Consider the following 52,488-nt stretch of genomic DNA (forward strand, 5'->3'; position numbering starts at 1 on the left):
TCGAGCGCTTCTTCAGCCGCATCAAGCAATGCCGCCGCATCGCCACACGCTACGACAAGCTCGCCCAGACCTTCATGGGCTTCGTCACCCTCGCCAGCATCATGCTCTGGCTCAAATGACTAAATCGTCCCTAAGACCTAGACCCCTCGGCGGCGAAAGCTCGCCAATCCCCTAATTTGGATCGTCATGGCCGGGCTTGTCCCGGCCATGACGATCGGAAGTGGGGCGATAAGGCCCCAAGTTTCTAGACGTCGATGCGCCCTTACTCACCAGGCGCCGACCTCCCGCAGTTGCCGCGCCAGGCTCTCCGGCACGTCTCCGAACGCCTCGGTGTCGAGGTCCGGTGGGGCGTCCTTGGGGTCAAGGTAGCGCCAGCCCTGGAAGGCGCGGCGCGGGGTCGGCGCCACGCGGACGATGTCGTCGCCGAGGCCGATCTCGCAGCGGGCGGTGACGCCCTCGCCCACGGTGTTCACCGCCAGGATCCTCTGGCGGCAGAGGATCACGCCCTTGAACACGCGATAGATCGAGCCGCCGTCGACCATCTCCGCACCCCGCTTGGGGGTCATGCGGGTGCGCAGGATCCAGGGCTGGCTGTCCTGGCCGTTGCGGGCCCGCCAATCCAGCAGGTCGTCGATGGTGGCGGCGCCCACCACCAGCTTGATCATGTGCAAGGCCATGGCCCTGGCTTAGGACGCCATCCGGGGCTTGGGAAGTGCGGCCGGCGGCCTCAGAGCGCCCAGCCGGGCTTGCGGTGCTCCAGGAAGGCGCGGACGCCCTCCTGCCCCTCCTCGCCCACTCGCGTGGCGGCGATGCGGTGGGCGGTCAGCTCCATCAGGTCGTGATGGATCGGGCGGCCGGCAACGTCGTCGACCAGGCGCTTGGAGGCGGCGACCGCGCCCGGCGCGCAGGCCATGATGTCGCGGGCGATGCGGTGGGCTGCGGCCTGCAGGGCGGCGGCGTCGGCAACGACCTCAGTCAGCAGGCCGATCTGCTCGGCGTAGGCGGCGTCGAACTCCCGGCCGGTGGCGAACAGGCCGCGCGCCTGCCGCGGGCCCACGGCCTGGATCACATAGGGGCTGATGGTGGCCGGTATCAGGCCCAGCTTGACCTCCGACAGGCTGAACCGGGTGTCCGCCGTGGCCACGGCGAGATCGCAGGCCGCGGCCAGGCCCACGCCGCCGCCGAACGCCGCGCCCTCGACCAGGGCCACGGTGAGGGCCGGCAGGTCGTGCAGGGCCTTCAGCATCCTGGCCATCTCATAGGCGTCTTCGCGGTTGTCGCTTTCGGTGCGGTCGGCCGCGGCCCGCATCCACGCGAGATCCGCGCCGGCCGAGAACGTGCCGCCGGCCCCGCGCACGAAGACCACCCGCACGCCGTCGGCCGACTTCAGCGTCGTGAACGCCTCCTCCAGCGCCGAGATCAGGTCGGAGTCGAAGGCGTTCCTCTTCGCCGGCCGATTCATCATCACCGTGACCGCCCCCGCCTGGGTCGCGGCGATGTGCACCAGGTCCGTCGTCGCGCTGACGTCCGGGAATTCCACCAGGGGGTCTGCGATCTCGTTGGTCATGGGCGCCTCCTGGAAGGGGAGCGCAGCCATAGCCGTGGGGGTTCCACGGCGCTACCCTGCCGCCGTGGCGAACCTGCCCAAAATACCGGTCGATTCGGCCCTGGCGCGCCTGTTCCGGCAGCCGAAGGCGCGCGATCAAACCATCTGGTTCTCGCTGCCGGGCGGCTCGAAGCTGTTCGGCCACGGCGACGCGTCGGACCAGCTGTTCGTCGTGCGCACCGGCCGGCTGGGCGCGTTCCGCCGCGAGGAGGGCCAGGAGCCGCAGTTCCTGGGGATCATCCGCCCCGGCGAGCCGGCTGGCGAGATGTCGCTGATCGCCGGCATCCCGCACACCGCCGAGGTCTACGCCCTGCGCGACTCCGAGATCTTCGCGGTGCCGAAGGAGGTGTTCTTCGCGGCCTGCGACGCCGACGCCGCGGTGATGACCGAGCTGGCCCGGCTGATGATCCTGCGCAGCCGCCAGGTGGCGCGGCGCGGCCCGATCGGCGACCCCTCGGTGTTCGGCTTCGTGGCGGCCGGCCGGCCGGGGCCGATCCGCCCGGTGGTCGAGCGGCTGGAGCGCGAGATCGCCGCCCTCGGCTATGAGGTCACCGTCGTCGGCGCCGAGGCCGCCGCCGCGCCCACCGAGTGGTTCTCCGAGGTCGAGCGGGTGCACGACTTCGTCCTTTACGTTGCGGAGCGCGACGAGACCGCCTGGGCGCCGTTCGTGCCGCGCCAGGTGGACCGGCTGTTCCAGGTCGGCCGCGGCGACCGCCCGGCGCCGGAGGCGGACGGCGGCCCGGTCGGCGGCGCGGCGCTGCGCGAGCAGTCGCTGGTCGACCTGATCCTGGTGCAGCCGGCCGAGCTGGACCGCCCGGCGGGCTCGGAGGCCTGGCTGGACGCCACCGGCGCGACCCGGGTGTTCCACGTGCGCCGGGGCCATGCGCCCGACTTCGAGCGGCTGGCCCGGGTGCTGACCGGCCAGTCGGTAGGGCTGGTGCTGTCCGGCGGCGGGGCGCGAGCCTATGCCCACGTGGGCGCGATCAAGGCGCTGCGCGAGCGCGGCGTGCCGGTGGACTTCGTCGGCGGCTCGTCGATGGGCGCGGTGGTGGCCGCCGGCCTGGCCATGGGCTGGGGCGAGGCAGAGATGGACCGCCGGCTGCGCGAGGCCTTCGTCAACACCAGCCCGCTGGACGACATCGCCCTGCCGCTGCTGGCCATGACCCATGGGGTAAAAGTCGGCGAGCGGCTGCACACCCACTTCGGGGACACCCAGATCGCCGACCTCTGGCTGCCGTTCTTCTGCCTCTCGTCCAACCTCACCACGGGGGTCTACCAGCTGCACCGGCGCGGCTCGCTGCGCCAGTCGCTGCGCGCCTCCATCGCCCTGCCCGGCGTGCTGCCGCCGGCCACCGACGGCCAGAACGTGCTGGTCGACGGGGCGGTGATGAAGAACTTCCCGGCCGACATCATGCGCGCTGTCCACCTGGGGCCCATCGTCGGCGTCGATGTCACCACGGCCCGCAGCATCACCGCCAAGGACGTGGCGCGGCCGTCGTCGGTCTGGCGCTGGATCTTCTCCGGCCAGTGGCGGATGGGCCCGCCGATCGTCTCGCTGCTGATGCGAGCCGCCACCGTCTCCACCGGCCGCGACCTGGCCGCGGCGCGGGAGGCCACCGACGTGCTGATCCAGCCGGACGTGTCCCACATCGAAATCCGCGACTGGGCGGCCTACGACGAGGCGGTGGAGGCCGGCTACCGCGCCACCCTGGCGGCGCTCGACAAGCTGGCGCGCCCGATCCCGCAGCTCCGCCGTCGGCCCAGCCTGCGCGAACAGCAGGCGACCGGCGCCGCCATGACCGCCTTCATGGCCTCCACCCAGGCGGCCGCGGAATGAGGCCTTGGCAGACGGCGCGGATGCGCCCCATATTCAAGGTCCTGTTCAACAGCTGAAAGGAGGTGACCCAGTGTCTCATAGCAAAGGCCGTAGCTCGGCAGCCGTGACCTGGACCTCCGCGTGTGAGGTCTGCGCCTAAGCCTCAAGTCAGGCAAAGGTCGCGAACCGCTCTGCGGTCGGACTATGGAAGGGCCGCTCCGGAAACGGGGCGGTCCTTCGCTTATCCATTACCTCCCAGGTCATGGACGCGCCTCGCCCGCCCGCTACTCTCCCCCCATGACTACGCCCCACAAGCCCGTCGGCGATCATCTGCGCGAGTGGCGGATGCGGCGGCGGATGAGCCAGATGGACCTGGCGCTGGAGGCGGAGATCTCCACGCGGCACCTGAGTTTCCTGGAGACCGGACGCGCCCAGCCCAGCCGCGAGATGGTGCTGCACCTCTCCGACCAGCTGGAGGTGCCGCTGCGCGAGCGCAATGTGATCCTGGTGGCCGCCGGCTTCGCGCCGGTGTTCCCGGAGCGCAGCCTGGCGGACCCCGGCCTAGCCGCGGCCCGGCGCGCCGTCGACGTGATCCTGAAGGCGCACGAGCCCTACCCCGCCCTGGTGGTCGACCTGCGCTGGAACCTGGTGGCGGCCAATGCGGCCATCGCGCCGCTGATGGCGGGCGTGGACCCTGAGCTGCTGGCGGCGCCGCTCAACGTGATCCGGGTGTCGCTGCATCCCAAGGGGTTGGCGCCGCGCATCGCCAACCTTGGCGAATGGCACGCCCACATCCTGGAGCGTCTGCGCCGCCAGGCTGAGCTGACCGCCGACCCCGGGCTGATCGCCCTGATCGAGGAGATCCGCGGCTATCCGAAGCCGCCCGCCCCCGACCGCCGGCCGGAGGACTTCGGCGGGGTGGCGATCCCGTTCCAGCTGATGGTCGGCGACACCCTGCTGTCGCTGTTCGGCACGACCACGGTGTTCGGCACGCCGGTCGACATCACCCTGTCGGAACTGACGCTGGAGACCTTCTTCCCGGCGGATGCTTCGACCGCGGAGGCGTTGAGAGCGGCGCACGAGGCGCGCAGAGCCGCGGCGTCATAGCTGTGACCGATCCGTCCCCTACAGAGCGGCGCAGGCCGCCGGCGGCACCACCACCACGGACTCCTGGTTGAAGCGGGTGCGGTAGGCTGCGCGGACGGCCTCGACGCGGGCCAGGTTGTCGCCCTTGGCCCGCAGGACAATCAGCACGACCTTGGCGGCGTCGCGAATCATCTCGTTGCCGTCGCCTTTCCATCGGCCGCCACCGTTCACGACGGTCACCCCGTCCGGAAAACGGGGCGTCACCTCCTGGTCAACGAAGCGGCTGAAGTCCTTGTCGCTCAGCCTGGCCGGCGCCTTGGCGGCCAGGAACAGCTGGGCGGTGCGCAACTGGGACTGTCCGGCCGGACAGGCGAGCTTCGGCTGCGTGGCGCAGCCGCCGAGCGCCAGGATGGCGATCAGGGCCCCCGCCCGCCTCATCCGCCGACCAGCTCCCGTCCGATCAGGAACCGCCGGATCTCGTTGGTGCCGGCGCCGATGTCATAGAGCTTGGCGTCGCGCAGCAGGCGCTCGACCGGATAGTCCTTGGTGTAGCCCGCCCCGCCCAGCGCCTGGATCGCCTCCAGCGACACCTTCACCGCGTTCTCGCTCGCCATCAGGATCGCGCCGGCCGCGTCGAACCGGGTGGTCTGGCCGGCGTCGCAGGCCCTCGCCACCGCATAGACATAGGCCCGCGCCGAGTTCAGCGCGACGTACATGTCGGCCACCGTGCCCTGCATCAGCTGGAACGAGCCGATCGCCTGGCCGAACTGCCGGCGCTCGCGGACATAGGGCAGGACCACGTCCAGGCAGGCCTGCATGATGCCCAGCGGCCCGGCCGCCAGGACCGCGCGCTCATAGTCGAGCCCGCTCATCAACACGCCGACGCCGCCGTTCTCGGGGCCCATGATGTTCTCTTCCGGGACCTCGCAGTCCTCGAACACCAGTTCCCCGGTGTCCGACCCGCGCATGCCCATCTTGTCGAGCTTCTGGCTGACGTGGAAGCCGGCGAAGTCCTTCTCGATCAGGAACGCGGTAATGCCGCGCGAAGCGGCTTCGGGGGCGGTCTTGGCGTAGACAACCAGCGTGTCGGCGTGGGGTGCGTTGGTGATCCAGAACTTGGCGCCGTTCAGGACGTAGCGGTCGCCGCGCTTCTCGGCCTTCAGCCGCATGGAGACCACGTCGGAGCCGCTGCCGGCCTCGCTCATGGCCAGGGCGCCGACATGCTCGCCGCTGATCAGCTTGGGCAGGTAGCGGCGCTTCTGCTCGTCGGAGCCCCAGCGGCGCAGCTGGTTGATGCAGAGGTTGGAGTGGGCGCCGTAGCTCAGGCCCACCGAGGCCGAGGCGCGCGACACCTCCTCCATGGCCACCACATGCTCCAGGTAGCCCAGGCCCAGGCCGCCGTACGCCTCGTCCACCGTGATGCCGTGCAGGCCCAGCGCGCCCATCTGCGGCCAGAGGTGGCGCGGGAACTCATTGGTGGCGTCGATCTCGGCGGCCAGCGGCGCGATCTTGTCGGCGGAGAAGCGAGCCGTGGTCTCACGGATGGCGTCGGCGGCTTCGCCGAGGCCGAATTCGAGGGTGGGGCCGTGGTTCGGGATCATCCGCGCGGGTTACCACAGGCCGCCCCGCCTCGCGAGCGCGCCGGGATGGCGCGCTTACGCTGCGTCCTCCAACGCCTGTTCGACGGCAATCGCCAGATCCAGGGCGGCGATGGCTTCCTCGGCGGTGACCACCGGCCGGGCCGCCTCGCCGCGCACCGCCGCCAGGAACCCCGCGACGCTGGCCCCCAGCGGGTCCCTGGCCGCCGGGGTGTCGGCGAAGTCGGCGTTGAGCGCGAAGGGCGTGGTGTTGCGGAAGGTCCGCGCGATGAAGTCGATCTCCACCTCGCCGGCGGGGTAGACGACCCGCATCGTCCGGTGGCGCGCCGGCGCCAGCCGCGAGACGTCGAAGATGGCGGTGAGACCGCTCTCGAAGCTGACCTCGGCGCGCGCCCGGTCCCAGACGCCGTCGGGGCCGCGCTCGCCGTCGCCTTCGGCGGTCACCGGATCGGCGCCGGCGATGGCCAGAGCCAGGTCGAGGTCGTGGATCATCAGGTCGAGCACGGCGGAGACGTCGCGGCTGCGCTCGGACGGCGGCCCATGGCGCACGGCTTCCAGCAGCAGCGGCGGCTGTGGCAGGTCCAGCAGGCCCATCGCCTGGAAGGTCACCCGCTCCTGGTGGCCACAGGCGAGAACCAGGCTCGTGGCGGCGGCGGCGGCGCGCAGTTGCTCGGCTTCGGCGACGCCGGTCGCGATCGGCTTCTCGACATAGACATGTTTGCCGGCGGCGATGGCGGCCAGGGCCTGGTCGGCGTGGAAGGTGGCGGGCGACGCCACGGTGACCACATCCACCGCCTCCAGGAACGCCTCCAGGTCGGCGAAGGCGCGCCCGCCCAGCGGCATGGCAACCTTGGCCGCGCGGTCGGGGTGGGTGTCGAACACGCCGGAAAAGCTCACCCTCGGCAGGCGCGCGTACTGGGCGGCATGGTAGCCGCCGAACACGCCCGCGCCGATCACGCCGGCTCTGAGGGTCTTGACCATGGGTGCTCCGAACGTCGCGGCGGGGGCTAGCACGCCAGCCGGTCTCGACGCCACCGGCCGGGAGCCCTACATGGGTCGCAACGAGAGGAAACCACCATGACCGCCTACCGCGAAATCCGACTGAAGAGCCGCCCCAGCGGCCTGCCGAAGGCCGAGAACTTCGAACTGGCCAGCGTCGACCTGCCCGCACCGGGCGCCGGCGAGGTGCAGGTGAAGAACCTCTGGATGACCGTCGATCCCTACATGCGCGGCCGCATGAACGACGTGAAGAGCTACAGCCCGCCCTTCGCCCTGGGCAAGGCCATGGATGGCGGCGCGGTCGGCGAGGTCGTGGCCTCCGGCGACCCCGGCTTCAAGGCCGGCGACCTGGTGCAGTCCGGATTCGGCTGGCGCGAAGGCTTCAACGCCGCGGCCGCCACCGTGCAGAAGCTGGACACCATGGGCCTGCCGCCCCAGACCTTCCTGGGCGCCGCGGGCATGCCGGGGCTGACCGCCTATGCCGGCCTGCTGAAGATCGCGGCCCTCAAGGACGGCGACGTGGTGTTCGTCTCCGGCGCGGCCGGGGCCGTCGGCTCGATGGTCACCCAGATCGCCAAAGCCAAGGGCCACACGGTGATCGGCTCGGCCGGCGGCGCCGACAAGATCGCCTTCCTGAAGTCGATCGGCGTCGATCATACGATCGACTACAAGGCCGAGAAGGACCTCTCCGCGGCCCTGACGCGCGCGGCGCCCGACGGCATCGACGTCTATTTCGACAACGTCGGCGGCGAGCACCTGGAGGCGGCCCTGACCGCCGCCCGGCCCTTCGCGCGCTTCGCCCTGTGTGGTGCGATCTCGATGTACAACGCCACCGAGATGCCAGCCGGGCCGCGCAACCTGGTAATGATGGTCGGCAAGCAGCTGCGCATGGAAGGCTTCATCGTCTCCAGCTCGTGGGACATGATGCCGGCCTTCCACCGCGATCTTGCCCAATGGGTGAAAGAGGGCAAGGTCACCTGGAAGGAGACCGTGTTCGAGGGGATCGACAAGGCGCCGGACGCCTTCCTGGGCCTGTTCCGGGGCGAGAACCTTGGAAAGATGCTGGTCAAGCTGGCGTAGCCCCCCGTCCCTTCTCTTCAGGGGAGGGCCGACTCGCCTAAGGCAAGCGGGGTGGGGAATACACGACAGGCGCTGAGCTTGGCCTTGACCCCCCCACCCTGACCGCTTCGCGGTCTGTCCCTCCCCTAAAGAGGAGGGATGACGTAGAACGAACCCTCCCCCGAGGCTGGAGTTGCCCGTGCCGCGCCTGTTCAGCGCCTATGTGATTGTCGACTGGAGCGCGTCCTCCAAGCCGAACACCGGGGCGGACTCCGTCTGGATCGGCGTGCTCAAGCGCGACGTGCGGTTCCGGCTGACCTTCGAGGCGTTCAATCCATCGACCCGGGCCGAGGCGGAGACCCGCCTGGCCGCCCTGCTCGACGACTTCAAGAAGCGTTCGGAGCGCGCCCTGGTGGGATTCGATTTCCCGCTGGGCTTCCCGCGCGGCTACGCTGCGGCCCTGAAGCTGAACGGCGAACAGCCGTGGCGGGCCGCCTGGGACGACCTTGACCGGTTCGTGAAGGACAAGGCCGACAACACCAACAACCGCTTCGGCGTGGCGGCCGGCGTGAACCGCCGGCTGACCAACGGGCCGTTCCCGTTCTGGGGCTGCCCGCCGAAGGACACGCTCTCCACCCTGCAGCCCAGGAAGAGCCGGCCCCACGGGCCCGACGACCTGCCGGAGCTGCGCCACGCCGAGCTGGTGGCCAAGGGCGCCTCGTCGATCTGGAAGACCTACTACAACGGTTCGGTCGGCGGGCAGGCGATCCTGGGGATGCCGGCGGTCCGGCGGATCAAGCTGGCGCGCGGCGACGCGGCCCGCGTCTGGCCGTTCGAGACCGGCTTCAAGGCCCTGACAGAGGCGGACCTGGAGGGCGTCGGCGTCGTGCTGGCGGAGGTCTATCCTTCGCTGGTCAAGCCGCTGGGGACCGTCGGCGAGGTCAAGGACCTGCAGCAGGTGCGCACGCTGGCCGAACATTTCGCGCGCCTGGATGAGGCCAACAAGCTGGGCGCCCTGTTCGGCCCGCCCAAGGGGACCGCTGCCGAGGTGGTCCTGGACGCCGAGCGCGAAGAGGGCTGGATCCTGGGCGCCGGCGCTTAGCCCCCGGCTCGCACCCGCCGCTCCGCCGCTCGTCCCCGGTCCCTGGGCCCTGCGCCCTGGTCCCGGCGGGAGATTCGTTTTTCCTTGCGGAGCTGTTCGCAAAGGAGCCCGCTCGGCCATGACCTCACCGCCTCGCACCGCCGTTCGGATGGCCCTCGCCGGCGGCCTGCTCGCGCTTGCGGGCTGTTCCCAGGCGCCGAAGCCCGTCGCCACAGCGCCGGACGTGGACTGGCCGTTCTATGGCGGCGACGCCGGCGGCCAGCGCTATTCCACCGCCGCGCAGATCACCCCGGCCAATGTCACAGGCCTGAAGGTCGCCTGGACCTATTCCACCGGCGAGCTGGTCCGCCACGCGAAGGACATCAAGCACGCCTCCTTCGAGAACACCCCGATCCTGGCCGGCGGGCGGCTCTATGTCTGCTCGCAGTTCGATGCGGTCTCGGCGGTGGACCCGGCCACGGGCAAGCCGCTGTGGTCCTACGATCCCGGGGTGGATCCTAAGGTCCGCTATCCCAACGACTTCAGCTGCCGCGGCGTGACCTACTGGCGCGACCCGCTGGTGGCGGACAACGTGCGGTGCTCCGAGCGGGTCTATGTGGGCACGGTCGACCGGCGGCTGATTGCCCTGGATGCGGCGACCGGCGCGCCCTGCGCGGGATTCGGCAAGGCCGGGGTGGTCGATATCGGGGCCGGCGTGGTGCTGGAGCACAAGGGCCAGATGCAGATGACCTCGCCGCCAGTGGTGGCGAAGGACACCCTGATCGTCGGCTCGTCGCTGGACGACAATCAGCGGGTCCGGGAGATCACCGGCGCCGTGCGGGCCTATGACGTGCGCACCGGGGCGGCGAAGTGGAGTTTCGATCCACTGGGCTCGGCCGCGCCCGGTACGGTGGCCGGCGCCGCCAACACCTGGGCGCCGCTGTCCGTGGACGTCGCCCGCGGCCTGGTGTTCATCCCCACCTCCAGCCCCAGCCCGGACTTCTACGGCGCCCAGCGGCGCGGCCCCGACGGCCAGGCCAATTCGGTTGTGGCGCTCGACGCATCGACCGGCCGGCTGGTCTGGAGTTTCCAGACCACCCACCACGACATCTGGGACTATGACGTGCCCGCCCAGCCGACCCTGGGCGACGTGGCGTTCGGCGGCCGCATGACCCCGGCCGTCATCCAGGGGACCAAGCAGGGCCTGATCTTCACCCTGGCGCGGGAGACCGGCAAGCCGGTGATCCCGGTCGACGAGCGGCCGGTCCCGCAGGGCGGCGCGCCCGGCGAAGTGCTCTCGCCCACCCAGCCCTTCCCGCGACTGCCCAGGGCGCTGGGGCCCGCCACCATCAGCCCGGACAGCGCCTACGGCATCGGCCCGATCGGCAAGAGCGCCTGCCGCAAGCTGATCGCCGGCGCCAGGTTCGGGGGGATGTACACGCCGCCCTCGACCCAGGGTACGCTGATCTATCCGTTCACCGGCGGCGGCGTGAACTGGGGCGGGCTGGCCTTCGACGCGGGCCGGCAGGTGGTGTACGTCAACACCTCCAACGCCGTGCACAAGGTGACCCTGATCCCGGCCGACAAGGTCAAGGCCACGCAGCGGGCCGAGATGGGCAAGGAGGTCTCGCCGCAGGCCGGCGCGCCCTATGGCATGAAGCGCGAGGTGCTGCTCTCGCCGCTGGGCCTGCCCTGCAACCCGCCGCCGTGGGGCCAGCTTCACGCCATCGACATGCGGACCGGCAAGGTGTTGTGGGAGGTCCCGCTGGGCACCACCCGCGACCTGGCCCCGGGGTCGCAGTTCCTGCTGCACAACACGGGCACGCCCAACTTCGGCGGGCCGATCGCCACGCGCTCGGGGCTGGTGTTCATAGGTGCGGCCATGGACAACGATCTGCGCGCCTTCGACGCCGCCACGGGCCGGGAGCTCTGGCGCGGACGCCTCCCGGCCGGCGGCCAAGCCACCCCGATGACCTATGTCTGGAAGGGCCGGCAATATGTGGTGATCGCCGCCGGCGGCCACGCCAAGACCGACACCCGGCGCGGCGACACGGTGATCGCCTTCGCCCTGCCCGGCCCGCTTATGTGAGGCGGCGGCGTCAGAGCGGGCGGCGGCTCAGCAGCCAGAACCGCCCCAGCAGCAGGCCGCCGGACAGGAAGCTCGCCACCACCACCGCCCAGACCATGCCGATCAGGCCGTGGCCAAGCGGGATCGCCCAGAACCAGGCCAGCGGCATCATCACCACCACATAGCTGGTCAGGTGGGTGGCGGTCGGAACCCAGACGTCGCCGCGGGCCCTGAGCGCCTGGGCGATCACCACCTGCAGAGCGTCGGGGACCAGGAACAGGCAGCAGATCGCCAGCGCCGGGACCGCCATAGCCAGGGTCGCCGCGTCGCGGGTGTAGCCGTGGGAGATCAGCAGCGCATTGGGCCAGATGACCAGCGACACCAGCATCCCGAACACCGCCGTCACCGCGAAGGCGACCAGGCCGGCACGGGTCACGCCGGGGCCGTCGCGCGCGCCATAGGCCTTGCCCACCAGGACCGCCGCTCCCGTGGCCAGGCCGAGCGGCACCATGAACACCAGGGCGATGACGTTGAGCACGATCGCCCAGGCGGCCACGGCCAGGGCGCCGATCCAGCCGGCGATCACGTTCATGCTGGCGAAGGCCGCCACCTCGAAGAAGTTGGAGACCCCCGCGCCGTAGCCGATCCGCCGCTGCTCCACCGCGGCCGCCCGGTCCGGCTCGGGCTTGCTGAACACCCCGAGCGCGCGCGCCTCGGGCATGCGCAGGATGTAGATCAGCATCGCCAGCGCCAGGAAGGTCCGCGCCCCGGTGGTCGCCCAGGCCCCGCCCACCGCGCCCATCGCCGGCAGCCCAAAGGTCCCCGGCACCAGCAGCAGGTCAATGATCAGGTTGACGATATTGGCCGCCCACATGGCCCAGGCGCCGGGGCCCGGCCGCGACAGCCCCTCCAGCCAGAAGCTGGCGGTGACGCTGAGCCCGTAGCCAGGCAGGGACAGGGCGAAGACGATCAGCGGCAGGGTCGCGCCGTCGACCAGGTCCTTGGGCAGGTGCAGCACGCGCAGGAACGCCGGCCCCGCCGCGATCAGGACCGCGGTCGAGACGATGCCGATCCAGAAGCTGTAGACCAGCCCGCGGCGCAGCACCGCGCCCACCAGGTCGCGCCGCCCCTGGCCGATCCGCCGGGCGGTCATCACCTGGACGCCGCTCAACAGCCCCACGGCCATGGTCAGGATCACGCTGGTCGGGGCCCAGGCCAGCGCGTGGTAGCCGAGCTGCTTGGCCGAAAAGTTGCCCACCACCAGGGCGTCGCACAGCCCCATGCCCATGATGCCCAGGCGCGAGATCACCACCGGTCCGGACAGGGTCAGGAGCGTGGCGAGATCGGTGCGGACGAGGCTGCGGCGCGCCGCCGAATCGGCGGGCGCCTTGGCCGCGGGGCGGTCCATGGTGGGGACTTTCGAGCTTTCAAAGAGCGGCGGACACTGACGACCAAGTGAAAAAAGGCAAGCCGAGTTTGCCCTCCCCTTCATGGGGAGGGACAGGTCGCGAAGCGACCCGGGTGGGGACGTCAGGATCAAGCTCCGACTCCGCACTCCGGCCCACGCGTCCCCACCCTGACCGCTTCGCGGTCTGTCCCTCCCCATGAAGGGGAGGGAACGTCAGATGCTCATCGCCACCTGGTCGGACAGGTCGACCCGGTCGTCCTTAAGCTTCTCGGCCACCAGGAAGGCCAGTTCCAGCGCCTGCTCGCCGTTCAGGCGGGGGTCGCAGTGGGTGTGGTAGCGGTCGCCCAAGTCGCCCTCGCTGACCGAGCGGGCGCCGCCCAGGCATTCGGTGACGTTCTGGCCGGTCATCTCCAGGTGGACGCCGCCCGGATGCACGCCCTCCGCGCCGCAGATCTCCACGAAGCTCTTCACCTCCGACAGGATGCGGTCGAACGGCCGGGTCTTGTAGCCGTTGTTGGCGGTCAGCGTGTTGCCGTGCATCGGGTCGGTGGCCCAGACGACGTTGCGGCCGGACGCCTTGGTGGCGCGCAAAAGGCCGGGCAGGCGCTGGGCGATCTTGTCGGAGCCGAAGCGGCCGTAGAGCGTGATGCGGCCGGCCTCGTCCTTCGGATTCAGCACGTCGATCAGGCGCAGAATGTCGTCGCCCTCCATCGTCGGGCCGCACTTGATGCCGATCGGGTTGCGGATGCCGCGGAAGAACTCGACGTGGGCGCCGTCCAGCTGCCGCGTGCGCTCGCCGATCCACAGGAGGTGGGCGGAGGTGTCGTACCACTCGCCCGAGGTGCTATCGACCCGGGTCATCGCCTCCTCGTAGCCCAGCAGCAGGCCCTCGTGGGAGGTGAAGAACTCCACCCGGTGCATCTCCGGATGGCTCTGCGGCGTCACGCCGATGGCGGCCATGAAGGTCAGGGACTCGGAGATCTTCTCGGAGAGCTCACGGTATCGCGCGCCCTGGGGACTGTCGTTCACAAAGCCCAGGGTCCAGCGGTGGATGTTGTAGAGGTCGGCATAGCCGCCGCCGGCGAAGGCGCGCAGCAGGTTCAGCGTCGCGGCCGACTGGCTGTAGGCCTGGATCAGCCGCTGCGGATCCGGGATCCGCGACTGGGGCGTGAACTCCATGCCGTTGATGTTGTCGCCGCGGTACGACGGCAGCTCGACGCCGTCGATCACCTCGACCGGCGACGAGCGCGGCTTGCCGAACTGGCCGGCCATGCGGCCCACCTTCACCACCGGCTTGCCGCCCGCGAAGGTCAGCACCACCGCCATCTGCAGGATCAGACGGAAGGTGTCACGGATGTTGTCGGCGTGGAATTCCTTGAAGCTCTCGGCGCAGTCGCCGCCCTGCAGCAGGAAGGCCTTGCCGGCCGCCACGTCGCCCAGCAGGCTCTTCAGGCGGCGCGCCTCGCCGGCGAACACCAGCGGCGGCATCCGGCGCAGGGTGGTCTCCACCTGCGACAGCGCGGCCAGGTCCGGATAGTCGGACGGGATGTGCTTGGCGGGCTTGGCTCTCCAGGAAGCCGGCGTCCAGTGTGCGGTCATGGCTCTAACTTCAGAAGCCGCCGGTTTGGCGGGCCGGGCGTTTTACCCGCAACCGCCCCGAGCGTCGATGGGGCGCTTGGGCCTGGGGTCCGTACTCAATGCTGAATGAGCGGGGTCACAGTGGTCAGGCGGCAGCCTCCTGCGCAGAGCCCATGGCGGCGATCACCGCGACCAGGGCGCCCAGCGCCAGCCACCACTCCTGCCAGATCCCGAAGCTGACGGCGCCGAAGAACAGATAGACCGCGGCCGAGCCGGCGGCGGCGGCGGTCACCAGGCTGCGTCGGTCCCGCGCCAGGCCGCGGAACAGGACCGCCCAGGCCAGGGCGGCCAGGACGGCCCCCAGGGCCCCGAGCTCGAGCCAGACCTGCAGGGCGCTGTCGTGCGGATGCAGGCCGATATGGGTCCCGAAGGTGCGGCTGGCATCCAGGCCCCAGCCCCGCCAGGGATGCTCTGCGATCCGGTCCATGGCGTAGGCCCAGTAGCTGAGCCGCTCCTCCCAGGACAACGGCAGGTGTTTGCCCAGCCCCAGCACGCGCACGGCCAGCACCACCGCCGGCATCACCAGCACGAAGGCCGCCGCCGCAGCGCCCATGGCGCTGGGCGCGGCCCGAGGCCAGGTCCAGACCAGGCCCGCGGTCAGTATCACCAGGCCGACCGCCAGGACCGGCGCGTCGGACAGGAAGACCTGCGCCAGCGCCGCCGACCCCGCCACCATCGGAACCGCCAGCCACCAGGGCGCGCCGGCGCGGCGGCCGCCCGCCGCCGCCACCGGCCACAGGAGCGCCAGGACAAAGCTGCCGTGGGCGATGTTCTTGCGAGCCAGGTCCGGGCGGATCGGATCGTGCATCGCATTGCGCAGCGCCTGGTAGATCCCTGCGCCGGTGAACGCCTCGACGAGCAGCAGCAGGCCATAGGCCGCCAGCCCCCAGGCCAGGACCCGCAGGGCCAGGCGCTGCAACGCGGGGTCCGCCCGCCGCGCGCCGCACCACGCCGACCCGTAGAGCGGCAGTTGCAGCGCCAGCTTCAGGGCCACCAGCTCGCCCGGTTTGGTCGGATGGCTCGGGCTCCACAGGCTGGACAGCGCCGCCCAGGCGAGCCCCAGCAGCAGGATCAGGGCCAGGGGGGCGTCCTGCGGCCGGATCCGCACCGCCGGCAGGCACAGCAGCCCGACCAGCGCCAAAAGCGGCGCGAAGGCCAGGGGACCCAGCCAGGCGAACAGCGGCGTCAACCCGGCCGCGCCGACCAGCAGCCAGCCGCACCAAACCCCGAAGCGGTCGCGCGGGATTACCCCCGTCGCCGTCACGCCACCGCGCCGAGCGCCGGCGGCATATACTTGTCGCGCAGGGTCACCAGTTCCTCGGCCAGGGTCGGATGGACGGCGCAGGTGGCGTCCCACTGCGGCTTGGTCACGCCCATCTTCATGGCGATGGCGGCCATCTGGATGATCTCCGGCCCGTCGGGGGCGACCACATGGCAGCCCACGATCTTCTCTGTCCCCTGCTCCACCACCAGCTTCATCAGGCAGCGCTGGTGGCCGCCGTAGAAGGTCTCCTTCATCGCCCGGAACTTGGCGAGGTAGATGTCGACCTTGCCGTACTTGTGGCGCGCGTCGGCCTCCGACAGGCCCACCGAGCCCATCTGCGGCTGGGTGAACACGGCCGAGGCCACCATCTCGTGGTCGAAGCTGGTCGGGTTGTCATGGAACTCGGTCTGGGCGAAGGCCGCGCCCTCGCGGATCGCCACCGGGGTCAGGTTGATCCGGTCGGTGACGTCGCCCACGGCCCATATGTTGTCGATGTTGCTGCGGGAGTATTGGTCCACCTTGACCGCCCCGTTGGCGGCCAGTTCGACGCCGGCCGCCTCCAGCCCCAGGCCCTGCGTGTAGGGTTCGCGTCCGAGCGCGAACATGACCACGTCCGAGTCCAGGCTGTGGTTGTCGGCGCAGTGGGTGACCAGGCCGGTGGCGGTCTGCTCGATCCTGGCCGGCTGGGTCCCCAGGCGGATCTTGATGCCGCGAGCGTCCATCTCCTCGGCCAGGTGGCTGCGGACATCGTCGTCGAAGCCGCGAAGGATATTGGGTCCGCGGTGGATCAGGGTGGTTTCCACGCCCAGCCCATTGAAGATGCAGGCAAACTCGCAGGCGATGTAGCCGCCGCCGGCGATCACGATCCGCTTCGGCAGCTGTTGCAGGTGGAAGGCCTCGTTGGAACTGATCGCGTGCTCGACGCCCTCCAGGTCCCTGGGCATCCAGGGGCGGCCGCCGGTGGCGATGAGGATCTTCCGGGCGGTGAACGTCCCCTTGCCCTCGACCTCGACGGTGTGCCGGTCCTTCAGGGTCGCCCGGGCGTGGACCAGTTCGGCGCCGGCGTTCTGCAGGTTGCGGACATAGATGCCGGACAGCCGGGCGATCTCGTCATCCTTGGCCATCAGGAACTTCGGCCAGTCGAAGGTCGGCGTGCCGACATCCCAGCCGTAGCCCTTGGCGGTCTCGAAACTCTTTGAATATTCAGAGGCGTAGACCATGAATTTCTTAGGCACGCAGCCGCGGATCACACAGGTGCCGCCGACCCGATCCTCCTCGGCCACCGCCACCTTGGCGCCCGACATGGCCGCGACGCGCGCCGCGCGCACGCCGCCCGAGCCCGCGCCGATCACGAAGAGGTCGTAGTCAAAGTCCGCCACCGGTCGCTCCTAAGGTTCTAATTCTATGACGCCGTCCGGGCCGCCGATCAGCGCCCGGTCGGCCAGGTCCAGAAAGAGGCCGTGGTCGACCACCCCGGTGACGCTCTTCAGCGCCGCCGCCAGGGCCGCCGGCTCCACGATCCGTCCGCAGGCGGCGTCATAGATAAGGTTTCCGCCGTCGGTTCTTACCGGCTCGCCGTCCTTTCGGCGAAGCATCGGCGCGATACCCAAATCGCATTCCGCCAGGGCGTCGCAGATCCGCAGCGCCGTGGTCGTGTGACCGAACGCCACCACCTCGATGGGCAAAGGGTATTTCCCGAGCATTTTCACATGTTTGGCCGCGTCGGCGATCACCACACAGGACCGCGACGCCTCCCACACCAGCTTCTCGCGCAGCAGCGCCGCCCCGCCGCCCTTGATGAGCGCCAGCCCAGGCCCGATCTCGTCGGCCCCGTCGACGGTGAGGTCGATGGCCTTGGTCTCGCCCAGCTGCCCGATGCGGATGCCAAGGCTGGTCGCCAGGTTCCCCGTCGCCTGCGAGGTCGGCACGCCGAGAATATCCAGCCTGCGCGCGGCCAGGGCGCGGACGAACCACGCCGCCGTCGACCCGGTGCCCATGCCCACGACCATGCCGGACATCACCAGCGCGGCGGCGGCCTCCGCGGCCGCGCGTTTCTGAGCGTCGATATCAACCATTTTCCCTCCCCTTCATGGGGAGGGATAGGCTGCGAAGCAGCCAGCGTGGGGAAGTCGCGATCAAGTTCCGACTCCGCACTCCGGCGCACACTACCCCACCCGGCTCGCCTCCGGCGAGCTGTCCCTCCCCATCAAGGGGAGGAAAAAGCGATGCGACGATCATTTCGCCGCCGCCCTCTTCGCGCCCATCACCTGGCGAAACCGCTTCGCCCAGCCTGGCTTCTCGGCCTGCACCGCCCGCCCGAGCGCCAGGGCGTCGGCCGCCACGTCCTGGGTGATCACCGAGCCCGACCCGATGTAGGCCCCCGCGCCCACGGAGATCGGCGCCACCAGGGCGGTGTTGGAGCCGACGAAGGCGCCCTCGCCCACATGCGTCTGGTATTTGAAGAAGCCGTCGTAGTTGCAGAAGATCGTCCCGGCGCCGATGTTCGCGCCCGCCCCCACCGATCCGTCGCCCAGATAGGCCAGGTGGTTGGCCTTGGCGCCCTCACCTACCGTGACGTTCTTCACCTCGACGAAGTTGCCGATATGGGCGTCCGCGCCGATCGCCGCGCCGGGCCGCAGCCGGGCATAGGGGCCGACCAGCGCCCCCTCGCCCACGTCTGCGCCCTCCAGGTGGCTGAACGCCCGGATCACCGCGCCGGTCGCCACCGTCACCCCCGGCGCGAACACCACATAGGGCTCCACCGTGGCGCCGGGCGCGATCTGCGTGTCCCAGGCGAAGAACACCGTCTCCGGCGCGGTCATGGCCACGCCCTCGGCCAGGAAGCTGTCGCGCCGCCGCTTCTGGAACACCGCCTCGGCCTGTGCCAGCTGCATGGGGGTATCGGCCCCCATCACCGCGCTCTCCGGGGCGATATGGGCCCGCACCAGCGCCTCCTCGTGGGTCGCCTCGGCGATGATGTCGGTGAGGAAGTACTCGTGCTTCGGATTGGCGTTGGTGATCCGCGACAGCCAGCGGAACAGATCGCCCCGGCCGGCCAGGTACATGCCGGCGTTGCAGGTGCGGACCGCCTTGACCTCGTCGCTGGCCTGGCTGGGCTCGACGATGCGCATCACATGGCCGTCGGCGCCGCGCAGGATGCGGCCGTAGAGCAGCGGATCCACCGGCTCGAACCCCATGATCGCCATCGCCGCGCCGTGGCGGCGCAGGGTGAACAGATGCTCCAGGTCCTGCGGCTGCAGCAGCGGGCAGTCGCCGTTGACCACCAGCACGTCGCCGTCGAAGTCCGCCAGGGCGGCCTCGGCGCAGCGCACGGCGTGGCCGGTGCCCTCCGGCGGGTCCTGCAGCACCGGCGTGGCCTCGCCCAGCCGCCGCACCACCAGCGCCCGCACCTCGGGGCTGTGGGCGCCCACCACCACGTGGATGCGCTCGCAGCCGGTCGCCTGGACGGCGTCGATCACCCGGTCCAGCAGGCTGCGGCCGCCCACCTTGTGCAACACCTTGGGGACCTTGGACTTCATCCGCGTGCCTTGGCCGGCGGCCATGATCACGCAGGCTCTGGCGGTCATGCAGGTCTCCCCAAGGCAGCGCGAGTCTTCGATGTCCTCGTGGGCTTAGCAAGCCTTGTGGCGGGGCGCGAGGAGGGGCTAGCTTCCGGCGACTGTTGTCGGGGACTCTCCATGAAATCCAAGTCGCGTCTCGCCGCCCTGTTCTGCGCCAGTGCGCTGGCCGTCCTGGTCCCCGCCGCCGTCCAGGCCGCGCCGGACAAGGCGATGGAGAGCCGGTTCGACGCGATGATCGACCCGGCCGAGATGAGCGGCTGGCTGAAGACCATGGCCGCCGAGCCGAACCAGGTCGGAAGCCCGCACGACAAGGCCAACGCCGACATGACCCTGGCCCTGTTCAAGGCCTGGGGCTGGGACGCGAAGATCGAGACCTTCTGGGTGCTGTACCCGACGCCCAGGGACCTGGCGGTGGAACTGACCGCCGGTCCGGGCGCGCCGTTCAAGGCCACCCTGACCGAGGCGCCGATCCCCGGCGACGAGACCTCCAGCCGCATCAAGGACGAACTGCCCGCCTATGTGGCCTTCCAGGGCGACGGCGACGTCACCGCCCCACTGGTCTACGTCAACTACGGGATGCCGGCCGACTATGACCAGCTGGAGCGGCTGGGCGTCTCGGTGAAGGGCAAGATCGCCATCGCCCGCTACGGCGCCGGCTGGCGCGGCCTGAAGCCCAAGCTGGCGCAGGAACACGGCGCGGTCGGCTGCATCATCTATTCCGACCCGCGCGACGACGGCTATTCCACCGACGACGCCTATCCCAAGGGCGCGGCCCGGCCGGCCAACGGCATCCAGCGGGGCTCGGTGGCCGACATGACGCTCTTTCCGGGCGACCCGACCACGCCGGGCTACGGCTCGACCAAGGACGCCAAGCACCTGAGCCGGGAGGACAGCCCGACGATCCTGAAGATCCCGACCCTGCCGCTGTCCTACGGCGACGCGACGGTGCTGCTGCGGTCTCTGGACGGGCCGGTGGCCCCGCCGGCCTGGCGCGGCAGCCTGCCGATCACCTACCACGTCGGCGGGTCCGAGACCGGCGGCAAGGTCCACCTCAAGGTGGTCTCGGACTGGAGCCTGAAGCCGATCTACGACGTGATCTCCACCCTGAAGGGCAAGGGCCTGCCCGATGAGTGGGTGGTGCGCGGCAACCACCGCGACGGCTGGGTATTCGGGGCGTCCGATCCACTCTCCGGCCATGTGGCGATGATGGGCGAGGCCAAGGCCCTGGGCGCGCTCAGCAAGGCCGGCTGGAAGCCCAAGCGGACCATCGTCTACACCAGCTGGGACGCCGAGGAGCCGATGCTGCTGGGCTCCACCGAATGGGCCGAGACCCATGCCGCGGAGCTCAAGGCCAAGACCGTCGCCTACATCAACTCCGACTCCAACTCGCGCGGCTTCCTGGGGGTCGGCGGCAGCCACGCGCTGCAGCACTTCGTGAACCTGGTCGAGGCCGACGTGACCGACCCGCAGACCGGCGTCTCGGTGCGCGACCGCCTGCGCGCCGGCCTGGCGGTGGCGGCCGCCGAGAACCCCGGCAATCCGCGCGCCGTGGCTCAGGGCAAGATCGCCGCCGACCCGGCCAATGACCTGCCGATCGAGGCGCTGGGCTCGGGCTCGGACTATTCCAGCTTCCTGCAGAACCTGGGGGTGGCGACCCTCAATCTGGGCTTCGGCGGCGAGGGTGCGGACGGGGGTGTCTACCATTCGGCCTATGACACCTGGGAGCACCACACCCGCTTCGTGGACCCCGGCCTGGCCTACTCCGGCGCGCTGGCCAAGGTGACCGGACGGATGGTGATGCGGCTGGCCGACGCCGATACGCCCGTGCAGCGCTACGGCGACTTCGCCGACACCGTCGCCGGCTACCTGGACGAGGTGAAGAAGCTGGCCGACGCCAAGCGCGACGAGGCCGTCACCCGCACCCGGCTGCTGGCCAGCGGCGCCTACAGGCTGGCCGACGACCCGACCATCTCGCGCGGCGACCCGGCCCCGCTGCCCGCGTCGCCCCGGCTGGACTTCGGCCCGATGGACAGCGCGGTGGCGAAGCTGAAGGCCAGCGCCACGGCCTTCGACCAGACCCTGGCTGCGCGTGGCCCGGCCATGACCCCGGCTCAGAAAAGGAAGCTGGACGCCGCCCTGCTGCCGCTCGAACAGCGGCTGCTGCGCGACAAGGGCCTGCCGTTCCGCCCCTGGTACAAGAACATGATCTACGCCCCCGGCCGCTTCACCGGCTATGGCGCCAAGACCCTGCCGGGGGTGCGCGAGGCGATCGAGGAGCGCCGGTTCGACGACGCCACCACCTACATCGGCTTGACCGCCGAGGCGCTCAGCGACTACGCCGCCGGCCTGGACACAGCGACGGCGGCGATCAATGGCGGCTAGCGGACGATTCGACGGCGCCACCATCGCCTTCGACCTGGACGGCACCCTGGTCGAGACGGCGCCGGACCTGATCGGCACGCTGAACGTGCTGCTGCAGGCCGAGGGTCTGCCGGCCCTGCCGCTGGCGGAAGCGCGCCAGTTCATCGGCCGGGGCGCGAAGTGGCTGGTCGAGCGCGGCTTCCAGGCGGCGGGCGCTGATCTCGACCCGGCCCGTGTCGAGGAATTGTTCGAACGATTCATCGCCCATTACCTGGCCCACATCGCCGACGAGAGCCGCCCCTTCCCCGGCTGCGAGGCCGCCCTGGAGGTCCTGAGGGCCGAGGGCGCGAAGCTGGTCGTCTGCACCAACAAGCGCACCGATCTCTCCGTCGCGCTGCTGGACGCCCTGGACATGACGCGCCGCTTCGACGCGGTGATCGGGGCCGACGCGGCGCCGGCCATCAAGCCCGACCCGCGCCACCTGCAGGCCGCCGTCGACGCGGTCGGCGGGCGCCTGGACCGCACCGTCATGGTCGGCGACGCGGCCACCGACGCCGGCGCGGCGCGGGCGGCCAAGGCGCACCTGATCCTGGTCAGCTTCGGCTACACCGAGATCCCGGCCGCCGACCTCGACCCGGACATCCTGATCGACCACTTCGACCAACTGCCCGACGCCTGCACGCGGCTGCTGGGCGCTTGCGGCGCAGAACCCGAACGGCTATAGCCCGCGCCTTCCCAGCGCGCCGCTAGGCGAAGTGGGAACCGGTTCGCCGCCCGGGCGGCGCGCCAAATCAAAATTTGAGCGCGGTCAGGCGCAAAAGCGGTTTCCACTTTTGCTCACTGCGCTCCGGCGGATGCGTAGCTCAGCGGGAGAGCACCTCGTTCACACCGAGGGGGTCACAGGTTCAATCCCTGTCGCATCCACCATTCTTTTCAATGGCTTGTCTGCGCCGCTGGAATAAACCACCCAGAAAGCCACCCAGATACGGTCGAGGTGGCCGCTGCTGGCCACGCGCAAAATTAGCTGAACAACTTATTTCTTCTCCTTGAGGAGCGGGCCGGTTGCATAGGGCGCGGCGGGTCGGTCTCGCTTGTGCGATCAAATGGTGCGGAGCGCGCACTACTGGATCGGAGGACACGACAATGGCGGCAGTTGCTGAGGAATTTGACCTCCACGCGGTAGTTGCCCGGCTCCGGCACGCAAAGGCGCGGATCGTCCAGTGCGTAGAGTGGGCAAGGGCTACCGAAGAGGTGTGGTTGGCCTTCAACCAAGCGAAGGACGACCGTCACGCCATCGCGGCCTCGCCCGCGTCCGAAGCGGCGAGGGTGTACGAGAAGGCCGCGCTTGACGCACAGATCGTCATGATCACCCGCCTGCTTGATCCCCCCTCGCGGTACGGCGCGTTAGCAACAAACCGTATGAGCCTCCCCGTCTGCCGCGACCTGCTCGCCTTACCGGGCGTCGCAGACCGGTGCGCGGAAGAGGCGAAGGGCTGGAACGAACTTGGTGATGCTAGCGCCGGTCATGTTTGGGAGCGCCTGGAGCGATTTCGCGGGCGTCTTAACGCCATAGAGGAAGAAGCCGACCCTAACCGGGCGGCCCTGCTGCGTGACTTCCGTGACGAGAATATCGCCCACGAACTGCATTTCGAAGAGAAGCGCGAGCGCCCGCTCTTCCGTCATATCCGCGAGCTGCTGGACGAGGTCATGGCCCTCACAGAGGACTTGGCCTTCGTCGTGGAGGGCGATGTGATCCGATGGCGACGAGACGAGACCACAGCAAGCGCGCGAGCGCTTTGGCGCGCTGTTGCCGAAGCCTATCCCCTGGAGGCCAAGCAAAAGTCGCGGGGCTGAAGTAGGGGTTCAGGCGGGGCTGGGCATGGCCATAGTCGCCGAGAGGAAAGACGGCGCTTGTCCACAGCGAACGCGGTTTCCTGTGAACGCAAGGCGGCGCGCGGCTTCCGAAGCAGCCGAATCACCCCCATCATTCCCTCACGATACCCGGATTGGCCGGGCGTGAGCGCCTGGACGCTAAGACGAGCAAAGACCGGGAAGCGCCGCTGCTCAGCGTCCTCCACCACGGCGGCGAAGCCCATCGCCGGGAAAATCAGAACCGGGTTTGAGGGCTGCGTCCGCGACGCGGGCCTGCCTGCCTGCCGATATCACCCCGCATTGGATGCGCCATACTGCCGCGACTTGGCTTATGGAGGGCGGCGTCGATGCGTGGGAAGCCGCTGGCTACCTCGGCATGAGCCTAGCGACTTTGGAGAAGCATTACGGCCACCACAGGCCGGATCACCAAGCGAGCGCGGCGAGGGCGTTCGAAAATGACACCAATCCAAGCAAGCCGCCTGAGCAACCAACGGGGCTACTTCCGCTATTGGATGCCCTACGCCTACGTGGCGCTGCCCCACCCCACGCTGAAGCACGGCTACCTGCCCGTGAAGCGCCGATAGAAGCCGCTGGGCGTAACGTCGCTGGCCCATGTCAACTATGCGGACTTCCTGCCCCAGGCGGTCACCTTCAAGTCCAACCCGAAGAAGTTTGACGACATTTGGGGTCAGCACGACGCCGCACTTGCATCTCTACAATGACGGTCCGCAGACCCGCACCACGTACTTCGAACGTTTCGGCCGCCTCGTGCTGAAGAACCCGGAATTGCTTGCCGCCCACGAGGCGAAAGACTGGCCGCCCCGAGGTTAGGCACCACCCAGGAACCACCCAGAAACGCGGCACATGGGCGTGAACGGATCGCGAATATCTGGGTGGCGATGGGACCAGTGCCGAGGGGAGGCCGTAGAACTCACCTCGTTCACACCGAGGGGGTCACAGGTTCAATCCCTGTCGCATCCACCATTCTTTGCTGTCGTCTGGGGCGCTGCGACCGCCCTCGCTAGGCCTCGACGCTTTTCGTCCATGTGACGACGGAAGGCGATCAGTGCGCGGCTGCCGGCCCTGGCAGATCGTCAAACACCGGGGCGGGAAACCTCGTCCGGCACATCCTGATATCGCGCCCTGCTGGTCGCGCCGTCCAGCAGGGCCGCGCGATAGATCGCCTCGGCGAAGCGGCGGTCGTCGATGGCCTCTGCCGGCGTCCTGCGGGCGAGGCAGGGTACGGACGCGATCGCCTCGGCGAGGATCTCGGGTTCGAGCATGACGAAGACGCCCGCCGTCATCCAGAAATAGCCAACCTGGTAGATGCGCGTGGCGATCACTGCGCCTGCGGGCAGCGACGCCTCCATGCCTTCGTCCATCAGCCATAGGTCGGCGTCTCGGACAGCATCTTTCGCGATCAGGCCCGCGACCGGGCCCCGGCCCTCGATCTGGAGGATACTGAAGCGGGCGCTGCGCATCGCCTGGAGCACAAGGGCCTCGTCCGAACCCGCCGCAACCTTGGCGGACCGGCTGTAGCGCTCGATCCCGCTCAGGCGGTCCGGGGCTGTCGTGTAGACGGTGAGGTCGAGCGCGTAGACCAGGTCGGCGAAGTCATCGACGACGAAGGTCCGGCCGTGGGCGAGGCCCAGCCTTCGAGCCTGCCGCAGGATCGCATCGCGAGGCAGGCGGTCCGTGGCCGCCGAGGTGTGAGCGCGGCTGATCGCCCGCATCCGGCGATATCGGGAGATCACTTCGTCTCGCGTCGGCGACGCCTCGTGATCTTCAAGCCTGGCGACTAGGTTTGCAGCGGCGTGTCCCATCTGACCCTCTCGAAGGATGGCTGAAGGCTAAAGCTTCAGGCCGATTCGCGAACCTTCAAACCGGCCGGCCGTGCTTTCACGGGGCAGCATATCGGCTGTTCGATCCGCCTCGACGCCGCCATGGCCCAGCGCCTTAGCACCAGCGGCAAGGGTTGGCAGGCGCGCAACAAAGAGGAACTGGCGCGCCTGATCACCGAGCGATTGAGGCAAGGGGAGCCACTCGTCTACAACGAGAAAGTCACAGGTTCTTTGTTTCGCCGCGCGAGTTTCGGACGATTCCAGATGGCGACCGCCTCCATCTGCTGCCGATCTAGGGCAGTCAGCAGACCGTCACTGTTAGCGAGCGACTCGAACTGCGACTTCGCCCGCCCCGGGTTGAGTCCCAAAGTCAGACAAGTTGAGTTGCCATACAACTGGGCGCCTTGGGTTAGCAGAGCGAGGCTAAGCAGGACCCAGTGGTCGCGAAAGCATGATGGCATGCCGGGGCACCGCTCCAAGAATCTCGAACGCTGCGGTTTCCGCTTCAGCACGGGTCGCATACCAATCTGAGCTCGGATTGCGTTTCCGACGTTCTTTGATCAGGTGCGCAGCCCGCTGGTTCCAAGCCTGCTGCCGCAGCTTCGTCATGCGCTCCCAACCTGCGGGCCTGGGAGTGCTCCGCCGCCTGAGATCGACAGCAGGCTCGGGAATATCGGTTCCCCGGTCGGGTGTGATTAGCGAGCGCTCTTTCTCGAGCCACGAACGGCGGAAGCCCGCGTCATCGAACTCAACATTTTCATGACATCCGTGACAGAGCGAGATGAGCCATTCGTCGGCCGCTCCTACTATTACGTCGGGCGCATAGCTCCGATGGTGCACCACCTCAGCCGGGCCGGCACACCGAAAGCAGCGGCGGCTGTCGCGCTGAAGGACCCGTTCTCGCGTTGTCAGCCAGACCTTACGCCTGCGATAGCGGGCATAGTCTGGTGGCGGATACGGGTGCTCTGAAAGCGGTTCCTCCATCCGCGCCTCTCTATGAAATGCACTGAATCCGCCGTCGCGACGCCGGCCCCTACGCCGTCTCCAGTCGCGCCCCCGCCCGCTGCCCCAGGAAGCCCGCCAGGCGTTCGGCGATCAGCGACTCGGCTTCGGCCATGATGCGGTCGATGAGGTCCTTGACGGTCGGGATGTCGTGGATCAGGCCGGCGACCATGCCGCAGCTCCAGCCGCCGGCGTCCATCTGGCCGTCGCGGAAGATCAGCGGATAGACCCCGGCCACCTCGGGGGCGATGTCGGCGAAGGTGATCGCGGCGCCCAGGGTGCGTTCCTTTTCCAGCAGGCGCTCGACGCCGGCGTTGGTCAGCACGCGTTCGGTGTTGCGCAGGGGGCGCATGATCAGCCGGGTGTCCAGTTCGCTGGCCGCGACCAGGGCGTCCTTGACGTGCTGGTGCACCGGCGCGTCCTGGGTGGCGATGAAGCGGGTGCCCATGTTCATGCCCTCGGCGCCCATGGCCAGCGCCGCCACCAGCGAGCGGCCGTCCGCCATACCGCCGGACGCGACGAAGGGGATCGTCAGCTCCTCGCCGGCGCGGGGCAGCAGGATGAAGTTGGGCACGTCGTCCTCGCCCGGGTGCCCCCCGCACTCGAAACCATCGACGCTGACCGCATCGACGCCCACCGTCTCGGCCTTCAGCGAGTGGCGGACCGAGGTGCACTTGTGGATCACCTTGATCCCCGCCGCCTTGAGGGCCGGCATGTACTTCTGCGGATTGTTGCCGGCAGTCTCGACGATCTTGATCCCGCCCTTGATGATCGCATCCATGAAGCCCGGGTAGTCCGGGGGATTGACCGACGGCAGGAAGGTCAGGTTCACGCCGAACGGCTTGTCGGTCATCTCCCGGCAGCGGGCGATCTCCTTGGTGAGGTTCTCGGGCGTGCCCTGGGTCAGGCCGGTGATCAGGCCCAGGCCGCCGGCGTTGGAGACCGCGGCCGCCATCTCGGCGAAGCCCACATAGTGCATCCCGCCCTGGATGATCGGATGCTCGATGCCGAAGAGTTCGGTGATGCGGGTCTTCATGGAGGGTCTCCCGAGAGGTTTGTCAGACTTTTGGACGTGCAGACCGGCGTCAGCAAGCGCCTGGCGGCCGGCTCCGGCAGGGCTCTACTCGGCCGCCAGCCGTTGCGGCGCGGATTGTCGGCCGCGGATCAGCCGACCCGGCAGGGCGCCGGTCGCCTGGCCCTCGCGGTAGATCACCTGGCCGGACTTGATGGTCGCCACATAGCCCTGCGCGTCCTGCATCAGCCGGCGCGCGGCGGTGGGCAGGTCGTAGACCATGTAGGGGACGTTCAGCTTCAGCCGGTCGAAGTCGATCACGTTGAGGTCGGCCAGGTAGCCCGGCGCGACCACGCCCCGGTCGTTCAGGCCCACCGCGTCGGCAGTGTCCTTGGTCTGGCCGCGGATGGTCTCGGCGAGGTCGAAGCGTAGGCCCCGGGTGCGGTCGCGACACCAGTAGCTGAGCATGAAGGTGGGCAGGCTGACGTCGCAGATCGCGCCGACATGAGCGCCGCCGTCGGAGAGGCCCGACAGGGTGTTGGGGTTGGCCAGCATGGCGCGGACGTTCTCCAGGCTGCCCTCGACGTAGTTGTGCATCGGGAAGAACAGGAAGGCGCGGCCCTCATCGGCCAGCATGGCGTCGTAGAGCAGCTCGTCGGGATTGATCCCCAGGGCCTTGCCCCGCGCGCCCAGGCTGGTGGCGGGATCGGGCTCGTAGTCGATCTCGCCCTCGATCGCGTACATCTTGTGGTGGGCGCCGGCGAGCGAGTTGATGAACGGGTGGCCCTTCTCGGGCTTCTCGCCGATGAGGCGGGCGCGGAAGGCCTGGTCGCGCATGGCGGCGACCTTCTCAGCCAGCGGCAGGTCGGCGATCTCGCGGTAGGCGGGCCGGCTGATGAATGGGTGGGCCGAGCCCTGCAGGCCCAGCATCAGCCCCACCGGCCGTCCGGCCACCTGGGCCTTGATCGGGAAGCCCTCGGCGGCGGCCTCGTCCAGGCGCCGCGTCAGTTCGCGCCATTGGTCGGGGACCACGTCGGCCTGGACCATCGAGAAGCTGAGCGGCTGACCGGCGATGCGGGTGAGGTCGCGGATCAGCTGGAATTCGCCCTCCATGTCGGAGAAGTCGCTGACCCATTGCAGCACCCCGGACCCAGCGTCGGCCAGGCCACCGGCGATCGCCTCCATCTCGGCCCGCGCCGCGCCCAGGGTGGGGGTGAGGTCGCCGTCGGCGGTGCGGTGGACCATGGTCCGCGTGGTGGAGAAGCCGAGCGCGCCGGCCCGGATGGCGTCGCGGGTCAGCTCGCGCATGCGGGCGTTCTCGTCCGCGGTAGCCGGGTCGCGGTTGGCGCCGCGCTCGCCCATCACATAGACCCGCAGCGCGCCGTGCGGGACCTGCACCGCGACGTCGATGTCGTGCGGCAACTCGTCCACCGCGTCCATGTATTCGGCAAAGCTCTCCCAGTTCCAGGAGAGGCCGGCGTGCAGCGCCGCGCCGGGGATATCCTCGACCCCCTCCATCAGCCGGATCAGGGTGTCGCGGTCCTGCGGCCGGACCGGGGCGAAGCCGACCCCGCAGTTGCCGGCGACCACCGTAGTGGCCCCCAGCGTCGAGGACGGGGTCATCCGCGAGTCCCAGGTGATCTGGCCATCGTAGTGGGTGTGGATGTCGACCCAACCGGGGGTGACGATCAGGCCGGTGGCGTCGATCTCCTCGCGGCCGCGTTCGGCGACCGTCCCCACGGCCACGATCCGGTCGCCGGTGATGGCGACGTCAGCCTGGACCGGCGCGCCGCCCCGGCCGTCGAACACCAGGCCGCCCCTGATGACCAGATCGGCTTGCGACATGTGCTGTCCTCTCGTTTGGCCCGACGGCAGCGCGGGTCACCTGGATCCAGAGATCAACGACGTCGGGGACGTCAAGCCCCGCGCCGCCTATCGCGCCGCGCGGGCTTCCCCTATCTGGCGAAGGAAACAGGGGGGACCGCGCGATGATCCTGATCGGCCAGTATGACAGCCCGTTCGTGCGCCGGGTGGCGGTGGCGCTCAGACTCTACGGGATGGCCTATGAGCATCGGCCCTGGTCGGTGTTCGGCGACGCCGACCGGCTGGCGGCGTTCAATCCCCTGCGCCGGGTGCCGACCCTAGTCGCCGACGACGGCGAGGTCCTGGTGGAGAGCGGCGCGATCCTCGACTGGCTGGATGAGCTGGCCGGACCGGAACGGGCGCTGATCGCCGCTTCGGGTCCTGAGCGCCGGGCCGCGCTGAATGTCTGCGGCCTGGCTTCGGGCCTGGCCGACAAGGCCATCAGCCTGGTCTATGAGCGCGTGATCCACGACCGCGCCACCCCAGCCTGGGTCGACCGCTGCCGGGCCCAGATCGCCGCGGTGCTGGACGTGCTGGAGGCCGACCGCGCGGGCCGCGGCGCCTGGTGGTTCGGCGAGCGGATCGGCCATGCGGATATCGCCGTGGCCTGCGTCCTGCGGTTCGTCGGCGAGGCTCACCCGGACGTGTTCGACGCTGTCCGCTGGCCCGCGCTGGCCGCCCACGCCGCCGACTTCGAGGCGCTCCCCGACGTCCAGGCGGTGGTCCAGCCGTTCTTCGTCAGCCCCCCAGACACCTGACCGCTCTTCACGGTTCGGCTTGCGACGCGTCGGGCCGCGACGATCCGCCAACGTCGCCTGGCGGCTTGAGACATTGCATTAATAGAAACGTATTTATTGTATGTATTTCAATTATTTATTGTAATATCATAATGTTATTAAACTGTCCGATCTCGCCGCCGATCCGGGCGACAGTCCGCCTCGAATCCTACCGCGCGTTAACCACGTCCGTTACCGGCAATCCAGGGGGCCGCATGGCAGGATGTCGCACCTTTGGCGGAGACGGCGACCGGTTCGGTCCTGATGCGACTGTCGAGCATCCTTGCGAGAGCCCGCGCCGCGGGGCTCCGGGCCCTGGCCGACGGCCGGGGTCGCGCCGCCGTGCTCGCCGCCGCCCTGGCCGTGCTGAGCGTGCAGCCGGCCGCCGCTGACGTCCTGCCCGCCGAGGCCGGGGCGACCACCATCATCCATGTTGCCGTGGGCAAGTCGGCCCCCCTGGTGCTGGCCAGCGGCGTCACCAAGGTGGTGGTGGCCCAGCCCGAGACGGCCCGGGTGGCGGCGGCCGGGCCGCACAGCCTCTACGTGATGGGCCAGACGGTCGGCGCCACCAACCTGCTGATCTACGGCCCCGGCGCGGCGCTGCTGCAGGTAGTCAATGTGGAGGTCGGCTACGACGGGGCGCAGCTGGAGATCGACCTGCGCGCCGCCCTGCCCGACGAGCCGATCACCGTGGAGACGCTCAACACCGGCCTGCTGCTGCGCGGCGCCGTCTCGACCTCGGAGGCCGCGGCAACAGCGCAGGACCTGGCAGAGCGCGCCGCGCCGGGCGCCGTGCTGTCCCTGCTGGACGTGCAACCCAGCCAGGTGATGCTGGACGTGCGGCTGGTCGAGGCCAGCGAGGACGATCTGCGCGACATCGGCGTCGACCTAAGCGCCACGGGTCGCCACCTCGCGCTGGCGTCGGGGACCGGACTGTTGGGCGCCGAGGTGCCGCAGTCGACCGCGCAGATCAGCGGCCATGCCATCGGCCTCGACCTGGCCGCGAGCCTGCGGGCGCTGGAGAGACGCGGGGCGACGCAGGTGCTGGCCCGCCCAGAGCTGCTGGCGCTGTCGGGCGAGACGGCCAGCTTCCTGGCGGGCGGGGAGTTCCCCTATCCCGTGCCGTCCGACGACGGCCAGCTGACCATCCAGTTCCGGCCCTACGGGACGATGATCGCGTTCCAGCCGACGGTGCAGGCCAACGGCCTGATCCGGCTGCGGCTGACCTCGGAGGTCAGCGCCCTGGACCCGCGCAACAGCCTGCAGCTGCAGAATTTCAACGTCCCGGCGCTCAGCACGCGACGCGCGGCGACCACCGTCGACCTGCGCGACGGCGAGACCTTCCTGCTGGCCGGCCTGTTCCAGGACTCCCACGAGATCGCCGCCGAGCGGACGCCGTGGGCCGCGGAGCTGCCGGGGGTGGGCCGGCTGTTCGGCGCCCGGCGGGGACGCGGCCAGCGACTGGAACTGGCCGTGATCGTGACCGTGCGGCTGGTCAACGGGCCGAACCTGGACGGGGCCGCTCCGGACGAGGGGGCGATGCTGACGCCGGCGGTGGCGCCGCCCCGGTCGAAGAGCGTGTCGCCCAAGCTCGGCCCGAGGTCGCCGCTGGTCCGGGCGGTCGTGACCCGGGTCGCCGCCGTGGCGCACGGGGCCCTGGAGGCGTCACGACGGGGCTGGGAGGTCGTCGAGGGCTGGACCCGGCAGCTCGCCGGCGCCGCGCGTCCCCGAGGGCCGCCGCCGACCGAGGCCGCCTGACGCCGACCGCAATCCTTCCGGCCGGCGTTTTCCTGGGTCGTCCCCCAGCTTTTGTCGACTTGAGGCCGACACGCCTGGGAGCCTAAGCTTGCGGCAAGCGAGACAGGGAGACGCCCGATGTACGACCTCCACTACTGGCCCACGCCGAACGGCAAGAAGGTGACGATCCTGCTGGAGGAGTTGGGCGTGCCCTACACCATCGTCCCCGCCAACATCGGCCGCGGCGACCAGTTCGCGGAGACCTTCCTCAAGATCAGCCCCAACAACCGCAAGCCGGCCCTGGTCGACCATGCGCCGAAGGGCGGCGGCGACTCGATCGGCGTCTTCGAGAGCGGCGCGATCATGCTGTACGTCGCCGAGAAGGAAGGGCGCTTCTGGCCCCAGGACGACGTCCGCGCCAAGTACGAGGTCACCCAATGGGTGATGTGGCAGATGGCCAACCAGGGCCCCAAGACCGGCGAGCGCGGCCACTTCAGCCGCGTGCCCGAGAGCGAGGGCGACCAGTCCTATGCCAACCGCCGCTTCGCCGACGAGGTCCACCGCATGTACGGGGTGCTGAACAACCGCCTCTACGACCGTCCCTATGTGGCCGGCGGCGCGTACACGATCGCCGACATGATCTGCTACCCGTGGACCGCCAGTTGGAAGCTGCAGGGCATCGACCTCGACGAGTTCAAATATTTCAAGCGCTGGTTCGAGGAACTCTCGGCGCGCCCGCCGGTGGTGAAGGGCATGGCCGTCACAGCCGGCCCGGTGGAGGACCCGGCCACCCTCAGCCCCGAGGAACAGGCCCGCCGCCGCAAGCTGCTCTACAACCAGCGCGCCCGGCCCGCGCCGGCCAGCTGAGCGAACCCCCCGCTCGAGCGCGGCTAACCGTAGGGCCGCTGGGTGGTGACCGGCGCCGTGGGGTCGGGCGCGGACGGCGGACGGTAGGACGGCTGCGACGACGGCGCTGGCGCGGCGGCCGGCAGGGTCAGCACCGGGGCGTTGATCGCCTCCTCCGTGGCCGCCGCCGCATCGGACGGCAGGCTGAGGCGGCGCGTGGGCGGCGGCGCGGCGGGCGAGACAGAGCGAACCGCGGCGGGCTTCACCGCAACCGGCGGCGCCGCTGACGCCCGCGCCGGGCCCTGAGCCTTGGCCGCCGCCACGCCGGGCGATGCGGGGATCGCAGGCGGAGCGACAGCCACCACCGGAGCCACCACCGCCATCGGAGCCACTGCCGTCGGCGCGAGCGCGGCGTTCGGCGCGGCCGGCCCGCCGCGGCTGACAAGCAGGTAGGCGAGGCCGGCCAGACCCCCGAGCCCCACCACCGTCGCCGCGACGGCGGGCAGCCGGGACCGCCGGCGAACCTTCGGCCGCGACGACGGGCGTGGCGAGACGACCAGCTCGGCCAGCTCCACGTATGGCGGCGCGGCTGGCGGGTGGGGCGTCACCTCGACGGGCGCCGGCGCAGGGTCTGGGCGCGGCTCGGGCGTGACCTCGGGCGCGGACCCGGCCGCCGAGCGCGGAATCGCGCCGCCGGCGAGGCTTCCCCCCATCGTGGGCCCCATCGGTCGCACGACCAGCGGGGTGATCGTGCGTTGCGCCGGCTCGGGGGGCGCGGGCTGAGGCTCGGCCGGCCGGCTCAGATCGACCTTGGGCAACGGCCCGACGCGGAACGGCGCCTGGGGCATCTTCGGCCAGACGCTGTTGCGGGCGAAAGGGTTGTCGTCCGGTTCGGAAGCCATCGGGCGACCCTCGCGAGGGAGTTGGACAGCACTATGACAGAAGTGCGCACGCTCTGCTGGGTGTCGCCTTGCCACGCTGCGTTATCGCAACACTGCCCGCATCCTGGAATGGCTCGGGCTCCTTCCGCCAGCCGGCGTTCGTTTTCTCGATGTCGGCAGCGGACCAGGCTTCCTGCTCGCCCGGGCGACGGCGGCCGGCTTCCAGGCGGAGGGCATCGAACCAGAGGCGAATGTGCTGCGCGCCGTGCGGCAGGGCGGCGCACGGGTGCGCCACGGCTTTTTCCCTGACGGCTTGAGGTAGACGAACGGTTCGACGTCATCGTCTTCAACGACGTCCTGGAGCACATCCCGGCCATGGCTGACGCCCTCGCGGCCGCCTTCGAGCGGCTCGCGCCGGGCGGGACCCCATGCCTCAGCTGTCCCGATAAGCGAGGTTTCTACTTTCGTACGGCGGCGGCGCTGGATCGCCTGGGCTTCGCCGGGCCGTACCACCGGCTCTGGCAGCGTGGCCTTCCGTCGCCACATGTCTGGTACTTCACGCCGGCCCTCCTCGACCGCGTGACGGCGCAGGCCGGACTTGCCCCCATAGGCAGACTGCGCCTCGCGACGATCGAACTGGCGGGGTTGTGGAGCCGCATTCGAACCGTACGCAACATGTCGCTGGCGATGTCGGTCGCCAGCTTCGCCTTTTCCGTCGCGGTCTACCCGTTGCTGCGTCTGCTCCCCAGCGACGCCACCGCCTGCTTCTACCGTCGGCCCGAGTGATCTAACCGTTCAACGGCGGGTGATAGTTGTCGATCAGGTCGCGCCGTTCGGCCTCGCGCACCGCGCGGGTGACGTTGAGCCGGGTCAACACGGTCGCGGCGGCGTATTTGCGCCGCGCCTTCTCCAGGTCGGCCCGCCAGCTCTGGCTGGCCAGGTTGTCGGTCTCCCCGGCGAACACGACGTTCAGGGCCTCGTCGGTCAGCTCGGCGATGACGTAGTTGGCTCCAGCCGGCGGCAGGAAGCGGTTCTCGTCCATCGGGGTGTAGCGATAACGGGCGCCGGAAGCCCCGGCGAGATCGATCGTGCGGGTCACTCTCAGCTCCACTCCTACGTAGGTCCATGCGTCCTACAGGACTTCGCCGATGCTTACCCGGCGTAGTTGGACCAAATCTTGGCCGAGCTTGGCTTTGGCCCCAACCGGACCCATCGTATTTGGGGGCGGAACAACCTTTGCCATGTGGGCGTTAGGCCCCCGGGTCGGTGTCCTCGAGGCGCCGTGGCACGAGGGAGGACGAACCCCGCACGCGAAGGCTGGACAGCCGCGCCGCGCGCCGGGACAAGGTCCGTATGGAGAAACCCGCCAAGTTCCAGATGGAGGCCGAAACGGATCGCCCCAAGGCGATGCTGAGCGGCGACTGGACCACCAACCTGCTCGGCGCGGTCGCCAAAGACCTCCGCCTGACGTTGCGCGGCCGGAGCGACGTGACCTTCGACCTCACCCAGGTCCGGCGGATGGACACCGCCGGCGCCTTCGCCCTGATCCGGGCGGTCGGCCAGGACTTCGACCTGGAGCGCGTGGTCGCGCGGCCGGAATCGAAACGACTGCTCGAGCTTGTGGACAATGCGGTGCGCGTCCAGCCGGTGCTCCGCCCCCAGCCCCAGGGTTTCCACCAGCTGACCATCCGCATCGGCAAGGGGGTGATCGACCTGGGGCTCGAGTTCCTGTCGACCATGGGCTTCCTCGGGCACCTGCTGGTGGTTTCGGTCCAGGCCCTGGTCAATCTGGTCGTCGCGCCACGCAAGATCCGCTGGGCGCCCATCTTCCTGCAGATGGAGCAGGCCGGCCTCGACGCCATCCCGATCGTGGCGCTGACGACCTTCTTCATCGGGGCCGTGGTCGCGCTGCTGGGCGTCAACATGCTGCGGCAGTTCGGGGCCGAGGTGTTCGCCGTGGAACTGATCGGCGTGGCGGTGCTGCGGGAGTTCAATATCGTCATCACCGCGGTGCTGTTGTCCGGCCGCTCCGCCTCCGCCTTCGCCGCCGAGCTTGGGTCGATGAAGATGACCCAGGAGATCGACGCCATGCAGGTGATGGGCGTCGATGCGTTCGAGGCCCTGGTGCTGCCGCGCTTCATCGCCCTGCTGCTGACCATCCCGCTGCTGACCTTCGTGGCCACCCTGGCGGGCCTGCTGGGCGGCCTGGCGGTGACCTGGTCGGTGCTGGGGCTGGGTCCGACCTTCTTCCTGCAGCGGATCGTCGACAACGTGGGCGTCACCCACTTCCTGATCGCGCTCTCCAAGGCGCCGGTGATGGCCGCCGTGGTCGCCGGCATCGGCTGCCGTCAGGGCCTGCTGGTGGGCGGCGACGTCGAAAGCCTCGGCCGGCGCGTCACCACCGCGGTGGTCCACTCCGTCTTCTCGGTGATCATGATCGATGCCGCCTTCGCCCTCGTCTACATGCAGCTCAACATATGACCGACGTCCGTGACGAGAAGACGCTCTCCGACGAGGAGCTGCTGGATCAGACGGGCCCCGCCATCGAGGTGCGCGGCCTCTGCTCGGCCTTCGGCGAGCACGTGGTGCACGAGGACCTCGACCTCACGGTCAAGCGTGGCGAGGTGATGGGCGTCGTCGGCGGGTCCGGGACCGGCAAGTCCGTGCTGCTCAACACCATCATCGGCCTGCGTAACCCCGACAAGGGCACGGTCAAGGTATTCGGCCAGGAGCTGCAGCGGGCCTCGCGGCGCAGCTGGGGGGCGCTGGAACGCTCGTGGGGCGTGCTGTTCCAGGGCGGGGCGCTGTTTTCCAACCTCACCGTGCGCGAGAACGTCGCCGCGCCGATGTTCGAACACACCGGCCTGTCGCGCAAGGACGCCCTGGAGCTCTCCGACCTGAAGATCGCCATGGTGGGGCTGCGGGCCGAGGCGGGGTCGCTGAAGCCGGCGGAGCTGTCGGGCGGCATGCGCAAGCGCGCCGGCCTGGCCCGCGCCCTGGCCCTGGACCCGGAGCTGCTGTTCCTCGACGAGCCCACCTCCGGCCTGGACCCGATCGGGGCGGCCGGCTTCGATGAGTTGATCGACGACCTTGCCAAGAGCCTGGACCTGACCGTGTTCATGATCACCCACGACCTCGATTCCCTCTACCAGATCACCGACCGCGTCGCCGTCCTGGCCGACCGCAAGGTGGTGGCGACCGCGCCGGTGCGCGAACTCGAACATTCGGATCACCCCTGGATCCGGGAATATTTCATGGGACCGCGAGGCCGCGCCGCGCGCGCGGCGCGGACCGGAACGGACGACTGATGGAAAAGAACGCCAACTACGCCCTGGTGGGGCTTTCCACCCTGATCCTGACGGTCGCCCTGGTGGTGTTCGTCGTCTGGCTGGCGCGCCTGCGGATCAACGCCGAATACGACCTCTACGACATCGTCTTCGCCGGGCCCGTGCGCGGCCTGAACGAGGGCGGCGAGGTCCACTTCAACGGCATCAAGGTGGGCGAGGTCACCAAGATCGCCCTGGACAAGACCAACCAGGCCAATGTCATCGCGCGAGTGAAGGTGACCCAGGACGTGCCGATCCGCACCGACAGCTTCGCCACCCTGGAGCCCCAGGGCATCACCGGCCTGAACTATGTGCAGATCAGTGCCGGCACCGGCACCAAGCCGCTGCTGAAGGAGGCCGACCAGGCCCGCTGCGACCGGATGGGCCTGGGCCGGCAGTGCATTCCCATCCTGCACAGCCAGCGGAGCGCGATCTCCGACCTGCTGGAGGGCGGCGGCACCGTGCTGACCAGCACCATCGAGGCGCTGCACCGGGTGAACGAGGTGCTGTCCGACCAGAACATCAAGACCTTCTCGGCGGCGCTTTCCGACGCCCAGGCGGTGACCGCGGAGTTGCGCGAACGCAAGGCGATCATCGCCGACGCCCAGACCGCCATCCAGCACGCCGACGCGGCGATCGTCGAGGTCACCGCCCTGTCGCACTCCAGCCGCGAACTGGTCGAGGGCGACGGCAAGCGGGCGGTGAAGAACCTCGCCGACGCCTCGGAAGAGGTCAAAGCCGCCGCCGCGGACGCCCGCGGCATGGTCGGGCGACTGCAGGGCCCCACCGCAGACTTCGCAACCAACGGCCTGCCGCAGGTGACGGCCGCCGTGGTCCAGTTGCAGACCGCCGCCGAGTCGCTGGACCGGCTGGTCAACGAGATCGAAGCCAGTCCCACCGGCACGCTGGGCAAGGCCAAGGCCAAAGAGGTGAAGGTGCCCCAATGACGCGCTCCCCTGCCCCGCTCCTTCGCCCGGTCGCCATCGCCGCCACGGCCCTCGCGCTGACGGCCTGCGTCTCGCTGCTGCCAAAGACCAAGCCCGCCGACCTCTACCGCTTCGGCATGCCGGCTGGCGCCGAGGCGGTCACCGCCGCGCCCGGCCAGGTGGGTGTCTTCCGCACCAATGCGGTTTTCCAGCGGGAGTCGGCCGGCGACCGCATCCTGACCTTCACCGAGGGCAAGGCGGCCTATGTCGCAGACACCCGCTGGGTCGCCCCGGCGGCCGTGCTGTGGGACGAGGCGGTGCTGGCGGCATTCGACGCCGATCCGGGCCCCGCGCGGATAATCTCCCGCGGCGAGCCGGGCTCGGCCGCCTACATCCTGCGCCTGGACGTGCGCAACTTCGAGGCACGCTACGACCACGGCCCCAAGGCCGCGCCCACGGTCGTCGTCCGCGTGCGCGCCGCCATGACCCGCGGGACCGACCGCAACGCCGTCGTCGAGAAGATTTTCGAGAAACAGGTCACCGCCGTCGACAACCGGGTCAGCGCCATCGTGCCCGCCTATGACCAGGCCGTGGCAGGCGTGCTGAAGGACGTGGTGGCCTGGACCAACGAACAGGCGAAGCCGGCCTAAATTTCGAGCCCCGCCTGACGCTTCGCCGCCAGCACCGTGTTGTGCAGCAGCACGGCCACGGTCATCGGGCCGACGCCGCCCGGCGCGGGGGTGACCCAGCCGGCTACCTCGAGGGCTTCCTTGTAGTTCACGTCGCCGACGATCTTGGTCTTGCCGGCCGCGGCCTGCTCAGGATGGTCGAAGGGCACGCGGTTGATGCCGACGTCGATCACGCAGGCGCCGGGCTTGATCCAGTCGCCGCGGATCATCCGCGGACGGCCGACGGCGGCCACCAGGATGTCAGCCTCGCGACAAACCGCCGGCAGGTCAACGGTGCGCGAATGGGCCATGGTCACCGTGCAGTCGGCGGCCAGCAGCAGCTGGGCGATCGGCTTGCCCACCAGCAGCGAGCGGCCCACCACCACGGCGCGCTTGCCGGTCAGGTCGCCCAGGGTTGCCTTCAGCAGGATCAGGCAGCCGGTGGGCGTGCAGGCCACCAGCGCCGGCAGTCCCGCCACCAGCCGCCCGGCGTTGGCCACGCTCAGGCCGTCGACATCCTTGTCGGGGCTGATGGCGGCGATCACCGCGTTCTCGTCGAGGTGCTTGGGCAGCGGCAGCTGCACCAGGATGCCGTGGATCAACGGATCGGCGTCGAGGTCGGCCACCAGCCGGATCATCTCGTCCTGCCGGGTGTCGGCCGGCAGACGGTGGGTGACGGAATGCATGCCGGCGGCCAGGGCCTGCTCGCCCTTGGACTTCACATAGCCCAGGGAAGCCGGGTCCTCGCCCACGAGCACCACGGCCAGGCCGGGCTGCAGGCCATGCTCTGCGCGCAGCAGGGCCACCTCGGCGCCCACCTCGGCGCGCAGCCGCTCCGCATGGATTCGGCCGTCGATGATTTGCGCGCTCATGGCCGCGCTGCTAGCGCCTCAGCCGCGCGCGCGCAATCGCAGCCATGCGGCCACCGCCCAGGCGTGCGCCTCGCGGTCCAGCCGGACGACCGCTTCATCAGGCGCCAGCCAGACCAGGGTATGGTCGTGCTCGATCTTCAGACTGGCATCCTCGTCGGTGACCCGACCGACGAAGAAGGCCCCGCGGGTGTTCCGCACGACGCCGTCGTTGTGCAGGAAGTAGTGGTCGGCTCGCACGAATGGCGCGACGTCCAGCGCCACCACCAGCCCGGCTTCTTCGCCGCATTCCCGGATCGCCGCCTCGGCCTCCGTCTCACCCGGATCGATGCCGCCGCCCGGCAGGTCGAGCACCAGGCCGCGACCCTGGCGCTCCACCTGGACCAGGGCCAGCAGGCCGTCACGCTCGATCACCGCGAAGGCGGCCGGACGGTCCGGATAGGTCCGCCCCGCCTGCGCCTCGCCGAACTGGGGCGTGGTCATCAGTCGATCCCGTAGAGCGCCGGATAGGGATCGACCTTGCCAGCCAGCACGTCCTGCACCGCCACCGGCTTCCAGCCGATGGTGCGCGTGGCGCTGGCCCGCCAGGCCTCGACGATCAGGTCGCGCAGCTCCGAGGCCCCGACCGCGATGCGCTCGACGGCGAAGGCCGTGCCGCGGGGATCGCCCGGCGCCATGCCGCCGGCCTTCTCCATCTCATAGAACGCGATCACCTGCCGGCCGGTCGCCGCCAGATAGGTCGAGACCCGCTGCTCGATGGCGCAGTTGCAGATCCTGAGCGGCGCGACCTTGGCCGCCACGGCCGCCGGCTTCACGGTCGCCTGGACAAGGTCGCCTTCGAATGGGCCGTGCAACTTGGCCTTGGAATAGCCCTTGGGGTTGGGCCCGTCGCCCCAGCCGTTGAAATGGGTGGTCACGTGCAGCGGCTGGCTGCCGTCGCCGACGAAGTGGCTGAGCTCGCCCGCGTCCTTCAGGATCAGCGCCTCGCGGCGGATGCGGTCCTGGGTGAACCAGGCCTTGTGGACCGCCCACCGCGGGTTCGCCTCGGCGGCCTTCAGCACGCGCCAATAGGCGAAGTCGGTGCTGAGCTGCTGCCAGCGGTCGACGATCGAATAGGGCAGGTACCCGGCCTTCCATGTGTCCAGGCCCGCGGCGCGCAGCTGGGTCTCGTAGTCGGCGCGGGTGGCGGCCAGCGGCAGCATCGGCGGCCCGCCCAGCACCTTGCCGTCGTCGTCCAGGTCGATGAAGTGGCCCGGATCGCGGTCGGCGTCGTGCAGCTTGCCCGAGCCCTTCACACGGTCGGGTTCGCGCGACAGCTCGCCGATGTCCAGCACCGCCCGGGGCGTGCGCAGGAAGGTCGGGACCTCGGCCGGCAGGGCGCGGATCGCCACCTGGCCCACTATCCGGTGGCCGGTGGCGCCCCAGGCAAACACTGAGGACGGTAAGGCGGCGGCCAGGGCGCACAGCGCCAGCGCGAGGGGGCGTCTCATGCCCTTCGTTTGCGCCACTCCTCCGCCCGATGGCAAGCCGGTCAGGCGATGCCGAGCGCCGCCTCCACGCGGCCCACCCAGGCCTGCACCTGCGGATAGAGATCGAGGCGGAAGCCGCCCTCGTGGCAGACGCGCGTGTAGGCGACCAGCGCCACATCTGCCAGGCTGACCCGGTCGCCGACCAGGAACGGCGAGGCCGCCAGCCCTTGCTCCATCCGCTGCAGCGCCGCGCCGCCGCGCTCGACCAGCCGCGGCTCAAGCTCGGCGACCGGCTTGCCCAGGTAGCGCACCTGGAAGCGGGCGACGGCGATGCAGGGCTCGTGGCTGTACTGCTCCCAGAACATCCATTCCAGCATACGCGCCCGCTCGTAGGGGTCGGCCGGAATCAGGTCCGAGCCTTCCGACAAGTGCAGGATGATGGCGTTGGACTGCGACAGCGGGCGGCCGTCGTCGAGGATCACCGTGGGGACCTGGCCCGCCGGATTCAGCGCCAGATATTCTGGCGTACGGGACTGTCCCTGCATGATGTCGGTCTCGATCCACGCGTAGGCGAGGCCCAGGAGATCGGCTGTCCATTTCACCTTCAGGCAGTTGCCGGACTTGCTATCCCCATAGATTTTCATGGCCACGCCCTCACACTGGAAGCTTGGCTTTGGGGCGAAAATTCTTTGAGATCAAGTGACGGCGTCTAACGGGCGCTGTTAGCGCCGCTCACAGCCCAGATTGCCGCGCTCATCCGGGGTTGCCCCAGGGCAGCTCAGCCGTTAGGACTCCGGCGACCAGTAGAAACGACGAAGGAGGACGCCGTCCATGCGACGCCGCCTCGCCGCCCTGGCAGTGCTCTCCGCTCTGGCCGCCGCCTCTAACGCGCAAGCCGCGACGACCGATCCCGTTGGCGACCTGATTTCGTCGGTGATCTCGGGCGCGCTTCCCGGCACGGGTGTCTTCAATGTGAAGGCCACGCTGTATCACGCTGGGGCCAAGGGCGTGGGCGCCCTGGACAGCCTGGGCTGCAAGGTCGTGCCGATGCGCACGATCGCCGTCGACAAGTCGATCATTCCGCGCCGCACGGTGATCTTCATCAAGGAGACCGTGGGCCTGAAGATGCCCAACGGCGCCACCCACGACGGCTACTGGTACGCCACCGACATCGGCAGCGGCATCAAGGGCCAGCGCATCGACCTCTACACGGGTCACGGCGCCGCCTCCATGAAGCCCATGCAGGCGCTGAACCTCGGCAAGCTCACCGCCGTGAAGGTGGGCAAGTTCGAGGGTTGCCCGCCGAACTAGGCGGCAGTTCGCCTGTCCCTCTTTTCGTCATCCCGCGGCTTGTCCGCGGGACCCATCGCTCGGCGGCGCTGCCGTGGGTGCGGGCCGCGCAGCGCGGCCCGCCACTGGGCGTGACGGTGGCTAAACCATGGATCCCCGGCACAGGGCCGGGGATGACGAGCTTGTTGGGTTGGAGGTTCGCCCCCGCTCAGGTCTCGACGAACGCCCGTTCGAGCACGAAGTCGCCCGGGGCCGCGAGCGAGCCTTCGACGTAGCCCAGGTCGAGCAGCTGCTGCTTCAGGTCGACCAGCACCGAGGGGCCGCCGCACAGCATGATGCGGTCCTCCGCCGGGTTGAACGGCGGCAGGCCCAGGTCGCGGAACATCTGGCCGGAGGCGATCAGATCGGTGATCCGACCCTTGGTGCGGAAGTCCTCGCGGGTGACGGTCGGATAGTATTTCAGCTTGTCGCCGATCATCTCGCCCAGGATCTCGTCGGCGGCCAGGTCGTGCTCGAATAGCGCGGCGTAGTTCAGGTCGCCGACCTCGCGCACGGTGTGGGTGACCACCACCGTCTCGAACCGGTCGTAGACCTCCGGGTCGCGCGCCAGGCTGAGCCAGGGGGCCAGGCCCGTGCCGGTGCCCAGCATGTAGAGCCGCTTGCCGGGCTTCAGGCCGTCCAGCACCAGGGTGCCGGTGGGCTTGCGGCCGATCAGCACCTCGTCGCCGACCTTGAGGTGCTGCAGGCGCGAGGTCAGCGGACCGTCGGGCACCTTGATCGAATAGAACTCCAGCTCCTCGTGCCACGAGGGCGAGGCGATGGAATAGGCGCGGACCAGGGGCTTGCCGTCCTCCTTCGCCAGACCGACCATCACGAACTGGCCGCTGGAGAAGCGGAGCGCCGGGTCCCGGGTGGTGCGGAACGAGAACAGGGTGTCGGTCCAGTGATGGACCCAGGTCACCGTCTCGACGAAGAAGGCGCCGGACGCCTTCAGGGACACTGGCGCCTTCAGGGCCGGCTGGACCACGCTCACGTCATTCATCCTGAAAACCTAGATATCGCCGCCGACGTTGTTCGCAGCCCCCGGCGCACGCGCCACATGGATACCGCACTCGGTCTTGTCCAGCCCCTTCCAGCGCCCGGCGCGCACGTCCTCACCCTCCTGCGCCGGCTGGGTGCAGGGCCAGCAGCCGATCGAGGGGAAGCCCTGGGCGACCAGCGGATGGGCCGGCAGGTCGTGCTCGGCGACATAGGCGTCGAGGTCGTCCTTGCCCCAGTTGGCCAGGGGGTTGAACTTGATCTGCGCCCCGGCCTGTTCGACCACCGGCAGGCTGAGGCGGTCGCCGCCGTGGAAGCGCTTGCGGCCGGTGATCCAGGCGTCGAACCCGCCCAGGGCGCGGTCCAGCGGCAGCACCTTGCGAATGTTGCAGCAAGCGTCGGTGTCGGTCTGCCACAGCTTGGCCTGCGGGTCGCCGACCGCCAGGTCCTGGTATTGCGGGCGTAGGTCGCGCACGTCGGTCAGGCCCAGCCACTCAGCCAGCTGGCGGCGATAGTCCAGGGTCTGGCCGAACAGCATGCCGGTGTCGAGGAACAGGATCGGCAGGTCCGGCTTCACCTTGGCGGCGATGTCCAGCAGCACGGCCGACTCCGCGCCAAACGACGAGACCAGGGCCAGCCGGTCGCCGAAGGTCTCGACGGCGGCCTCCAGGATGGTGCGCGGGTGGGCGCGGCGCAGCTCGGCGTCCAGGCGCAGCGCCAGCGCGGTCGTGTGATCGAAAGCGTCGTAGGCCAAGCTCATGCTCCCCGCTCCGCGAAGGCCCGTTCCCCGAAAACGGGGATGCGGCCGTCGGCGGCGCGCTGATAGACGTGCCGGTAGCGATGGACGGCGGCCTGCCACTCGTTGGCGCTGGCGTCGTCCGCAGGTTCGAAGGTGTTGAAGCCCACTCGGACCATGAAGCCGGCCTGCTCGCGCAGCACCTCGCCGACCGCGCGGACCTCGCCCCTGAAGTGGAAGCGGTCGCGCAGCAGCCGGCCGTTGGTGTAGGCGCGGCCGTCCCGGTACTTCGGGAACTCCAGCGCCACCACCGCCAGGCGCGGCAGGTCATAGACCAGCGCCTCGACCTGCTCGCCGGCCTGCAGGCGCACGCCGACCCGGCGGCCCTCGGAGAGCAGGCGCTCGCCGTCAGCCTGGAAGCGGGCCAGGGAGACGATCACGTCGCCTTCGGCCAGGTCCTGGTCGTCCGCCAGGTTGGTGAACGGGTCCTCGACGCCCTTGGCGACGCCGTCCTTCAGCTCAATGAGCTTCGGCATAGACCGCCTCCTTGAAGGGCGCGACGCCGGTGCGGCGGAAGGTGTCGAGGAAGCGCTCGCCGTCCTGGCGCTCGCGCAGATAAACCTCGACCAGGGTGTCCACCGCATCGGCGACCCGGTCGTACGGCAGCGCCGGACCCAGCATCGCGCCGACCGAGGCATCCTCGGCCCCGGAGCCGCCCAGGGTGAGCTGGTAGAACTCCTCGCCCTTCTTATCGACGCCCAGGATGCCGATGTGGCCGACGTGGTGGTGGCCGCAGGCGTTGATGCAGCCGCTGATCTTGATCTTCAGCTCGCCGATCCTCTCGGCGCGGTCCTGGTCGCGGAACTTCTCGGCGATGTGCTGGGCGATCGGGATCGCCCGCGCATTGGCCAGCGCGCAGTAGTCCAGGCCCGGACAGGCGATGATGTCGCTGACCAGGTTGATGTTGGGCGTGGCGATTCCGGCCTCGGCCAGCGCCGCCCAGACCGCCCGCGCGTCGTCCAGCTTCACGTGGGGCAGGACCAGGTTCTGTTCGTGCGTGACGCGGATATCGCCCTGCCCATAGCGTTCGGCGAGGTCGGCCACGACCTCCATCTGCTCGGAGGTGGCGTCGCCCGGGGTGTCGCCGATGCCCTTCAGGCTGATCTCGACGATCGTGTAGCCAAGCTTCTTGTGCGGCTTCAGGTTGTTGCGTGCGAAGCGGGCGAAGGCTGGCGTCGCGGCCTTGGCGGTTTCGAACGCGTCGGAGACCGGCGGCAGGGTCTCGAAGCCGGTACGAGCGAAGGCGCCGCGGATGCGGGCCAGCTCGGTGTCGGGCAGGTCGACGCTGTCGCCGATCTTGGCCCACTCGGCCTCGACCTGACGGGCGAATTCGTCCTTGCCGAGCGCGGCGACCAGGATCTTGATCCGGGCCTTGTAGAGGTTGTCGCGGCGGCCGTGGCGGTTGTAGACTCGCAGGATCGCCTCGACGTAGGACATCAGCCGGTTGACCGGCAGGAACTCGCGGATGGTCGGGCCGACGTAGGGCGTGCGTCCCATGCCGCCGCCGACGATCACCTCGAAGCCCAGGGCGCCGTCGCGGGCCCGCTTCAGCACCAGGCCGATGTCGTGGACCCGGGCCGCCGTACGGTCCTTCGGCGAGGCGGTGACCGCGAACTTGAACTTGCGCGGCAGGAACGAGAACTCCGGGTGGAAGGTCGACCATTGGCGCAGCGCCTCGGCCCACACCCGCGGATCGTCCACCTCCTCGGCGGTGGCCCCCGCATAGGGGTCGGCGGTGACGTTGCGGATGCAGTTGCCGCTGGTCTGGATGGCATGCATGTCGACGCTGGCCAGATGGTCCAGGATGTCGGGCGTGTCGCGCAGCTTGATCCAGTGGAACTGCAGGTTGGTGCGCGTGGTGAAGTGGCCGTAGCCCTTGTCGTAGGTGCGCCCGATCCAGGCCAGCTTGCGCAGCTGGGTGGGGTTCAGCGAGCCGTACGGAATGGCCACCCGCAGCATGTAGGCGTGCAGCTGCAGATAGAGGCCGTTCATCAGCCGCAGCGACTTGAACTGGTCTTCGGTGATCTCGCCGGACAGGCGGCGCGCCACCTGGGACCGGAACTCGGCGGACCGGTCGGCGAGCATCTGTCTGTCGAGGGTATCGTACTGGTACATCGGCCCGCTATTTCCGCTTGATCAGGTTGACGCGCCCGGTGGAACGGGCCGCGCCGTGGGCGTGCTGCAACGCCTCGATCACCGCCCCGCCCTCGGCCTGCTTGCCGTGGTGGGGATGGTTGGTGGGGCCCAGCGCACGGATCCGCTCGCGGTAGCTGAGCGGCGCCCACAGGCCCTCGGATTCCACCAGGTCGATCAGGTAGACGTCGATCACCACGGTGGCCTGGGCCTTGCCCTGGCCCTCGGTCTCGATGGCGGCCGGATCGTCATCGGTCCACAGCTGCGCATTGGCGAACCGCTCGACCCAATGGCCGGCCTTCCAGAACACGACCTCGCCGTCGGTCAGGCGGTTGGCGGTGAGAGCTTTCATCGCGCCGCGCCCTTTCCTTTCCCGCGCAGCGGGAGAGGGGGACCGCTCGGCGAGCGCAGCGTAGAGCGAGGGCTGGAGAGGGAGAGCCCCACCTGCTGAATCGTGGCGCGGCCGGTCGTGCCGCTGAGCTTGAGGCTTGCCCTCCTCACCATCGGCTCTTCGGCTGATGGTCCCTCTCTCCCGCTTTGCAGGAGAGGAAGGGCTTGCGCCAGGGCCATGGCCTCGCCGACGATCAGCAGGGCTGGCCCCGTGATCGCGGCGGCAGCCTGCGGCAGGCCGGCCAGGGTGGTGACGACGCGGCCCTCGTCGGCGCGGCTGGCGTTCTCGACGATCAGGGCCGGCGTCGAGCCCGCGCGGCCGGCCGCGATCAGTCGCGCGGCAATCGGCGTGGCCATGGAGACGCCCATGTAGATCACCACGGTCTGGTTGGGCCGGGCCAGGCTGTCCCAGTCCAGGTCGGGCTCGCCGGCTCCGTCCTCGCCGACCCGCGCCGCATGGCCGGTGACGAAGGTCACCGCCTGGGCCAGGCCCCGGGGGGTCAGCGGCGCGCCGGCGCTGGCGCCCGCGGCCAGGGCGGCGGTGACGCCCGGCACGATCACACAGTCGACACCGGCCTCGCGGCAGGCTTCCAGCTCCTCGCCGCCGCGGCCGAAGATGAACGGGTCGCCGCCCTTCAGGCGCACGACGTTCAGGCCTTCCAGGGCGAAGGCCACCAGCATGCGGTTGATCTCGTCCTGACTGTAGGAGTGGCGCGACTTGCGCTTGGCGACGCTGATCCGGCGCGCGCCGGCCGGCGCCAGGTCCAGGATCTCGTCGGAGACCAGGCCGTCGTGAACCACCACCTGGGCGGCCTGCAGCGCCTTCAGCGCCTTGATGGTCAGCAGTTCGGGGTCGCCCGGTCCGGCGCCCACCAGCCACACCTGACCCGGGCCGCGCGCGTCGCCGCGGCCGCCCAGCACAACCAGGCGATCGGTCCGCTTCCCTCTTTCGCCGCTCTGGCTCATGATTAGCTTCTCTAACGACACTGTGGCCCCGGAATCACGACGGGACGGGCCTGCGCCCGCCCCGTCGACCGCCCACGGGTGAAAAGGGCCGATACACCGGCGGACGCTTGCAATAAGGGCGGTGGGCGCCCAATTCGCAACCCAAGGACTTCTGCCGGGGCTGTCAGGAATTCTCGATGGATCGTAACCAACAGCGACGCCGGCTGCCGCCGCTCAACGCCCTGCGGGCGTTCGAGGCGGCCGCGCGTCACCTGAACTTCAGCCGCGCCGCCGACGAACTCTCGGTCACCCCGGGCGCGGTCAGCCAGCAGATCCAGAACCTCGAGGACTATGTCGGCGCCGCCCTCTTCAAGCGCACGCCCAAGGGCCTGCTGCTGACCGACGCGGCCCAGACGGCCCTCCCCGCGCTCCGCGAGGCCTTCGACCGGCTGGCCGAGGCAGCCAGCCTGTTGACCGCGGCGGTCGATGGCCGCCGCCTGACCATCACCGCCCCGCCCTCGTTCGCCGCCAAGTGGCTGGTGCCGCGCCTGGGCGCGTTCGAGCGGCTGCATCCGCAGGTCGACGTCTGGCTCTCGGCCGGCATGGAGCTGGTCGACCTGTCCGCGGGCGAGGTCGACCTGGCCATCCGCTACGGCGCCGGCCGCTATCCGGGCCTGGAAGTGAAGCGCCTGGTCAGCGAGATGGTGCTGCCGGTGCTGAGCCCGGCCCTGCTGGCCGAACAGCCGCTGGCGACGCCTGAGGACCTGGCCAGCCACATCCTGCTGCACGACGGCTCGCCGGAGATCGACGACAGCTGTCCGGACTGGCCCATGTGGCTGGCGGCGCGCGGCCTGCGCGGCATCGACGGCCACCGGGGCCCGCGCTTCAACCAGTCCAGCCTGGTGATCGAGGCCGCCGCCAACGGCCGCGGCGTCGCCCTGGCCAAGCGCACCCTGGCCCTCGCCGACCTCGAGGCCGGCCGCCTGGTGGCCCCACTGCAGATCGAGACGGCGGTGGATTTCGCCTACTACCTCGTCCACCCCAAGGCCAAGGGCCGCCTGCCGCAGGTGAAGGCGTTCATCGGCTGGATCGAGGCCGAGGCCCTGGCGCACGAGGAGGCCCTGCGCGCCATCGACAACGGCGCCGGCATCTGAGGCGCAAAGGCTGGTAGCTGATCGCTCGGACGGCGCGCTAAGCTGGCGGCCGGGCTGAGGCGCATGGGGCGGCTGCATGACACTGATCGTCGATCGCAGCGACGAGGACGGGGCCCAGACCCACGCCCTGGTGATGGGCCTCGGCGCCTATCCCAACCTGTTCGACAATGTCGCCAACTATTCGGTCGGGTCGGCCCTGGCGTTCTCCAACTGGCTGACGGATGGGTTCTCCAACCCGGCCGCCCCGTTGGCCACGCTGGACCTGGTCCTGTCCGGCTCGCCCACGGGCCTGGGACAGACCCCGGCCACGGGCCAGGAGGTGACCGCCTCGATGATGGCCGCGGCGTTCGAGGCCTGGGTGGCCCGCGCCGCGCGCCGTCGCGACAACATCGCCCTGCTGTATTTCTGCGGCCACACCGGCCTGAGTTCCAATCGCGAAGCGCTGCTGTTCGCCGACGACGTCGGTCTCAGTTCCCGGGTCGGCGTGATCCCGTGGCGCGAGGTCATCCGGGTCCTCGACTCCTGCAACGCCGAGCGGCAGGTCCTGTTCGTCGACGCCTTCCTGACCCGGCGCGAGCTCAGCCCCTTCGCGGCGCCGTCTCAGCTCGCGCCGCAGCCCCGCACGTTGCCGCTGCGGCGCGGCGTGTTCCTCGCCGGCGCGATGCCGGACCGCGAGGACGGCCCAAACGACCCGCCGAGCTATTTCTCCCAGGCCCTGATGGCGGTCGTTCAGGCGCCGCGGACCGCCTCGCCGCTCAACCTCGGCAGGCTGCAGGCCGAGCTCGAACCGCGCCTTAGCACCCTCACCGCTCCGCACAAGACCTCACAGAACGTCCACGTCGAACTGACCGGCGACTTCGACCTGCATTTTCCGCCCGAGCCCGCCCCGGCGCCCAAGACCGCTGCGAAGCCGGCGGCGCCCGCAAAGGCCGCCAGAAAGGCCGCGCCGGCCCGGAAGGCGAAAGCCGCTCACTCAAGCGGCGGCTCGTCCGAGCCGGCCGGCGGCGTCGAGCCGAATCCGGGCAGCCCCGCTGCGAACCGGGCGCCCTCGCCGCCCGCCGCCGCCCCGCGCCCCGATCTCGACTTCTTCGACGACGACGCCGAGCTGGACAACGACGCACTGGGCCGCGCCGGGCTGGCGGTGATGGTGGCGCGGCGGTTGCACACCATCTGGCGCAACCTTAATGTCGGCGGGGATCGGCAGCGCCGCGACTCGCGGGCCAGCTTCGTGGTCCATCTCGACGCGCCCTGGGGCGGCGGCAAGACCACCTTCGCCAATTTCGTGGCCCGCGCCCTCAACCCCTATGGCTTCGGCCGACGGCCGGCCAGCTTCCTGACGCAGCGCTACGGCGATGGCGTAAACTTGTCGGCCACCTTCGCCCAGGATCCGCCGCCGCAGGACGCCGCGCCGAGCGCGCTGCCCGACGACGTTTGCCGGCCCTGGATCGTCGTTCCGTTCAACGCCTGGCAGATGGAGCACTGCACCCCGCCCTGGTGGGCGTTCTACCAGGTGATGCACGAGGCCAGCTTCAAGGCGATCCGCACCGAAGGCGACCGGCCCGCCTCGCTCGCCCGCCAGGGTGGCCACGCGCGCCCGCACGTCCTGGCGCGCTACGGTCGCTGGTCGTGGCTGTGGGCGCGGGAGTTCGCGTGGCGGCTGATCACGCCGAAGCTGCTCTGGCCGACGATTGTCTTCATCCTGGGCGGCCTGGTCGTTCTGCTGCTGTCGCGGTGGGGCGTGATCGAGGTCGGCGGCAAGCCCGGCGACCTGAAGGCCTATTTCGATCCGAAGACCGGCGCGGGGCTGGTGATGCTGGCCCTGGCGTCGCTGCCGTTGATCGGCGGCGCGCTGTCGCTGTTCTTCGAGTCCCTGGCCCCCGGGGTCGATCCCCTGGCCGAGCGGCTGGGCCTGGGACACAGCGACCCGTTCGAGCGGTTCCGGAGGCACTTCCAGCACACCATGGCGCGGATCAGGCGGCCGGTGCTGGTGGTCGTCGACGATCTGGATCGCTGCCGGCCCGAGACCATCGTCGACCTGGTGCGCGGCATGCAGACCATCCTGCGCAGCCCGCGCGTGGTGTTCCTGATCCTGGGCGACCGCGACTGGATCGAGCGGGCCTTCGAGGCGCGCAATGCCGACATGGCCAAGGTGGGCGGCGGCGTCGAGCAGTCCCTGGGCGCACGGTTCGTCGAGAAGGCGATCCAGATGTCGTTCCTGCTGCCGGGCATGGGCGCCGCGAACCAGAGCGACTACGTCCGCGGCCTGCTGGAGCGGCGCGGCGCGCCGTCGACGGTCAACCCGGCCGCGGTCAAGTTGCGGGAGAAGGTCCGGGAACAGGCCGCGGCGCGTGGCGGGGCGGCCTTCGACGCCGCCGGCCTGCGCAGCCAGGCGCGCGAGAACTGGGCCGAGGCCAAGGCCTACGCCGCCGAGGCCCGCGACCTGATCAAGGGCGTCGTGCACACCTCGGACTCGCCGGCACAGGCCAGCGCCGAGGTCGCCGTCCAGCGCGAGATCGCCCAGATCATCAACGAGGAGCTGGCCATCCACGCCGCCGCCGCGCCCGAGGTGGAGGCCGAGACCGCCAAGCGGCTGCAACCCCTGGCGCCCTGGCTGCCGCCCAACCCACGGCAGATCAAGCGGATCCTGAACGGGGTCGCGCTCTATCACGCGGTCGCCCTGCAGCACCCGACCTTCTCCACGGCCGGCGACCGCTGGTTCCAGCTGGCGCTGTGGGTGGTGATCATGACGGAGTGGCCGATGACCTGGCGGCTGCTAGTGGCCTGCCCCGAGGTGGCCGACGTGCTGGCCGCCGAGGCCCCCGCCGTGGCGTTGCGGGCGTTGAGCGAGGCCCGCCTGCCGGGGTCCTACGCCGCGACGCTCAAGGAAGTGCGGCGGATACTGGCCGACAAGGCGCTGACGGCCCTGATCACCGGGGCAGACGACCGGCCCGGACCCCGGCTCGACACGGCGGCCGTCGTCGAACTCCTGGCGATCACCCCGCCGCACGGGCGGCCGTCGCGCCTCGCCGACCCGCCGGTCGCCGATCGGGGCGCGGGTGTCCAGGGGCCGGCGGCTTGAGCCGCGTCGGCCTGGCCGCTGCGGGTGTCGCCCTCACGCTCGCGGCGACGGGCGCGTCGCAGGCCGCGCCGCCGCCGGATCCGCCCCCCGGCGCGGCGGTCCGGCTGCAGCGGCTGAACGCGGACCTGCTGAGCCACGACAGCGCGACGGCCGTGCTGCAGACGCTGTGCGACCGGCGCGGACCCCCCGGGACGCGCATCCGGGCGCGGCAGGTGGCCAGCGACGAGGCGCCCGCCGCGACCGCCGCCGCCCGCCGCGACCTCGGTGTGGGCCCGGACACGCCGGTGCGGCATCGGCGGGTGGAGCTGCTGTGCGGCGAGGCCGTCTTCTCCCGCGCCGACAACTGGTACCTGCCGGACCGCCTGACGCCGCAGATGAACGCCGCTCTGGACACCACCCAGACGCCGTTCGGCGTTGTGGTGGGGCCGCTCGGCTTCCAGCGCCACACCCTGTCCGCCCAGGCGTTGTCCGGGTCTCCGTCCGAGGTGCTGCAACATCGCGCCACCCTGGCCACGCCGGACGGCCGCGCCTTCAGCCTGGTGGTGGAGACCTATACCGACGAGGTCCTGCGCTAGAGCGCGTCAGGCGAAAGTGGATCCCGGTTTCGCCGCCCGACGCGCTCTAATTCAAAGAGTTAGAGCCTTTTTATCTGGTTCAAGCGAGGCCACTTGAATCAGAAAGGCTCTAGCGGCGGCCGATCCGGGTGAGATAACCCTCGATCGCCGCCAGCGTTTCGACCAGCGCGGCCCGCACCTGCGGCGCCATGGCCGCGTCGCCCCGCTCGGCCCGGTCGGCGAGGTCGCCCAGCGCCTTGGCGCCGAGCCCGCGCGCGGAGCCCTTGATCAGGTGGGCCAGGTCGCGCCAGCCGTCGCCGGGGTCGTCCAGCGTCGCAAGCCAGCCGTCGGCCTGCTCGCGGAACATGGCCAGGACCTCGGCGATCACGCCCATGTCGCCGGCCGCGAAGTCCTCAAGATAGGCGAAGTCCATCGCGCCTTCGGATCGGTCGGTCA

Annotated in this window: 47 protein-coding genes, 1 tRNA gene and 2 pseudogenes; 23 read left to right on the plus strand and 27 right to left on the minus strand. The window is 69.9% G+C overall.

Annotated elements, in window-relative coordinates:
* The coding region (locus Q0R13_RS22315; protein WP_293904030.1) for a transposase at positions 1 to 119 on the plus strand (119 nt) is incomplete at its 5' end.
* A gap of 147 nt (positions 120 to 266) precedes the next feature.
* On the opposite strand, the gene Q0R13_RS22320 is transcribed toward Q0R13_RS22315, so the two are convergent.
* Both Q0R13_RS22320 and Q0R13_RS22325 read right to left on the minus strand, forming a co-directional pair.
* Entirely contained in the window at positions 267 to 677 is a 411-nt protein-coding gene (locus Q0R13_RS22320) for a DUF1489 domain-containing protein (RefSeq protein ID WP_293908183.1), read from the minus strand.
* 50 nt (positions 678 to 727) lie between these two features.
* Positions 728 to 1,567, minus strand: a complete 840-nt coding sequence (locus Q0R13_RS22325; protein ID WP_293908185.1) for an enoyl-CoA hydratase-related protein — start codon at positions 1,565 to 1,567, stop codon at positions 728 to 730.
* 34 nt (positions 1,568 to 1,601) lie between these two features.
* On the opposite strand from Q0R13_RS22325, the gene Q0R13_RS22330 reads away from it, so the two are divergent.
* Positions 1,602 to 3,443, plus strand: coding sequence for a patatin-like phospholipase family protein (locus tag Q0R13_RS22330; RefSeq protein WP_293908187.1), 1,842 nt, complete (start codon positions 1,602 to 1,604; stop codon positions 3,441 to 3,443).
* Positions 3,444 to 3,719: 276 nt separating this feature from the next.
* A complete protein-coding gene (locus Q0R13_RS22335) occupies positions 3,720 to 4,529 on the plus strand; it encodes a helix-turn-helix transcriptional regulator (protein ID WP_293908188.1) in 810 nt (269 codons plus the stop codon).
* Positions 4,530 to 4,547: 18 nt separating this feature from the next.
* Here Q0R13_RS22335 and Q0R13_RS22340 read toward each other — a convergent pair whose 3' ends face one another.
* Genes Q0R13_RS22340 through Q0R13_RS22350 form a run of 3 tightly spaced genes read right to left on the minus strand, consistent with a single transcriptional unit; the run spans position 4,548 to position 7,087 of the window.
* Positions 4,548 to 4,946: a DUF3574 domain-containing protein gene (locus Q0R13_RS22340; protein WP_293908190.1), complete on the minus strand. Its 399-nt coding sequence runs from the start codon at positions 4,944 to 4,946 to the stop codon at positions 4,548 to 4,550.
* A complete protein-coding gene (locus tag Q0R13_RS22345) occupies positions 4,943 to 6,109 on the minus strand; it encodes an isovaleryl-CoA dehydrogenase (RefSeq protein ID WP_293908192.1) in 1,167 nt (388 codons plus the stop codon). The genes Q0R13_RS22340 and Q0R13_RS22345 overlap by 4 nt, the downstream gene beginning before the upstream one ends.
* Before the next feature lie 54 nt (positions 6,110 to 6,163).
* On the minus strand, positions 6,164 to 7,087 hold the full coding sequence (locus tag Q0R13_RS22350; protein ID WP_293908194.1) for a Gfo/Idh/MocA family oxidoreductase: 924 nt from the start codon (positions 7,085 to 7,087) through the stop codon (positions 6,164 to 6,166).
* A gap of 96 nt (positions 7,088 to 7,183) precedes the next feature.
* Between Q0R13_RS22350 and Q0R13_RS22355 the strand changes: the two genes are divergently transcribed.
* The 3 genes from Q0R13_RS22355 to Q0R13_RS22365 all read left to right on the plus strand — a co-directional run bounded on the left by Q0R13_RS22355 (position 7,184) and on the right by Q0R13_RS22365 (position 11,334).
* Positions 7,184 to 8,185: an NADP-dependent oxidoreductase gene (locus Q0R13_RS22355; protein WP_293908197.1), complete on the plus strand. Its 1,002-nt coding sequence runs from the start codon at positions 7,184 to 7,186 to the stop codon at positions 8,183 to 8,185.
* A gap of 178 nt (positions 8,186 to 8,363) precedes the next feature.
* Positions 8,364 to 9,266 carry a cobalamin biosynthesis protein CbiG gene (locus tag Q0R13_RS22360; protein WP_293908199.1) on the plus strand — a complete coding sequence of 301 codons (903 nt, stop codon included), beginning with the start codon at positions 8,364 to 8,366 and terminating at the stop codon, positions 9,264 to 9,266.
* Between the two features lie 118 nt (positions 9,267 to 9,384).
* The gene (locus tag Q0R13_RS22365) at positions 9,385 to 11,334 is read left to right on the plus strand and encodes a pyrroloquinoline quinone-dependent dehydrogenase (protein WP_293908201.1); all 1,950 of its coding nucleotides are present in this window, start codon (positions 9,385 to 9,387) and stop codon (positions 11,332 to 11,334) included.
* A gap of 10 nt (positions 11,335 to 11,344) precedes the next feature.
* On the opposite strand, the gene Q0R13_RS22370 is transcribed toward Q0R13_RS22365, so the two are convergent.
* From Q0R13_RS22370 to glmU, 6 genes are all read right to left on the minus strand, one after another.
* Complete coding sequence (locus tag Q0R13_RS22370; RefSeq protein WP_293908203.1) at positions 11,345 to 12,721, minus strand: MATE family efflux transporter; 1,377 nt, start codon at positions 12,719 to 12,721, stop codon at positions 11,345 to 11,347.
* Between the two features lie 213 nt (positions 12,722 to 12,934).
* A complete protein-coding gene (locus Q0R13_RS22375; protein ID WP_293908206.1) occupies positions 12,935 to 14,320 on the minus strand; it encodes a class II 3-deoxy-7-phosphoheptulonate synthase in 1,386 nt (461 codons plus the stop codon).
* Positions 14,321 to 14,444: 124 nt separating this feature from the next.
* Entirely contained in the window at positions 14,445 to 15,623 is a 1,179-nt protein-coding gene (locus Q0R13_RS22380) for an O-antigen ligase family protein (protein WP_293908208.1), read from the minus strand.
* Positions 15,620 to 17,002: a glutathione-disulfide reductase gene (gor, locus tag Q0R13_RS22385; protein ID WP_293908210.1), complete on the minus strand. Its 1,383-nt coding sequence runs from the start codon at positions 17,000 to 17,002 to the stop codon at positions 15,620 to 15,622. Before gor ends, Q0R13_RS22380 begins: the two co-directional genes overlap by 4 nt.
* 9 nt (positions 17,003 to 17,011) lie before the next feature.
* Positions 17,012 to 17,698 (minus strand): ribose-5-phosphate isomerase RpiA, encoded by a 687-nt coding sequence (rpiA, locus tag Q0R13_RS22390; RefSeq protein ID WP_293908212.1) that lies wholly within the window; start codon positions 17,696 to 17,698, stop codon positions 17,012 to 17,014.
* 159 nt (positions 17,699 to 17,857) lie between these two features.
* Positions 17,858 to 19,210 carry a bifunctional UDP-N-acetylglucosamine diphosphorylase/glucosamine-1-phosphate N-acetyltransferase GlmU gene (glmU, locus tag Q0R13_RS22395; protein ID WP_293908214.1) on the minus strand — a complete coding sequence of 451 codons (1,353 nt, stop codon included), beginning with the start codon at positions 19,208 to 19,210 and terminating at the stop codon, positions 17,858 to 17,860.
* A 111-nt stretch (positions 19,211 to 19,321) separates the two neighbouring features.
* Between glmU and Q0R13_RS22400 the strand changes: the two genes are divergently transcribed.
* From Q0R13_RS22400 to Q0R13_RS22420, 5 genes are all read left to right on the plus strand, one after another.
* On the plus strand, positions 19,322 to 21,586 hold the full coding sequence (locus Q0R13_RS22400) for a transferrin receptor-like dimerization domain-containing protein (protein ID WP_293908216.1): 2,265 nt from the start codon (positions 19,322 to 19,324) through the stop codon (positions 21,584 to 21,586).
* Positions 21,576 to 22,289 (plus strand): phosphoglycolate phosphatase, encoded by a 714-nt coding sequence (gph, locus tag Q0R13_RS22405; protein ID WP_293908218.1) that lies wholly within the window; start codon positions 21,576 to 21,578, stop codon positions 22,287 to 22,289. Before Q0R13_RS22400 ends, gph begins: the two co-directional genes overlap by 11 nt.
* 128 nt (positions 22,290 to 22,417) lie before the next feature.
* Positions 22,418 to 22,492, plus strand: a tRNA-Val gene (locus Q0R13_RS22410).
* 216 nt (positions 22,493 to 22,708) lie between these two features.
* Entirely contained in the window at positions 22,709 to 23,419 is a 711-nt protein-coding gene (locus Q0R13_RS22415; protein WP_293908220.1) for a hypothetical protein, read from the plus strand.
* A 473-nt stretch (positions 23,420 to 23,892) separates the two neighbouring features.
* On the plus strand, positions 23,893 to 24,021 hold the full coding sequence (locus Q0R13_RS22420) for a hypothetical protein (protein ID WP_293908222.1): 129 nt from the start codon (positions 23,893 to 23,895) through the stop codon (positions 24,019 to 24,021).
* Between the two features lie 510 nt (positions 24,022 to 24,531).
* Here the strand turns inward: Q0R13_RS22420 and Q0R13_RS22425 are convergent.
* From Q0R13_RS22425 to Q0R13_RS22435, 3 genes are all read right to left on the minus strand, one after another.
* Positions 24,532 to 25,260: a hypothetical protein gene (locus Q0R13_RS22425; RefSeq protein ID WP_293908224.1), complete on the minus strand. Its 729-nt coding sequence runs from the start codon at positions 25,258 to 25,260 to the stop codon at positions 24,532 to 24,534.
* A gap of 1,051 nt (positions 25,261 to 26,311) precedes the next feature.
* Complete coding sequence (locus tag Q0R13_RS22430) at positions 26,312 to 27,316, minus strand: nitronate monooxygenase family protein (protein ID WP_293908226.1); 1,005 nt, start codon at positions 27,314 to 27,316, stop codon at positions 26,312 to 26,314.
* Positions 27,317 to 27,400: 84 nt separating this feature from the next.
* Entirely contained in the window at positions 27,401 to 29,137 is a 1,737-nt protein-coding gene (locus Q0R13_RS22435; RefSeq protein WP_293908228.1) for an amidohydrolase family protein, read from the minus strand.
* Positions 29,138 to 29,280: 143 nt separating this feature from the next.
* Between Q0R13_RS22435 and Q0R13_RS22440 the strand changes: the two genes are divergently transcribed.
* From Q0R13_RS22440 to Q0R13_RS22450, 3 genes are all read left to right on the plus strand, one after another.
* On the plus strand, positions 29,281 to 29,913 hold the full coding sequence (locus tag Q0R13_RS22440; protein ID WP_293908230.1) for a glutathione S-transferase family protein: 633 nt from the start codon (positions 29,281 to 29,283) through the stop codon (positions 29,911 to 29,913).
* A gap of 252 nt (positions 29,914 to 30,165) precedes the next feature.
* Entirely contained in the window at positions 30,166 to 31,689 is a 1,524-nt protein-coding gene (locus Q0R13_RS22445) for a pilus assembly protein N-terminal domain-containing protein (protein WP_293908232.1), read from the plus strand.
* A 117-nt stretch (positions 31,690 to 31,806) separates the two neighbouring features.
* The gene (locus Q0R13_RS22450) at positions 31,807 to 32,535 is read left to right on the plus strand and encodes a glutathione S-transferase N-terminal domain-containing protein (RefSeq protein WP_293908234.1); all 729 of its coding nucleotides are present in this window, start codon (positions 31,807 to 31,809) and stop codon (positions 32,533 to 32,535) included.
* A gap of 23 nt (positions 32,536 to 32,558) precedes the next feature.
* Here the strand turns inward: Q0R13_RS22450 and Q0R13_RS22455 are convergent, their stop codons facing one another.
* A complete protein-coding gene (locus Q0R13_RS22455) occupies positions 32,559 to 33,416 on the minus strand; it encodes a hypothetical protein (protein ID WP_293908236.1) in 858 nt (285 codons plus the stop codon).
* A 312-nt stretch (positions 33,417 to 33,728) separates the two neighbouring features.
* On the opposite strand from Q0R13_RS22455, the pseudogene Q0R13_RS22460 reads away from it, so the two are divergent.
* Positions 33,729 to 34,181: pseudogene (locus tag Q0R13_RS22460) on the plus strand (methyltransferase domain-containing protein); the annotation flags it as partial.
* Between the two features lies 1 nt (position 34,182).
* Here the strand turns inward: Q0R13_RS22460 and Q0R13_RS22465 are convergent.
* On the minus strand, positions 34,183 to 34,494 hold the full coding sequence (locus Q0R13_RS22465; protein ID WP_293908238.1) for a hypothetical protein: 312 nt from the start codon (positions 34,492 to 34,494) through the stop codon (positions 34,183 to 34,185).
* 254 nt (positions 34,495 to 34,748) lie between these two features.
* Between Q0R13_RS22465 and Q0R13_RS22470 the strand changes: the two genes are divergently transcribed.
* Genes Q0R13_RS22470 through Q0R13_RS22485 form a run of 4 tightly spaced genes read left to right on the plus strand, consistent with a single transcriptional unit; the run spans position 34,749 to position 38,297 of the window.
* Positions 34,749 to 35,876: an ABC transporter permease gene (locus Q0R13_RS22470; protein ID WP_293908240.1), complete on the plus strand. Its 1,128-nt coding sequence runs from the start codon at positions 34,749 to 34,751 to the stop codon at positions 35,874 to 35,876.
* On the plus strand, positions 35,873 to 36,703 hold the full coding sequence (locus Q0R13_RS22475; protein ID WP_293908242.1) for an ABC transporter ATP-binding protein: 831 nt from the start codon (positions 35,873 to 35,875) through the stop codon (positions 36,701 to 36,703). The genes Q0R13_RS22470 and Q0R13_RS22475 overlap by 4 nt, the downstream gene beginning before the upstream one ends.
* Positions 36,703 to 37,668 (plus strand): MlaD family protein, encoded by a 966-nt coding sequence (locus Q0R13_RS22480; protein ID WP_293908244.1) that lies wholly within the window; start codon positions 36,703 to 36,705, stop codon positions 37,666 to 37,668. The genes Q0R13_RS22475 and Q0R13_RS22480 overlap by 1 nt, the downstream gene beginning before the upstream one ends.
* Entirely contained in the window at positions 37,665 to 38,297 is a 633-nt protein-coding gene (locus Q0R13_RS22485) for an ABC-type transport auxiliary lipoprotein family protein (protein WP_293908246.1), read from the plus strand. The genes Q0R13_RS22480 and Q0R13_RS22485 overlap by 4 nt, the downstream gene beginning before the upstream one ends.
* Here Q0R13_RS22485 and folD read toward each other — a convergent pair.
* From folD to Q0R13_RS22505, 4 genes are read right to left on the minus strand one after another with little or no spacing between them, the layout of a single operon-like run.
* Entirely contained in the window at positions 38,294 to 39,187 is an 894-nt protein-coding gene (folD, locus tag Q0R13_RS22490; RefSeq protein WP_293908248.1) for a bifunctional methylenetetrahydrofolate dehydrogenase/methenyltetrahydrofolate cyclohydrolase FolD, read from the minus strand. The two genes, Q0R13_RS22485 and folD, sit on opposite strands and share 4 nt — an antisense overlap.
* Before the next feature lie 18 nt (positions 39,188 to 39,205).
* Entirely contained in the window at positions 39,206 to 39,667 is a 462-nt protein-coding gene (locus Q0R13_RS22495) for an NUDIX domain-containing protein (RefSeq protein WP_293908250.1), read from the minus strand.
* Positions 39,667 to 40,674, minus strand: coding sequence for a S1/P1 Nuclease (locus Q0R13_RS22500; protein ID WP_293908252.1), 1,008 nt, complete (start codon positions 40,672 to 40,674; stop codon positions 39,667 to 39,669). The genes Q0R13_RS22495 and Q0R13_RS22500 overlap by 1 nt, the downstream gene beginning before the upstream one ends.
* Positions 40,675 to 40,715: 41 nt before the next feature.
* Positions 40,716 to 41,297, minus strand: coding sequence for a glutathione S-transferase family protein (locus tag Q0R13_RS22505; RefSeq protein ID WP_293908254.1), 582 nt, complete (start codon positions 41,295 to 41,297; stop codon positions 40,716 to 40,718).
* Positions 41,298 to 41,484: 187 nt separating this feature from the next.
* Here Q0R13_RS22505 and Q0R13_RS22510 point away from each other — a divergent pair, with 187 nt between their 5' ends.
* Positions 41,485 to 41,964: a 3D domain-containing protein gene (locus Q0R13_RS22510; RefSeq protein ID WP_293908256.1), complete on the plus strand. Its 480-nt coding sequence runs from the start codon at positions 41,485 to 41,487 to the stop codon at positions 41,962 to 41,964.
* A 187-nt stretch (positions 41,965 to 42,151) separates the two neighbouring features.
* Here the strand turns inward: Q0R13_RS22510 and Q0R13_RS22515 are convergent, their stop codons facing one another.
* The 6 genes and pseudogenes from Q0R13_RS22515 to cobA form a co-directional block, all read right to left on the minus strand.
* The gene (locus tag Q0R13_RS22515; protein ID WP_293908258.1) at positions 42,152 to 42,985 is read right to left on the minus strand and encodes a ferredoxin--NADP reductase; all 834 of its coding nucleotides are present in this window, start codon (positions 42,983 to 42,985) and stop codon (positions 42,152 to 42,154) included.
* Positions 42,986 to 42,994: 9 nt separating this feature from the next.
* A complete protein-coding gene (locus Q0R13_RS22520; RefSeq protein WP_293908260.1) occupies positions 42,995 to 43,741 on the minus strand; it encodes a phosphoadenylyl-sulfate reductase in 747 nt (248 codons plus the stop codon).
* Positions 43,738 to 44,253: a DUF934 domain-containing protein gene (locus Q0R13_RS22525; RefSeq protein ID WP_293908262.1), complete on the minus strand. Its 516-nt coding sequence runs from the start codon at positions 44,251 to 44,253 to the stop codon at positions 43,738 to 43,740. Before Q0R13_RS22525 ends, Q0R13_RS22520 begins: the two co-directional genes overlap by 4 nt.
* The gene (locus Q0R13_RS22530; protein ID WP_293908264.1) at positions 44,237 to 45,892 is read right to left on the minus strand and encodes a nitrite/sulfite reductase; all 1,656 of its coding nucleotides are present in this window, start codon (positions 45,890 to 45,892) and stop codon (positions 44,237 to 44,239) included. Before Q0R13_RS22530 ends, Q0R13_RS22525 begins: the two co-directional genes overlap by 17 nt.
* 7 nt (positions 45,893 to 45,899) lie before the next feature.
* The gene (locus Q0R13_RS22535) at positions 45,900 to 46,262 is read right to left on the minus strand and encodes a DUF2849 domain-containing protein (protein WP_293908266.1); all 363 of its coding nucleotides are present in this window, start codon (positions 46,260 to 46,262) and stop codon (positions 45,900 to 45,902) included.
* Between the two features lie 188 nt (positions 46,263 to 46,450).
* Positions 46,451 to 47,266: pseudogene (gene cobA, locus Q0R13_RS22540) on the minus strand (uroporphyrinogen-III C-methyltransferase); the annotation flags it as partial.
* A gap of 176 nt (positions 47,267 to 47,442) precedes the next feature.
* Here cobA and gcvA point away from each other — a divergent pair.
* From gcvA to Q0R13_RS22555, 3 genes are all read left to right on the plus strand, one after another.
* Positions 47,443 to 48,399, plus strand: a complete 957-nt coding sequence (gene gcvA, locus Q0R13_RS22545) for a transcriptional regulator GcvA (RefSeq protein WP_293908268.1) — start codon at positions 47,443 to 47,445, stop codon at positions 48,397 to 48,399.
* Positions 48,400 to 48,475: 76 nt separating this feature from the next.
* Positions 48,476 to 51,478 (plus strand): P-loop NTPase fold protein, encoded by a 3,003-nt coding sequence (locus tag Q0R13_RS22550; protein WP_293908271.1) that lies wholly within the window; start codon positions 48,476 to 48,478, stop codon positions 51,476 to 51,478.
* Complete coding sequence (locus tag Q0R13_RS22555) at positions 51,475 to 52,053, plus strand: hypothetical protein (RefSeq protein WP_293908274.1); 579 nt, start codon at positions 51,475 to 51,477, stop codon at positions 52,051 to 52,053. Before Q0R13_RS22550 ends, Q0R13_RS22555 begins: the two co-directional genes overlap by 4 nt.
* 109 nt (positions 52,054 to 52,162) lie before the next feature.
* On the opposite strand, the gene Q0R13_RS22560 is transcribed toward Q0R13_RS22555, so the two are convergent.
* A partial coding sequence (locus Q0R13_RS22560) for an Hpt domain-containing protein (RefSeq protein WP_293908277.1) occupies positions 52,163 to 52,488 on the minus strand: 326 nt, incomplete at its 5' end.

It is taken from the genome of Phenylobacterium sp. (genome assembly GCF_025351295.1).
Taxonomy (GTDB): domain Bacteria; phylum Pseudomonadota; class Alphaproteobacteria; order Caulobacterales; family Caulobacteraceae; genus Phenylobacterium.

What these genes read in the sequence shown, in the direction of transcription:
- Q0R13_RS22320 (WP_293908183.1), bottom strand. Translation starts at nt 677, where the DNA reads ATGGCCTTGCACATGATCAAGCTGGTGGTGGGCGCCGCCACCATCGAC.
- Q0R13_RS22325 (WP_293908185.1), bottom strand. Translation starts at nt 1,567, where the DNA reads ATGACCAACGAGATCGCAGACCCCCTGGTGGAATTCCCGGACGTCAGC.
- Q0R13_RS22335 (WP_293908188.1), top strand. Translation starts at nt 3,720, where the DNA reads ATGACTACGCCCCACAAGCCCGTCGGCGATCATCTGCGCGAGTGGCGG.
- Q0R13_RS22340 (WP_293908190.1), bottom strand. Translation starts at nt 4,946, where the DNA reads ATGAGGCGGGCGGGGGCCCTGATCGCCATCCTGGCGCTCGGCGGCTGC.
- Q0R13_RS22345 (WP_293908192.1), bottom strand. Translation starts at nt 6,109, where the DNA reads ATGATCCCGAACCACGGCCCCACCCTCGAATTCGGCCTCGGCGAAGCC.
- Q0R13_RS22350 (WP_293908194.1), bottom strand. Translation starts at nt 7,087, where the DNA reads ATGGTCAAGACCCTCAGAGCCGGCGTGATCGGCGCGGGCGTGTTCGGC.
- Q0R13_RS22355 (WP_293908197.1), top strand. Translation starts at nt 7,184, where the DNA reads ATGACCGCCTACCGCGAAATCCGACTGAAGAGCCGCCCCAGCGGCCTG.
- Q0R13_RS22365 (WP_293908201.1), top strand. Translation starts at nt 9,385, where the DNA reads ATGACCTCACCGCCTCGCACCGCCGTTCGGATGGCCCTCGCCGGCGGC.
- Q0R13_RS22370 (WP_293908203.1), bottom strand. Translation starts at nt 12,721, where the DNA reads ATGGACCGCCCCGCGGCCAAGGCGCCCGCCGATTCGGCGGCGCGCCGC.
- Q0R13_RS22375 (WP_293908206.1), bottom strand. Translation starts at nt 14,320, where the DNA reads ATGACCGCACACTGGACGCCGGCTTCCTGGAGAGCCAAGCCCGCCAAG.
- rpiA (WP_293908212.1), bottom strand. Translation starts at nt 17,698, where the DNA reads ATGGTTGATATCGACGCTCAGAAACGCGCGGCCGCGGAGGCCGCCGCC.
- glmU (WP_293908214.1), bottom strand. Translation starts at nt 19,210, where the DNA reads ATGACCGCCAGAGCCTGCGTGATCATGGCCGCCGGCCAAGGCACGCGG.
- Q0R13_RS22400 (WP_293908216.1), top strand. Translation starts at nt 19,322, where the DNA reads ATGAAATCCAAGTCGCGTCTCGCCGCCCTGTTCTGCGCCAGTGCGCTG.
- gph (WP_293908218.1), top strand. Translation starts at nt 21,576, where the DNA reads ATGGCGGCTAGCGGACGATTCGACGGCGCCACCATCGCCTTCGACCTG.
- Q0R13_RS22415 (WP_293908220.1), top strand. Translation starts at nt 22,709, where the DNA reads ATGGCGGCAGTTGCTGAGGAATTTGACCTCCACGCGGTAGTTGCCCGG.
- Q0R13_RS22420 (WP_293908222.1), top strand. Translation starts at nt 23,893, where the DNA reads ATGACACCAATCCAAGCAAGCCGCCTGAGCAACCAACGGGGCTACTTC.
- Q0R13_RS22425 (WP_293908224.1), bottom strand. Translation starts at nt 25,260, where the DNA reads ATGGGACACGCCGCTGCAAACCTAGTCGCCAGGCTTGAAGATCACGAG.
- Q0R13_RS22430 (WP_293908226.1), bottom strand. Translation starts at nt 27,316, where the DNA reads ATGAAGACCCGCATCACCGAACTCTTCGGCATCGAGCATCCGATCATC.
- Q0R13_RS22435 (WP_293908228.1), bottom strand. Translation starts at nt 29,137, where the DNA reads ATGTCGCAAGCCGATCTGGTCATCAGGGGCGGCCTGGTGTTCGACGGC.
- Q0R13_RS22440 (WP_293908230.1), top strand. Translation starts at nt 29,281, where the DNA reads ATGATCCTGATCGGCCAGTATGACAGCCCGTTCGTGCGCCGGGTGGCG.
- Q0R13_RS22450 (WP_293908234.1), top strand. Translation starts at nt 31,807, where the DNA reads ATGTACGACCTCCACTACTGGCCCACGCCGAACGGCAAGAAGGTGACG.
- Q0R13_RS22455 (WP_293908236.1), bottom strand. Translation starts at nt 33,416, where the DNA reads ATGGCTTCCGAACCGGACGACAACCCTTTCGCCCGCAACAGCGTCTGG.
- Q0R13_RS22470 (WP_293908240.1), top strand. Translation starts at nt 34,749, where the DNA reads ATGGAGAAACCCGCCAAGTTCCAGATGGAGGCCGAAACGGATCGCCCC.
- Q0R13_RS22475 (WP_293908242.1), top strand. Translation starts at nt 35,873, where the DNA reads ATGACCGACGTCCGTGACGAGAAGACGCTCTCCGACGAGGAGCTGCTG.
- Q0R13_RS22480 (WP_293908244.1), top strand. Translation starts at nt 36,703, where the DNA reads ATGGAAAAGAACGCCAACTACGCCCTGGTGGGGCTTTCCACCCTGATC.
- Q0R13_RS22485 (WP_293908246.1), top strand. Translation starts at nt 37,665, where the DNA reads ATGACGCGCTCCCCTGCCCCGCTCCTTCGCCCGGTCGCCATCGCCGCC.
- folD (WP_293908248.1), bottom strand. Translation starts at nt 39,187, where the DNA reads ATGAGCGCGCAAATCATCGACGGCCGAATCCATGCGGAGCGGCTGCGC.
- Q0R13_RS22495 (WP_293908250.1), bottom strand. Translation starts at nt 39,667, where the DNA reads ATGACCACGCCCCAGTTCGGCGAGGCGCAGGCGGGGCGGACCTATCCG.
- Q0R13_RS22500 (WP_293908252.1), bottom strand. Translation starts at nt 40,674, where the DNA reads ATGAGACGCCCCCTCGCGCTGGCGCTGTGCGCCCTGGCCGCCGCCTTA.
- Q0R13_RS22505 (WP_293908254.1), bottom strand. Translation starts at nt 41,297, where the DNA reads ATGAAAATCTATGGGGATAGCAAGTCCGGCAACTGCCTGAAGGTGAAA.
- Q0R13_RS22510 (WP_293908256.1), top strand. Translation starts at nt 41,485, where the DNA reads ATGCGACGCCGCCTCGCCGCCCTGGCAGTGCTCTCCGCTCTGGCCGCC.
- Q0R13_RS22515 (WP_293908258.1), bottom strand. Translation starts at nt 42,985, where the DNA reads ATGAATGACGTGAGCGTGGTCCAGCCGGCCCTGAAGGCGCCAGTGTCC.
- Q0R13_RS22520 (WP_293908260.1), bottom strand. Translation starts at nt 43,741, where the DNA reads ATGAGCTTGGCCTACGACGCTTTCGATCACACGACCGCGCTGGCGCTG.
- Q0R13_RS22525 (WP_293908262.1), bottom strand. Translation starts at nt 44,253, where the DNA reads ATGCCGAAGCTCATTGAGCTGAAGGACGGCGTCGCCAAGGGCGTCGAG.
- Q0R13_RS22530 (WP_293908264.1), bottom strand. Translation starts at nt 45,892, where the DNA reads ATGTACCAGTACGATACCCTCGACAGACAGATGCTCGCCGACCGGTCC.
- Q0R13_RS22535 (WP_293908266.1), bottom strand. Translation starts at nt 46,262, where the DNA reads ATGAAAGCTCTCACCGCCAACCGCCTGACCGACGGCGAGGTCGTGTTC.
- gcvA (WP_293908268.1), top strand. Translation starts at nt 47,443, where the DNA reads ATGGATCGTAACCAACAGCGACGCCGGCTGCCGCCGCTCAACGCCCTG.
- Q0R13_RS22550 (WP_293908271.1), top strand. Translation starts at nt 48,476, where the DNA reads ATGACACTGATCGTCGATCGCAGCGACGAGGACGGGGCCCAGACCCAC.